56 protein-coding genes and 2 tRNA genes (1 of these 58 cut by a window edge) are annotated in these 56,856 nt (G+C 62.6%); 17 read left to right on the top strand and 41 right to left on the bottom strand.

Annotated elements, in window-relative coordinates:
• Both LPW29_RS02140 and sfsA read right to left on the bottom strand, forming a co-directional pair.
• On the bottom strand, positions 1–95 hold the beginning of the coding sequence (locus LPW29_RS02140; protein WP_238626604.1) for a lipoprotein-releasing ABC transporter permease subunit. It extends 1,153 nt beyond the left edge of the window; only the first 95 of its 1,248 coding nucleotides appear in the window; its start codon is at positions 93–95; its stop codon lies beyond the left edge, outside the window.
• A 206-nt stretch (positions 96–301) separates the two neighbouring features.
• Entirely contained in the window at positions 302–1,009 is a 708-nt protein-coding gene (gene sfsA / locus LPW29_RS02135; RefSeq protein ID WP_238626603.1) for a DNA/RNA nuclease SfsA, read from the bottom strand.
• A gap of 200 nt (positions 1,010–1,209) precedes the next feature.
• Here sfsA and LPW29_RS02130 point away from each other — a divergent pair, with 200 nt between their 5' ends.
• Both LPW29_RS02130 and LPW29_RS02125 read left to right on the top strand, forming a co-directional pair.
• Positions 1,210–1,518, top strand: coding sequence for a hypothetical protein (locus tag LPW29_RS02130; protein ID WP_238626602.1), 309 nt, complete (start codon positions 1,210–1,212; stop codon positions 1,516–1,518).
• A gap of 25 nt (positions 1,519–1,543) precedes the next feature.
• Positions 1,544–2,605, top strand: coding sequence for an agmatine deiminase family protein (locus LPW29_RS02125; protein ID WP_238626601.1), 1,062 nt, complete (start codon positions 1,544–1,546; stop codon positions 2,603–2,605).
• Here LPW29_RS02125 and mrcB read toward each other — a convergent pair.
• Positions 2,585–4,978: a penicillin-binding protein 1B gene (mrcB, locus tag LPW29_RS02120; RefSeq protein WP_238626600.1), complete on the bottom strand. Its 2,394-nt coding sequence runs from the start codon at positions 4,976–4,978 to the stop codon at positions 2,585–2,587. The genes LPW29_RS02125 and mrcB overlap by 21 nt on opposite strands.
• An 86-nt stretch (positions 4,979–5,064) precedes the next feature.
• Here mrcB and LPW29_RS02115 point away from each other — a divergent pair, with 86 nt between their 5' ends.
• From LPW29_RS02115 to LPW29_RS02105, 3 genes are all read left to right on the top strand, one after another.
• Positions 5,065–6,669, top strand: a complete 1,605-nt coding sequence (locus tag LPW29_RS02115; protein ID WP_238626599.1) for a bifunctional aminoglycoside phosphotransferase/ATP-binding protein — start codon at positions 5,065–5,067, stop codon at positions 6,667–6,669.
• 53 nt (positions 6,670–6,722) lie between these two features.
• Positions 6,723–7,223 carry a C40 family peptidase gene (locus tag LPW29_RS02110; RefSeq protein WP_238626598.1) on the top strand — a complete coding sequence of 167 codons (501 nt, stop codon included), beginning with the start codon at positions 6,723–6,725 and terminating at the stop codon, positions 7,221–7,223.
• 76 nt (positions 7,224–7,299) lie between these two features.
• Positions 7,300–7,788 carry a DUF302 domain-containing protein gene (locus LPW29_RS02105; protein ID WP_238626597.1) on the top strand — a complete coding sequence of 163 codons (489 nt, stop codon included), beginning with the start codon at positions 7,300–7,302 and terminating at the stop codon, positions 7,786–7,788.
• Between the two features lie 53 nt (positions 7,789–7,841).
• Here the strand turns inward: LPW29_RS02105 and LPW29_RS02100 are convergent, their stop codons facing one another.
• Together LPW29_RS02100 and LPW29_RS02095 are read right to left on the bottom strand one after the other, a co-directional pair.
• A complete protein-coding gene (locus tag LPW29_RS02100) occupies positions 7,842–8,282 on the bottom strand; it encodes a nuclear transport factor 2 family protein (RefSeq protein ID WP_238626596.1) in 441 nt (146 codons plus the stop codon).
• Positions 8,282–9,085 carry an SDR family NAD(P)-dependent oxidoreductase gene (locus LPW29_RS02095; protein WP_238626595.1) on the bottom strand — a complete coding sequence of 268 codons (804 nt, stop codon included), beginning with the start codon at positions 9,083–9,085 and terminating at the stop codon, positions 8,282–8,284. The genes LPW29_RS02100 and LPW29_RS02095 overlap by 1 nt, the downstream gene beginning before the upstream one ends.
• Positions 9,086–9,150: 65 nt before the next feature.
• Between LPW29_RS02095 and LPW29_RS02090 the strand changes: the two genes are divergently transcribed.
• A complete protein-coding gene (locus tag LPW29_RS02090; protein ID WP_238626594.1) occupies positions 9,151–10,101 on the top strand; it encodes a MerR family transcriptional regulator in 951 nt (316 codons plus the stop codon).
• On the opposite strand, the gene LPW29_RS02085 is transcribed toward LPW29_RS02090, so the two are convergent.
• Complete coding sequence (locus LPW29_RS02085; protein WP_238626593.1) at positions 10,089–11,540, bottom strand: cryptochrome/photolyase family protein; 1,452 nt, start codon at positions 11,538–11,540, stop codon at positions 10,089–10,091. The genes LPW29_RS02090 and LPW29_RS02085 overlap by 13 nt on opposite strands.
• A 51-nt stretch (positions 11,541–11,591) precedes the next feature.
• Entirely contained in the window at positions 11,592–12,215 is a 624-nt protein-coding gene (folE, locus tag LPW29_RS02080) for a GTP cyclohydrolase I FolE (RefSeq protein ID WP_090249534.1), read from the bottom strand.
• A gap of 242 nt (positions 12,216–12,457) precedes the next feature.
• Here folE and LPW29_RS02075 point away from each other — a divergent pair, with 242 nt between their 5' ends.
• The 7 genes from LPW29_RS02075 to LPW29_RS02045 all read left to right on the top strand — a co-directional run bounded on the left by LPW29_RS02075 (position 12,458) and on the right by LPW29_RS02045 (position 18,424).
• The gene (locus tag LPW29_RS02075; protein WP_238626592.1) at positions 12,458–13,801 is read left to right on the top strand and encodes an NAD(P)/FAD-dependent oxidoreductase; all 1,344 of its coding nucleotides are present in this window, start codon (positions 12,458–12,460) and stop codon (positions 13,799–13,801) included.
• A complete protein-coding gene (locus tag LPW29_RS02070; protein WP_370642771.1) occupies positions 13,798–14,607 on the top strand; it encodes a DUF1365 domain-containing protein in 810 nt (269 codons plus the stop codon). Before LPW29_RS02075 ends, LPW29_RS02070 begins: the two co-directional genes overlap by 4 nt.
• Positions 14,607–15,839, top strand: a complete 1,233-nt coding sequence (locus LPW29_RS02065; RefSeq protein WP_238626591.1) for an SAM-dependent methyltransferase — start codon at positions 14,607–14,609, stop codon at positions 15,837–15,839. The genes LPW29_RS02070 and LPW29_RS02065 overlap by 1 nt, the downstream gene beginning before the upstream one ends.
• 29 nt (positions 15,840–15,868) lie before the next feature.
• Positions 15,869–16,354: a DUF3833 domain-containing protein gene (locus tag LPW29_RS02060; protein ID WP_090249523.1), complete on the top strand. Its 486-nt coding sequence runs from the start codon at positions 15,869–15,871 to the stop codon at positions 16,352–16,354.
• 239 nt (positions 16,355–16,593) lie between these two features.
• Entirely contained in the window at positions 16,594–16,896 is a 303-nt protein-coding gene (locus tag LPW29_RS02055) for a high-potential iron-sulfur protein (RefSeq protein WP_238626590.1), read from the top strand.
• A 99-nt stretch (positions 16,897–16,995) separates the two neighbouring features.
• A complete protein-coding gene (locus tag LPW29_RS02050) occupies positions 16,996–17,538 on the top strand; it encodes a DUF7931 domain-containing protein (RefSeq protein ID WP_238626589.1) in 543 nt (180 codons plus the stop codon).
• 76 nt (positions 17,539–17,614) lie between these two features.
• Positions 17,615–18,424 (top strand): proteasome-type protease, encoded by an 810-nt coding sequence (locus LPW29_RS02045; RefSeq protein WP_090249514.1) that lies wholly within the window; start codon positions 17,615–17,617, stop codon positions 18,422–18,424.
• A 36-nt stretch (positions 18,425–18,460) separates the two neighbouring features.
• On the opposite strand, the gene LPW29_RS02040 is transcribed toward LPW29_RS02045, so the two are convergent.
• The 3 genes from LPW29_RS02040 to LPW29_RS02030 all read right to left on the bottom strand — a co-directional run bounded on the left by LPW29_RS02040 (position 18,461) and on the right by LPW29_RS02030 (position 21,612).
• On the bottom strand, positions 18,461–19,411 hold the full coding sequence (locus tag LPW29_RS02040) for an alpha-E domain-containing protein (protein ID WP_238626588.1): 951 nt from the start codon (positions 19,409–19,411) through the stop codon (positions 18,461–18,463).
• A 3-nt stretch (positions 19,412–19,414) separates the two neighbouring features.
• The gene (locus tag LPW29_RS02035; RefSeq protein ID WP_090249508.1) at positions 19,415–20,869 is read right to left on the bottom strand and encodes a circularly permuted type 2 ATP-grasp protein; all 1,455 of its coding nucleotides are present in this window, start codon (positions 20,867–20,869) and stop codon (positions 19,415–19,417) included.
• Between the two features lie 65 nt (positions 20,870–20,934).
• Positions 20,935–21,612, bottom strand: a complete 678-nt coding sequence (locus tag LPW29_RS02030; protein WP_238626587.1) for a class I SAM-dependent methyltransferase — start codon at positions 21,610–21,612, stop codon at positions 20,935–20,937.
• A gap of 136 nt (positions 21,613–21,748) precedes the next feature.
• Between LPW29_RS02030 and LPW29_RS02025 the strand changes: the two genes are divergently transcribed.
• Complete coding sequence (locus LPW29_RS02025) at positions 21,749–22,708, top strand: hydrolase (RefSeq protein WP_238626586.1); 960 nt, start codon at positions 21,749–21,751, stop codon at positions 22,706–22,708.
• 94 nt (positions 22,709–22,802) lie between these two features.
• Complete coding sequence (locus tag LPW29_RS02020) at positions 22,803–24,203, top strand: alanine/glycine:cation symporter family protein (RefSeq protein WP_370642773.1); 1,401 nt, start codon at positions 22,803–22,805, stop codon at positions 24,201–24,203.
• Between the two features lie 84 nt (positions 24,204–24,287).
• Here LPW29_RS02020 and LPW29_RS02015 read toward each other — a convergent pair whose 3' ends face one another.
• Positions 24,288–24,482: a hypothetical protein gene (locus LPW29_RS02015; RefSeq protein ID WP_090249499.1), complete on the bottom strand. Its 195-nt coding sequence runs from the start codon at positions 24,480–24,482 to the stop codon at positions 24,288–24,290.
• A 266-nt stretch (positions 24,483–24,748) separates the two neighbouring features.
• Here LPW29_RS02015 and LPW29_RS02010 point away from each other — a divergent pair, with 266 nt between their 5' ends.
• Complete coding sequence (locus LPW29_RS02010; RefSeq protein ID WP_238626584.1) at positions 24,749–25,153, top strand: cytochrome b5 domain-containing protein; 405 nt, start codon at positions 24,749–24,751, stop codon at positions 25,151–25,153.
• A 184-nt stretch (positions 25,154–25,337) separates the two neighbouring features.
• Here LPW29_RS02010 and pnp read toward each other — a convergent pair whose 3' ends face one another.
• The 30 genes from pnp to rlmE all read right to left on the bottom strand — a co-directional run bounded on the left by pnp (position 25,338) and on the right by rlmE (position 56,393).
• On the bottom strand, positions 25,338–27,428 hold the full coding sequence (gene pnp, locus LPW29_RS02005) for a polyribonucleotide nucleotidyltransferase (protein WP_238626583.1): 2,091 nt from the start codon (positions 27,426–27,428) through the stop codon (positions 25,338–25,340).
• Between the two features lie 55 nt (positions 27,429–27,483).
• On the bottom strand, positions 27,484–27,753 hold the full coding sequence (rpsO, locus tag LPW29_RS02000) for a 30S ribosomal protein S15 (protein WP_025280956.1): 270 nt from the start codon (positions 27,751–27,753) through the stop codon (positions 27,484–27,486).
• A 147-nt stretch (positions 27,754–27,900) separates the two neighbouring features.
• On the bottom strand, positions 27,901–28,821 hold the full coding sequence (truB, locus tag LPW29_RS01995) for a tRNA pseudouridine(55) synthase TruB (RefSeq protein WP_238626582.1): 921 nt from the start codon (positions 28,819–28,821) through the stop codon (positions 27,901–27,903).
• Complete coding sequence (gene rbfA / locus LPW29_RS01990; RefSeq protein WP_090249490.1) at positions 28,818–29,213, bottom strand: 30S ribosome-binding factor RbfA; 396 nt, start codon at positions 29,211–29,213, stop codon at positions 28,818–28,820. Before rbfA ends, truB begins: the two co-directional genes overlap by 4 nt.
• A gap of 63 nt (positions 29,214–29,276) precedes the next feature.
• On the bottom strand, positions 29,277–32,000 hold the full coding sequence (infB, locus tag LPW29_RS01985) for a translation initiation factor IF-2 (protein ID WP_238626581.1): 2,724 nt from the start codon (positions 31,998–32,000) through the stop codon (positions 29,277–29,279).
• A gap of 92 nt (positions 32,001–32,092) precedes the next feature.
• Positions 32,093–33,598: a transcription termination factor NusA gene (nusA, locus tag LPW29_RS01980; RefSeq protein ID WP_238626580.1), complete on the bottom strand. Its 1,506-nt coding sequence runs from the start codon at positions 33,596–33,598 to the stop codon at positions 32,093–32,095.
• Positions 33,599–33,729: 131 nt separating this feature from the next.
• Positions 33,730–34,176, bottom strand: coding sequence for a ribosome maturation factor RimP (gene rimP, locus LPW29_RS01975; RefSeq protein ID WP_238626619.1), 447 nt, complete (start codon positions 34,174–34,176; stop codon positions 33,730–33,732).
• A 174-nt stretch (positions 34,177–34,350) separates the two neighbouring features.
• Positions 34,351–34,427, bottom strand: a tRNA-Met gene (locus LPW29_RS01970).
• A gap of 77 nt (positions 34,428–34,504) precedes the next feature.
• Positions 34,505–34,861, bottom strand: a complete 357-nt coding sequence (locus tag LPW29_RS01965) for a DUF2818 family protein (RefSeq protein WP_238626579.1) — start codon at positions 34,859–34,861, stop codon at positions 34,505–34,507.
• A 59-nt stretch (positions 34,862–34,920) separates the two neighbouring features.
• Positions 34,921–36,366 (bottom strand): NADH-quinone oxidoreductase subunit NuoN, encoded by a 1,446-nt coding sequence (gene nuoN / locus LPW29_RS01960; RefSeq protein ID WP_238626578.1) that lies wholly within the window; start codon positions 36,364–36,366, stop codon positions 34,921–34,923.
• An 18-nt stretch (positions 36,367–36,384) separates the two neighbouring features.
• On the bottom strand, positions 36,385–37,899 hold the full coding sequence (locus LPW29_RS01955; RefSeq protein WP_238626577.1) for an NADH-quinone oxidoreductase subunit M: 1,515 nt from the start codon (positions 37,897–37,899) through the stop codon (positions 36,385–36,387).
• A 58-nt stretch (positions 37,900–37,957) separates the two neighbouring features.
• Positions 37,958–39,961, bottom strand: a complete 2,004-nt coding sequence (nuoL, locus tag LPW29_RS01950; RefSeq protein WP_238626576.1) for an NADH-quinone oxidoreductase subunit L — start codon at positions 39,959–39,961, stop codon at positions 37,958–37,960.
• Positions 39,962–39,964: 3 nt separating this feature from the next.
• Entirely contained in the window at positions 39,965–40,270 is a 306-nt protein-coding gene (nuoK, locus tag LPW29_RS01945) for an NADH-quinone oxidoreductase subunit NuoK (protein ID WP_025280946.1), read from the bottom strand.
• Positions 40,271–40,386: 116 nt separating this feature from the next.
• The gene (locus LPW29_RS01940) at positions 40,387–40,980 is read right to left on the bottom strand and encodes an NADH-quinone oxidoreductase subunit J (protein ID WP_090250447.1); all 594 of its coding nucleotides are present in this window, start codon (positions 40,978–40,980) and stop codon (positions 40,387–40,389) included.
• 19 nt (positions 40,981–40,999) lie between these two features.
• Positions 41,000–41,491 carry an NADH-quinone oxidoreductase subunit NuoI gene (nuoI, locus tag LPW29_RS01935; RefSeq protein WP_090249466.1) on the bottom strand — a complete coding sequence of 164 codons (492 nt, stop codon included), beginning with the start codon at positions 41,489–41,491 and terminating at the stop codon, positions 41,000–41,002.
• Between the two features lie 14 nt (positions 41,492–41,505).
• Entirely contained in the window at positions 41,506–42,570 is a 1,065-nt protein-coding gene (gene nuoH / locus LPW29_RS01930) for an NADH-quinone oxidoreductase subunit NuoH (protein WP_238626575.1), read from the bottom strand.
• 16 nt (positions 42,571–42,586) lie between these two features.
• Positions 42,587–44,971 (bottom strand): NADH-quinone oxidoreductase subunit NuoG, encoded by a 2,385-nt coding sequence (nuoG, locus tag LPW29_RS01925; RefSeq protein WP_238626574.1) that lies wholly within the window; start codon positions 44,969–44,971, stop codon positions 42,587–42,589.
• A gap of 32 nt (positions 44,972–45,003) precedes the next feature.
• On the bottom strand, positions 45,004–46,284 hold the full coding sequence (gene nuoF, locus LPW29_RS01920) for an NADH-quinone oxidoreductase subunit NuoF (protein ID WP_090249457.1): 1,281 nt from the start codon (positions 46,282–46,284) through the stop codon (positions 45,004–45,006).
• Positions 46,285–46,291: 7 nt separating this feature from the next.
• The gene (locus tag LPW29_RS01915) at positions 46,292–46,798 is read right to left on the bottom strand and encodes an NADH-quinone oxidoreductase subunit NuoE family protein (protein WP_238626573.1); all 507 of its coding nucleotides are present in this window, start codon (positions 46,796–46,798) and stop codon (positions 46,292–46,294) included.
• Positions 46,798–48,051, bottom strand: a complete 1,254-nt coding sequence (locus LPW29_RS01910) for an NADH-quinone oxidoreductase subunit D (protein WP_090249452.1) — start codon at positions 48,049–48,051, stop codon at positions 46,798–46,800. Before LPW29_RS01910 ends, LPW29_RS01915 begins: the two co-directional genes overlap by 1 nt.
• A complete protein-coding gene (locus LPW29_RS01905) occupies positions 48,044–48,769 on the bottom strand; it encodes an NADH-quinone oxidoreductase subunit C (RefSeq protein ID WP_238626572.1) in 726 nt (241 codons plus the stop codon). The genes LPW29_RS01910 and LPW29_RS01905 overlap by 8 nt, the downstream gene beginning before the upstream one ends.
• A gap of 27 nt (positions 48,770–48,796) precedes the next feature.
• The gene (locus LPW29_RS01900; protein ID WP_090249446.1) at positions 48,797–49,273 is read right to left on the bottom strand and encodes a NuoB/complex I 20 kDa subunit family protein; all 477 of its coding nucleotides are present in this window, start codon (positions 49,271–49,273) and stop codon (positions 48,797–48,799) included.
• A complete protein-coding gene (locus LPW29_RS01895) occupies positions 49,264–49,620 on the bottom strand; it encodes an NADH-quinone oxidoreductase subunit A (RefSeq protein WP_090249443.1) in 357 nt (118 codons plus the stop codon). Before LPW29_RS01895 ends, LPW29_RS01900 begins: the two co-directional genes overlap by 10 nt.
• A gap of 261 nt (positions 49,621–49,881) precedes the next feature.
• Positions 49,882–49,966: transfer RNA gene (locus LPW29_RS01890), tRNA-Leu, on the bottom strand.
• 130 nt (positions 49,967–50,096) lie between these two features.
• The gene (gene secG, locus LPW29_RS01885) at positions 50,097–50,456 is read right to left on the bottom strand and encodes a preprotein translocase subunit SecG (protein ID WP_090249441.1); all 360 of its coding nucleotides are present in this window, start codon (positions 50,454–50,456) and stop codon (positions 50,097–50,099) included.
• A 3-nt stretch (positions 50,457–50,459) separates the two neighbouring features.
• Complete coding sequence (tpiA, locus tag LPW29_RS01880; protein ID WP_238626571.1) at positions 50,460–51,218, bottom strand: triose-phosphate isomerase; 759 nt, start codon at positions 51,216–51,218, stop codon at positions 50,460–50,462.
• 137 nt (positions 51,219–51,355) lie between these two features.
• Entirely contained in the window at positions 51,356–52,717 is a 1,362-nt protein-coding gene (gene glmM / locus LPW29_RS01875) for a phosphoglucosamine mutase (RefSeq protein WP_238626570.1), read from the bottom strand.
• A 70-nt stretch (positions 52,718–52,787) separates the two neighbouring features.
• Positions 52,788–53,624: a dihydropteroate synthase gene (gene folP / locus LPW29_RS01870; protein WP_238626569.1), complete on the bottom strand. Its 837-nt coding sequence runs from the start codon at positions 53,622–53,624 to the stop codon at positions 52,788–52,790.
• A 152-nt stretch (positions 53,625–53,776) separates the two neighbouring features.
• Positions 53,777–55,711 carry an ATP-dependent zinc metalloprotease FtsH gene (ftsH, locus tag LPW29_RS01865; RefSeq protein WP_255705327.1) on the bottom strand — a complete coding sequence of 645 codons (1,935 nt, stop codon included), beginning with the start codon at positions 55,709–55,711 and terminating at the stop codon, positions 53,777–53,779.
• A 46-nt stretch (positions 55,712–55,757) separates the two neighbouring features.
• On the bottom strand, positions 55,758–56,393 hold the full coding sequence (gene rlmE, locus LPW29_RS01860) for a 23S rRNA (uridine(2552)-2'-O)-methyltransferase RlmE (RefSeq protein WP_238626568.1): 636 nt from the start codon (positions 56,391–56,393) through the stop codon (positions 55,758–55,760).
• A 140-nt stretch (positions 56,394–56,533) separates the two neighbouring features.
• Between rlmE and yhbY the strand changes: the two genes are divergently transcribed.
• The gene (gene yhbY / locus LPW29_RS01855) at positions 56,534–56,824 is read left to right on the top strand and encodes a ribosome assembly RNA-binding protein YhbY (RefSeq protein WP_238626567.1); all 291 of its coding nucleotides are present in this window, start codon (positions 56,534–56,536) and stop codon (positions 56,822–56,824) included.
• Positions 56,825–56,856 lie beyond the last annotated feature (32 nt).

Below are 56,856 nucleotides of genomic sequence, written 5' to 3'. Positions count from 1 at the left end.
AGCATGGAGATCAGGGAGATGAAGGAGATGAAGTGGTTGCGGCGTTTGGCGCGGGTGTAGCGCAGGCCGATGAAGATTTCCAGGGGTCGGAACATGACGGGATTAAATCACAGGTTGTGTGGGATGGATACGGGGGTAGGGTTTGGGTTTGGGGGCGTGGACCGCCCCTGTGGTGTCCGGGAGGCCGCCAGCGGGACGCCGTGAATACCTCCCTGTAGGCTCGGCCACCGCATCCATGCGGTGAACGCCCGCCCGCGGCCTCCCGGACACCACAGGGGCTGCTTGGGTGCCTGCCCTTCCCTCACCCCAAATCCACCGGGATTGCGTGGCTCAGGATGATCTCCCGTGGGGAAATCTGTGCACCCAGGGCCAGGATCTCCACGCCGGCCTCGGCGGCGCGGCGCAGCCAGTGGCCGTAGTCCGGGTCGATCTCGTCGGCGGGGCGTACGCGGGTGACATCCTCCCGCTGCACGCAGAAGACCAGGGCGGCCCGGTGTCCGTCCTCGATCATGGCCATCAGCTCCTGCAGGTGACGGGTGCCCCGGGTGGAGACGGCGTCGGGAAAGATGGCGACGCCATTGTCCACGGCCGCCGTGACATTCTTCACCTCCACATAACAGGGGGTCTCATCCAGGGTGAGTAGCAGATCGATGCGGCTGCGGTTTCGGCCGTAGCGGACCTCCCGACGCAGTTCGGTGGGGGCGGCCAGGCTGGGCAATTCACCCTTGCGGATGGCCTCTTCCACCAGGGCATTGCTGCGGCCGGTGTGGATGCCGACCAGGACGCCCTCCCCGGCCTCGACCAGTTCCCAGGTGTGGGGATATTTGCGTTTGGGGTCGTCACTGCGGCTGAGCCAGACCCGGGAACCCGGGGCCATGCAGCCCATCATGGAGCCGGTGTTGGGACAGTGAGCGGTGATGGTCTGACCATCGTCGAGTGTGACATCAGCGAGGAAGCGCTTGTAGCGTCTTTGCAGGGTGCCAGGGATCAGGGGGTCAGGCAGGATCATGGGCAACTCCGGTTAGGCGGCTGGGCATGATACCGCCGAATATCCCGCCCCACCCCCTTCACAAGGGCAAAAGCGACTCGAGCCGTTGCCCTTGTGAAGGGGGCGAAGGGCTGAGTGAGGCGTTTTCAAGTCCTCGGCGTGGTTTTCTCCCCTCAGAGCCAGTGCTATATTGAGGCCACCCTCTACCGCTGGAGTCCATGATGTCCAGAGTGTCCGCCTCCTGCACGGGTCTTGTCCTTGCCTTGTGCCTGGTGCCCGCGGCATCGGCGGATATCCTGATGCTGCCCAGCGGTGATCCCCAGGTGGTGGGAAAGCCTGAGCAGCCCGTGCGCGGGATGCCGCAAAGCACCGTGTTGCAACGCTTCGGCGAACCTCTCAGCCGCCACCCCACGGTAGGCAAGCCGCCGATCACCCGTTGGGACTATGATGGCTTCTCCGTGGTCTTCGAGGGCCGTCATGTCATTCACACTGTCGTGGATGCCCAACGCACCGATCCACCGCGGCGTTAACAACTCCTCCCTCACGAATCGCCCCATGAAACGAACCCTCCCCCCCGAATGGGCGCCGCAGGATGGCGTGATGCTCACCTGGCCTCATCCGGATTCCGACTGGGCCCCCATCCTGCCCGAGGCCGAGGATGTGTTCGTGCGCATCGCCCGGGAAGTGACGCGGCGCGAGTCCCTCGTCGTGGCCTGCCGGGACGAGGCGCATGAGATCCACGTCTGTGGTGAGTTGGCGCAGTCTCAGGTGGATATGCGGCGGGTGACCACGGCTCTGGCGCCGGGAAATGACACCTGGGCCCGGGATCATGGTCCCCTGACCATCCTGGAGAACGGCGTCCCCGTCATGCTCGATTTCACCTTCAATGGTTGGGGGGGGAAATATCCCGCGGAGGCGGACAATCGCATCACCGCATGCCTGCACGACCAGGGGGTCTTTGGCGAGCGGGCGCTGCGCCCGGTGGATTTCGTCCTGGAGGGGGGGTCCATCGAGTCCGATGGTCTGGGGACCTTACTGACCACCCACGGCTGCCTGATGACGCCCTCACGCAATCCCGGGCTGGATACCCGGGCCGTGGAATCAGTGCTCAGACGTGAACTGGGTGCGCAACGGGTGCTGTGGTTGAAGCATGGCCACCTGGAGGGAGATGATACCGACGGGCATGTGGACACGCTGGCCCGCCTGTGCGACCCGGATACCATTGCCCATGTGGTCTGTGAGGATCCGGAGGATCCCCATCACGGTCCATTGCTGGCCATGACGCGGGAGCTGGCCGCCCTGCGCACGCCCCAGGGGCACCCTTACCGTCTGGTCCCCCTGCCCTTGCCGGCCCCCATCCACAACGAGGAGGGTCAGCGACTGCCGGCTACCCATGCCAATTTCCTGATCATCAACGGGGCCGTGCTGGTGCCCACCTACAACGATCCCGCTGATGAAGTGGCACTGGAGGCGTTGGCGGGGGTGTTTCCGGATCGGGAGATCATCGGCATCGACTGCCGGGCGCTGATCCGCCAGTTCGGAAGCCTGCATTGCGTAACCATGCAAATTCCCTCACTTCCCCCCTTACCCGGGCCCTCATTGCCCACCCCCGAATAGCCACCCGGGCTGCGACGCCTCCTCCGGCGGCGTTTGCACGCCGCACTCGGAGCGCTGCGTGGGGGCTGAGCCATCGATGAACGGCATCCACTGGGCCGTTTCGCAGTCCTCCTCGGCCAGCAGGCCGGTGTCCTGGTCAATCAGACGCCAGGTCACGCCCTCGGGAACCGAAGGGACCAGGCCGCGGTGTGAAACCGCCTGCATCACATCACTCCACACCGGCAGGGCCCCGCTGGAGCCCGTCAGCCCCATGGGCTGATTGTCGTCCCGGCCCACCCACACCACGGCCAGGGCATCGCCGCTGTAGCCGGCAAACCAGGCATCCCGCATCTCGCCAGTGGTGCCGGTCTTGCCGGCCACGGCCAGTTCCGGGGGCAGACTGGATTGCAGCCTGCGGCCGGTGCCACTGCGGGTCACCTCGTGCAGCGCGGCAGTCACCAGATAGACGGCCTTGTCGTCCGCCGCCTTATTCAGCGACAGGGCATAACGCTGCAGCAATTGTCCCTCCCGATCCATCACCTCACGGATGGCACGCAGGGGCACGTGATACCCCCCGGAGGCCAGCCCCTGATACAGACCGGTCACCTCCAGCGGACTCATCTCCACCGCCCCCAGTAACAGCGAAGGATAGGCGGGCAGATCCTGCCTGATGCCCAGACGCCGCATCTGCTCCACTACCCGACTCACGCCCAGATCCATGCCCAGACGGGTAGTGGCCACATTGTAGGACCGCACCAGGGATTCCTGGGCGGTGACCTGCCCATGGAATTCGCGGCTGGCATTGCGCGGTGTCCAGAGATCGCCATTATCCAGTTCCACGGTGAAGGATTCGTCCTCCAGGAGGGTGGCCAGCGAGTAACGCTGTGGATGGGACAGCGCCGCCAGATAGACCATCGGTTTGATCACCGACCCCACAGGTCGACGCGCCTGCAAGGCCCGGTTGAAGCCGGCCTGGCGCACTTGGCGATCCCCCACCACAGCCAGCACCTCGCCATTGTCGGGGCGGGTGACCACCACGGCCCCCTGCAAGCTGCCTTCCGGCAGACCCCGGGACGCTTCCAGACGCGCCAGACGACGCACCAGGGCCTCCTCCGCGGCCAGCTGTTTGATGGGATCCAGCGTGGTGAAAATCAGCAACCCCTCTTCCTGGAGGTCTGCGTCCCGGTAATCCCGACGCAGCTGTTCCCTGAGCAATTGCACGAAGGCGGGAAACGGCGTTACTCCGGAAGGCGGATTGGCGCTGACGTTCAACGGACGCGCCCGGGCTGCACGGACCTGATCGGCCCCCAGGTGTCCCTCGGACTCCAGCAGGGTCAGCACCAGGTTACGGCGTTCCAGAGCCCGCTCGGGCCGACGACGCGGATCGTAGTAACTGGGACCGCGGATAATGCCCACCAGGAGAGCTATCTCGTCGGTGCTCAGTTCACTCAATTGGCGCTGGAAATAAAACTGGCTGGCCATGCCCACCCCATGGATGGCCCGCATACCATCCTGACCCAGGAAGACTTCGTTGAGATACGCCTCGAGGATTTCATCCTTGTCGTAGCGCCATTCCAGCAACAGGGCCATAATGGCCTCGTTGAATTTGCGCCTCCAACTGCGATCCTGGGTGAGAAAGTAGTTTTTCACCAACTGCTGGGTCAGGGTACTGCCACCCTGCACGGTGCGACCCGCCCGCAGGTTGGCCAAGGCCGCCCGGGCAATGCCTGCCGGATCCAGCCCCCGGTGTTCGTAGAACTTCCTGTCCTCCACCGTGAGCAGGGTGCGGATCAGTTCCTCGGGGACGTCGTCCAGTTGCACCAGCAGGCGGTCTTCGCCGTGGCTGGGGTAGATATTGGCGATCAGTGCCGGTTCCATCCTCAGCAGGGGCAGAGAATCACCACTCTCCAGGTCCTCAAGCCCGGTCACATGGCCATCATTGAAGGACACGCGCACGCGACGTGGAGGCTCGTAGCCATCCGCAAAAGGAAACCCCCGGGTGTTGAGAATCAGGTGGCCGCGCTCCCGTGCATAACGGCCCACCCCCTCGCGCCCCGGATGGTAATGCAGCAACTGCAACTCCTGCTCCAGGGTTTCACGGTCCAGGTCCAGCCCCGCATAGATCTCCAGCGGGCGAGCAAAGACCCGAGCCGGCAGTGACCAGCGCTTGCCTTCGAACTGGGAGCGGATCTGCTGATCCAGGTGCAGCGCGTACCCTCCCAGCCCGACCAGAGCCACCAGCCCCACCAGGGCGGTGAACGCCAGCACGGGGCCCAGCCGGGAACGGCGGCTGCTGCGGCGCTTGCTGCGGGATGTGCGGTGACCCGATCCACGTCGGGAGGCGGGCTTGCTGTCCTTCTTGGACGACGTGCGTCGGGTGGTTCGTTTTGCCATGGTCCTGGGATCGGGTAGGATTCTTGGGGTTCCACTACACTATACCCACACAGGCCCTCACGCGGTCGAAGCCACATCACACAATCATGACCGATCAACGGACCCTTCAGCAGCGGCTGATCCACACCCTCGAACAGCCCCAGGTGTATCCCCATCCCGTGGAGAAGGTGGAGCACATCGAGACTCATATCTCCACGGTGCTACTGGCAGGCGACTTCGCCTACAAGATCAAGAAGCCTCTGGATCTGGGCTTTTTGAACTTCACTCAACTGGAGCGCCGCCGGTTCTATTGCGAGGAGGAACTGCGCCTGAACCGACGTCTGGCCCCCCAGATCTACGATGATCTGGTGGCCTTCTCCGGCAGCCCTGAAGACCCGATCTTCAACGGCCCGGACACACCCTTCGAGTATGCCGTGCGCATGAAGCGCTTCGACACATCGCTGATGCTGGACCGCCTGCAGTCCGAGGGCCACCTGCCCATCGAACGCATGGAGGATCTGGCGCGCCGCGTGGCCACCTTCCATGAGCGGATCGCCGTGGCCCCACCGGAGAGTGACTATGGGGAACCGGACAAGGTTCTCCATCCCATGCAGCAAAACGTCGACCAGATCCGCCAGCGGCTCGGCGATACCGACCGGCTGGCACAACTGGACCGGGTGGAAGCCTGGACCCTGGCACAGTTTGAGGCGCTCCGCCCCCTGTTATTGGAGCGCAAGCAGCGCGGCTTCATTCGGGAATGCCACGGAGACATGCATCTGGGCAACATGGCCCTGGTGGACGACGAGCCAATGCTGTTCGATGGGATCGAGTTCAATCCCTTCATGCGCTGGATCGACATCATCAGCGAAGTGGCCTTCCTCACCATGGACCTCAAGGACCGAGGCGCCTCGGCCCACGCCAATCGTTTCCTGAATATCTGGCTGGAACACACGGGAGACTACCGGGGGCTGCGCCTGCTGGACTTCTATCAAGTGTATCGGGCCATGGTGCGGGCCAAGGTGGCCGTGATCCGCCTGGGCCAGGACGCCTTGACGGAGGATGAGCGAGACGAGCTCACCCAGGAATGCCACACCTATCTGGATCTGGCCGAGCACTTCACGCAATCCCGTGGCAAGGCGCTGTTCATCAATCACGGTTTCTCGGGCAGCGGCAAGACCACCCTGAGCCAGCCGCTGATGGAGGCCATTGAGGCCATCCGTGTGCGCTCCGATGTGGAGCGCAAGCGAATGGCAGGCATTCGCCCCACCGAGCGGCGCAGCAATGGGCCCCATCAGGGCCTGTATTCACCGGACCTGACGGAAAGGACCTATGGGCGGCTGGGAGAACTGGCCACCGAGGTGCTGGAAGCCGGCTATCCGGTCATTGTCGATGCCACCTTTCTCAAGACGGCTCAACGGGCGCGTTTTGCCGACCTGGCCCGAACCCGCGGACTGCCCTTCCGGGTGCTGGACTACCGGGCGGACCCGGAACAGCTACGGGCTCATATCGCCGAGCGTACCCAGGCCGGCGATGACGCCTCCGATGCGGACATGAGTGTGGTCAATCATCAGTTGGACAGCCATGAACCCTTGCTGCCGGCTGAACCGGTGATCACCATCGACACCTCCGCCCCGCTGCCGCTGCAGCAGGTTCAAGCAGCCCTGGGATCGACAGCCCACGACCCGGGCGGCTCCGGCGACCCTGGGGGATGACGATGCCGACCCGAAGCCCTGGATGGAAATGGATGGGACGGATCCCCGCCGGGATGGCCCGGACCCTCCGGGGCGGTGCCCTTTTCGTGCTTGGCATGACCCTGATGGCCTGCAGCACGGCACCGGAACGCCCCGAGACACCGTTGCCAGCAGCCAACTCCGATTCACTGTCGGAACAGCGTGCGGGGGTGGTGTTTGCCGCCCTGAATCAGGTGGGCACGCCCTACCAGTATGGCGGCCAGTCCCCCCGCGAAGGCTTCGATTGCAGCGGTCTGGTGTGGTACACCCATCAGTACGCGGGCCTCTCCGTGCCCCGCACCGCCCGCGAGCAGAGTGGCCGCATGAAACCGGTATCCACCCGCTCGCTCAAGCCCGGTGATCTGCTGTTTTTCCGTACCAAAGGGGCGGGACCGAGCCACGTGAGCATCTACATCGGCGATGGCCATTTCGTGCACGCCCCCTCCAGTGGGCGCAGCGTCAGTACGGAGCGTCTGGACAACCCCTACTGGAGTCGCCGTTTCCTGCATGCCGGGCATTACTACGAGCAGGACTGAACTCACCCGGGTTGCAAGCCCCCATTGATCCAAGCCCCCATTGATCCAAGCCCCCACTGATCAAGGAGTCGACACCATGCCACGCACCCTCATCCTCCTGAGCGCCCTGATGGGCCTTATCCTTGCGGCACCTGCGCCAGCCACGGAACCGCATCGGGACACCGATCACCTGCGCGTCTACAGTATCGAAGGGGATTTCGAGTGGTATCGGGAGGCCCTGGAGATGGCCATCGTCAACCGGGGCATCGTGATCAACAACGTGGCCCACATCGGCGCCATGCTCTCACGAACCGGCGCCGATGTGGGCGGCGAAGCCTTGTTCAAGGATGCCCAGGCCCTGGAATTCTGCAGCGCCGGGTTGTCGCGGGGCATGATGGAGGCGGACCCGCATAACATTGTCTTCTGCCCCTACGTGGTGGCCGTCTATGAGACCGAGGAGGCCCCCGGCGTGATCCATTTGGGCTATCGTCGCCCCGCGATGGTAGGTGACGCGAACTCCCGACAGGCGCTGCAGGCGGTGGAAGATCTGCTGGACGAGATCGTCCGCGAGGCCCTGATGTTCTGACCTTCAACCTTCACTCACCACCGGCAACACCGCACCCTCGGGTGTGGTGCGTTTCAGGCGCTGATGCGGCGCTTCACGAACCGAATGGCGGAGGACAGGACCGGGATCTGTTCATAGAGGTATTCGGCCGCATCCCAGTAATCCACATGGGTGATGACCAGGCCGGATTCATTGAAGAGCACCCGGCTCATGCCGTCCACATCCAGCCGCAGGCCGCCCACGCCATCATCCTGGCGATCCGTGAAGCGCCAGTGGAAATAGGCGGTGTTGTCCTTCAGTGCCCAGGCGTGGATGTAAAAGCGCGGGGCCGGACAGTTCTGGAACATGTGGCGAAACACCATCTCGATCTGATCCAGCCCGCTCACGTCGTTGAAAGGGTCCTTGAAGCGGGCATCAGGCGCGAAGACTTCCCCCAGCCGATTCAGGTCCGTCTCCTTGAGATGGGTAAAAAACCCCGCGTAGCGGCGTGCCCAGGACTCCATGACATCATTCATCAGTTTTCACCCTCATCGGCTTTCACCATCCTCCGGGTGAGCCACAGGAACAGACCATAAGGCAGCAGGCGCAGAGTCTTCATGATGATGGCAAAGGGCCTGGGAAAGCTGATCTCGAAACCCTTCCGATCCAGGCCTTTCATGATGGCATCCACCGCAGCATCGGTCTCGATGAGAAAGGGCATCTTGAACTGGTTCTTGTCGGTCATGGGCGTTTTCACGAAACCGGGGTTGATCAGCCTCAGGCTGACCCCCTTTTGCGCCAACTCAGGATGCAGGGATTCAGCCAGATTGATCACCGCTGCCTTGGAGGCGGAATACGGGGCAGCCCGGGGCAGGCCCCGGTATCCGGCCAGACTGGCGGTGACCAGGATTCGCCCTCGGCCACGCTGGATCATGGGCGGCATGATCGCAGCCAGTCCATTCACCACACCCAGGTAATTGATCTCCACGATGCGCCTGAACAAGGCGGGGTCGAATGCCTCCAGTCCCATGGGTTCGTAGTCCCCCTGGTTGAGGATGGCCATGTCCACCGCCCCTAGCTGCGCCTCGATGTCCTCCACCAGCCCCTTCAGCCCGGCATCATCAGTGACATCTCCTGGAAACGCCTGGATGCGCCCCGATCCGGAGGCCTCGGCGGCCAGCGCCTCCAGTTTATCCCGACTGCGGGAGGTGACTGCCACGCACCAGCCGGCGGCTGCCAGGCGCAGGGCCAGGGCGCGTCCGATGCCGGTACTGGCTCCCACCAGCCATACGACCCCGGTAGGGTTGGCCGTGCCTTCCATTCGAGTCTGCTCTGCCATGGCCTGCTACCTCCCGCCTCTTGCAAGGCTACACAAAAATTATACAGCGATTGTACAATCACGAAATGACGCCCACACCCCGAGCCCAGGTCTCGCCGCCCGAAACCGATGGACTGTTCCCCATCCGTACGGTGGCCTCCATGACCGGGGTGCATCCCGTGACCCTGCGCGCCTGGGAACGGCGTCATGGACTGATCCGTCCGCAGCGCACACCCAAGGGACACCGACTCTACAGCACCGGGGACATCGACCGCATCCGCCAGGTGCTCGGCCTGCTGGAGCAAGGCATCTCCATCGGCCAGGTGGGCCAGCTACTGGACGCCCCCGACCCGGCAACGCTGGAGGACAACCCGCCCGCCCGGGGCCCTTCCGCCGCCTGGCCCGATTACCACTCCCGGCTGACCGCCGCGGCTCTACAGTTCGACAGTCACACCCTGGAGCGGGTTTATGCGGATGCCATGTCGGTCTTCCCGGTGCAACAGGTCATCTCACAGTTGCTCTGGCCCACCCACACTGTGCTTGGGGATCAGGCCGGGGACTCGACCCTTTCGGCGGCGGCCCAGGCCTTCTTCCGGGGCTGGGCCCGCTACACCCTGGGATGCCGGTTTCGTCACGAACTGAGCCACGCCCAGGGACCGGCGCTGGTGCTCGCCCCCTTCCCGGAACAGGGCGATACTCTGGAGATGGACATGCTGGCCCTGCTGACCGCCACGCAGGGGGTACGGGTGTTGTGGCTTACGGGGCCCATCACCCTGGACACACTGGAGGCAACGATGAATCACGTCCCGGCCCGGGGACTGACCCTGGTGGGGGAAAACCGCCTGTCCCGCGAGCTGCTCACCCGGGGCCTGCCGACGTGGTCGGGAAAGATCGGCAGCCCGGTTTTCGCCGCCGGCCCCAGCGCCCATCACCACCGCCGCGCCCTGACCGGGGCCGGCCTGATCCCCCTGGAGCGTGATCCCTGGAAGGCGACGCGGCAACTGGAGAAACATCTGCGCACCCCTCAGGCGGATTGACGCAGGGTCTCCCAGGCTGCCAGGGCCTGGCGGCGACTGGCGGCCAGATCCACGATGGGTTGCGGATAATCCCGCCCGAGCCGGACACCCGCACCGCGCAACACCGATTCCGGTGCCTGCCAGGGTTTGTGCAGGTATTTGTCCGGCAAGGCCTTGAGCTCCGGCACCCAATGACGCACATAGCCCCCACCGGGATCAAAACGCTCACCCTGGAGCACCGGATTGAAAACGCGGAAATAAGGGGCAGCATCCGCCCCGCAACCGGCCGTCCACTGCCAACCCAGGGTGTTGCTGGCCAGATCCGCGTCCACCAGGGTGTCCCAGAACCAGCGGGCACCCTCACGCCAATGAATGAGCAGGTTTTTGGTGAGCAGTGAGGCGGTGATCATCCGTACCCGGTTGTGCATCCAGCCGGTGGCCCACAACTCGCGCATCCCCGCATCCACGATGGGCAGGCCGGTACGGCCCCGCTGCCAGGCCCTGAGAGCATCGTCATCCCGAGGCGGCCAGGGGAAGTCCTCGAAACGGGCATCCAGGGGCTGCAAGGGGGTGTGGGGGAAATGAAACAACAGGTGATGCCCGAACTCCCGCCAGCCTATTTCGCCGAGAAACCCCTTCACCGAAGCATCCGCCTCCGAGTGCCTGCCCTCGGCCACGGCCCGCTGACAGGCATGCACCACCTGTCGGGGGCTGACCTCGCCAAAGTGCAGATGCGGTGAGAGATGGGAGGTGCCCAACCGGTCGGGAAGATTGCGGGCCTCCCCATAATCGGCCAGGGCACGGTCCAGGAAAGCCTCCAGCGCCGTGTGAGCCCCCTCCTCCCCTGGTGTCCAGGCCTTTGCCAGCCCCGCATCCCAGGGAATGAGGGGCAACAACCCCAGGCTTTCGAGAGGGTCGCTGCGACTCCCCTCGGCAGTCAGCACCCCTGGCCCGGGCCGGGGCTGCAAACTCACGTCCAGGGCGCCCTGGGCCTGACAGGCTTTCCAGTAGGGGGTGAACACCCGATAGGGCTCCCCGGAGCGGTTCTGCACCGCCCATGGCTCCAGCAGCAGCGCAGCATTGAAACTGCGCACCTGCACCCCCTGTGCCTGCAGGGCCTGCTTGATATGGGTATCACGGCGGACAGTGTTCGGCTCATAAAGCCGATTCCAGTACACCTGCGAGGCACCGGTCTCACGAAGCAGCTCCTGGAGTGTATCCAGGATGGGGCCGCAACGCATCACCAGGGGGGCTCCCAGCGCCGCAAGGTCGTGGCCCAGTTGCTTCAGGCTGTGATGCAACCACCAGCGCGAGGCCTCACCCGGCGCCCAATCGCCCTCCTCGTCCCGGGCGTGAATATAGACCGGCACAACGCGCTCCGCCTGCTCCAGGGCCGCACACAGAGCGGGATTATCGGCCAGACGCAGGTCACGTCTGAACCAGATCAGGGCAGTGCTCATCAATACGCTCCCTTGCTACGTCCGAATCCAGGGACAGGACGGCAAGCCTCTTCAACGGTCGCGGCGGATCAGGTCCAGGAACTCCGCTCGGGTACGGGCATCATCACGGAAGTTACCCAGCATCACCGAGGTGAGCATGGCGGAGTTCTGCTTTTCCACGCCGCGCATCATCATGCACATGTGGCGGGCCTCGGCCACCACGCCGACCCCCCGCGCGCCGGTGACGTCCATCACCGCCTGGGCAATCTCGCGGGTCAGGCTCTCCTGAATCTGCAGGCGCCGGGCAAACATGTCCACAATGCGGGCGATCTTGGACAGACCGATCACCTTGCCATCGGGGATATAGGCCACATGACACTTGCCGATGATCGGCAACAGATGATGTTCGCAGATGGAATAGAGCTCGATGTCCTTGACCAGCACCATCTCGTCGCTGTCCGACGTGAACAGCGCCCCGTTCACCAACTCGTCGAGGGACTGATGATAGCCACTGGTGAGATATTGCATCGCCTTGGCAGCCCTGAGCGGTGTGCCCTTGAGCCCTTCGCGCCCCGGATCCTCCCCCAAGCCCGCAAGGATCAGGCGATAGTGTTCGGCAAGTTCATCGGCCGACAGGGATGCATCAGCTTCCACCGGATCTTCGCCTCCGGCAATCTTCGCGACAGTCTTTGTCATGGCCTTTTCCCCGTGCAGGTGACAGCATGTATGTATTCTCGGTGCATGTTCCCATTGCCCAGGCATCGGGCATCGCCCTGTGCTCTGGGTTGACGCGATCACCGGTGCTCAACCCTTGTACCGGGTCTTGCCACCATCGTATGGTCACGGTCTGCGGAACCACCCTCGAAAACCTTGTACAACAAAAATCAAAGCTTGTACAGTTAATGTATAAGAATCCTTTTCAGGACCAGGGGAATGACATGGCTCGCGAACGTATCGCCATCATCGGCGCAGGGATCTCGGGATTGGCCAGCGCCTGGCTGTTGTCGCCACAATATGATGTGACAGTATTCGAGAAGAATGATTACATCGGCGGCCACACCCATACCGTCGATGTCCCCGGGGATCAGGGGCCCCGGGGTGTGGATACCGGATTCATGGTGTTCAATCACCGCAACTACCCTCACCTCAAGGCCCTGTTTGCCCATCTGGGCATTGAATCCCAACCCACGGACATGTCCTTCTCGGCCTCCGTGGGCGAAGGTCGGCTGGAGTACGCAGGCTCGGACCTGAACACCCTGTTTGCCCAGCGGGGCAATCTGTTCAAGCCTCGCTTCCTGCGCATGCTGCGTGACATCGTCCGGTTCAACCGCACCGGCAAGGCCCTGCTTCAGCACGGCTGCGTGCCCCAGGTGACCTTGGGTGGCTATCTGATTCAGGAGCGGTACGGCCCGGGTTTCCGTGATGACTATCTGCTGCCCATGGCCGCTGCGATCTGGTCCTGCCCCACCCATCGCATGCTGGATTTCCCGCTGGAATCCTTCCTCAATTTCTTTTCCAACCACGGGCTTCTGGATCTGGCCGACCGCCCCCAGTGGCATACGGTGAAAGGCGGGAGCCGACAGTATGTCCGGGAGATGCTCAAGGCCCTGCCCGACGATGTGCACGTGCGTCGACGGGTCGTGGCCGTGCAGCGTCAGGAGGCACAGATACGGGTGATCACCGATGACAGGGGCGAACATCGGTTTGACAAGGTGGTTTTCGGCTGCCATGCCGATGAGGTGCTGGGCATGCTGGAGGATCCGACCGAAGCGGAATCCCGCATACTGCAATGCTTCACCTACCAGCCCAACCGGACACTGCTGCACACCGATACCCGCCTGATGCCGCGCCTGAAGCGTGTCTGGTCCTCCTGGAACTACATGGCCCGGCAGCGCTCCGCCGATACGCCAGCCAACGCCGTCTCGGTGACCTACTGGATGAATCGCCTGCAGGCCCTGGAGGAATCCCGGGACTACCTGGTGAGCCTCAACCCACTGATTGAGCCACGGGAAGACACCATCATCCGGGAGATCAGCTACCACCACCCGGTGTTCGACCAGCGCGCCATGGAGGCCCAGAAGCAGCTCCCCGACCTGCAGGGGGCCGACCGGATCTTCTTCTGCGGCGCCTGGGCGGGATACGGCTTCCACGAGGACGGCCTGCGATCGGCCATTCAGGTGGCCGGACGTCTGGGTGTCTCTCCGCCCTGGAGCATTCCCCGCGAAACGGCTGGCGCCGAGGCAACGCAACCTTCCGGCGTGGTCGGCACGGAGGCATCATGAACGCGTCCGACGAAGACTCTGGCACCCCCTCGGGTCTGATGGACATCGTTGATGGGCGCCTCTACCGAACCCGGGTCATGCATCGGCGCCTTTTCCCGGTGGACTATCGCTTCATCTATCGGGTTTTCAGCCTGGTGGTGGACGTGGATCAGCTGGATGCCCTGGATCGGCGCCTGCGGATCTTCTCGGTCAACCGCTTCAACCTCCTGAGCCTGGATGATCGCGACCATGGTGCCCGTGATGGCACGCCACTCCGCCCCTGGGCAGATGCTGAACTGGCCCGGAAGGGAGTGGACCTGGAGGGGGGGCGCATCTTCCTGCTGGCCTTCCCTCGTGTACTGGGCTATGTGTTCAACCCCCTGAGCCTGTGGTACTGCCTGCACCGGGACGGCAGCCCGCGCGCCATCATCTGCGAGGTGAGCAATACACTGGGGGATTGCCATCACTATGTGCTGCACAACGACGGTCAGCCCCTGGCCTGGCCGGTGCGGGCCAGCCAGGACAAGCTGTTCTACGTTTCCCCCTTCATCGAGATGGATACACGCTACCAGTTCCGGCTATCGGAACCCGGACAGGGTCTGAGCGTTCTCATCCATGAATACCAGCAGTCGCAACTCATGCTGGCCGCCAGCCAGACAGGGCAGGCGCGCCCGCTCACCGACCGGGAACTGCTCAAGGCCGTGGCGGCCATGCCCCTGATGACCTTCAAGGTGATCCTTGGCATCCACTGGCAGGCCCTGAAGATCTGGTGGCGCGGCGGGCGTTACTACAGCAAGCCCAGCTCATCCTCAGAGGAAATGAACTGATGTCCCTGGAACAGACACCCACCCAGACCCGCAGTACCCTGGGCGCCCGCACCGGCGGACTGGCCATGCGGTTTCTGCTTCGCCGGCTGCGGGGCCTGTACTCGGGGGAGTTGCTGATCATCGGCCCCGATGGCAGCGAGCACCGGGTGCAGGGCACCCACCCTGGAGGCCGGGGCACCCTCCGGATCCACCGTCCGGGTGTACTGGTGCGGCGCCTGCTGTCCCGGGGCCTGGTGGGCCTGGGCGAGGGCTACATGGTGGGGGACTGGGACACACCGGATCTGCAGGCCCTGCTGACCATGGGGTCGGTCAATCAGGAATACATCCGCAGCCTGGTTTACAGCGCCTTCTGGTCGCGCGTGGCGGATTTCATGCGCCACCGGTTCCGTGCCAACAGCCGCGATGGCAGCCGCCGTAACATCTCGTTCCACTACGACCTGGGGAACGACTTTTACCGCCTGTGGCTGGACGAAACCATGACCTACTCCTGCGCCCTGCTGGATCAGGAGGATGAGCCCCTGGAGGCCGCCCAGCAGCGCAAGTATGCCCGCCTGCTGGAGCACCTGGATGCCGCGTCTGGCGCGCACATCCTGGAAATCGGCTGCGGCTGGGGCGGCTTTGCTGAATACGCCGCCCGCCAGGGCTACCGGGTCACCGGCGTGACCCTCTCCCGCGAACAACTGGACTACGCGCAGGCACGCCTGGAGGCCGCAGGCCTGGCCGACCAGGTTGACCTGCGCCTGCAGGACTACCGGGACGTGGACGGACAATTCGACCATGTGGTGTCCATCGAGATGTTCGAGGCCGTGGGCGAACGCTGGTGGCCCACTTGGTTCGAGACAGTGCATAAAAGCCTGAAGCCCGGTGGGCGTGCTGCCGTGCAGGTGATCACCATTGATGAAGGCGCCTTTAGCTATTACCGCCGGGCCGCGGATTTCATCCAGTTGTACATCTTCCCCGGCGGCATGCTGCCCACGGTGGAGGTCTTCGGGGAATGCGCGAGCAAGGCTGGTCTGCGCCTGCGCCACAGTGAGTTTTATGGGGAGGCCTACGCACGCACCCTGGACCGGTGGTACCAGCGGGTGCAGGAACAATCCGCTGCGATCCTCTCCCTGGGCGCCTATGACGAGCGCTTTTTGCGCACCTGGCGTTTCTACCTGGCCTACTGCGAGGCGGGCTTCCGTTCCCGTAACACGGACCTGATGCATGCCGTGCTGGAAGCCCCCGCCTGATTCCGTTGCCGTCACCTTGGAGGTGAGCCATGAAGATCGAGGCATTCAAAGACCGCACCCCCGCCCTGGACCTGGAGGCCTATTTCGACGGCCCGGTAAAGGCCTGGGGCCTGTTCCAGGATCGATTTGGCACGGTGCACCGCCAGTTCACCGTGGATATTCAGGGGCGCGTCGAGGGGGATGAACTGATACTGGAGGAAGACTTCCTCTATGACGATGGTGAAAAGGACCGGCGCGTCTGGCGTCTCAAGCGCCTGGACGCTCAACATTACGAGGGACGCGCCGATGATGTGGAGGGGGCGGCCAAAGGCAAGCTCTGCGGCCAGGCCTTCAATTTCACCTATGTCCTGCGCCTTCCCATCGGCGGCCGCATCTGGCGGGTGAATTTCGACGACTGGATGTTCATGCATGAAGACGGCGTCTTGGTCAATCGTGCGGTGATGAGCAAGTTCGGCATCCGGCTGGGGGACGTCACGCTGTTCTTCCGTCGGGTCAGTGATACGCCCACCCAATGACCCCATGCCCGGGGTCAATCACTGCAGGATGATTTTCCCATCAAGACCCTAGCCCTGAGGCGCCATTTATTGGATACTTACCGGAATAAAGGTAAGGCCTTCAGGAATGATTTTTCTCAGTCACTGAAGGCTGTTAGCAAGACGGGCCCAGCCCGCTGAATCGGGATCACCGGATGATCGGGGCAAAGAACCCCGCATCGGCCCCGTTGATATCATCGCGAGACGCTAGGAGTAAGAGAATGAAAAAGCAAGATCTCAGCCGCAGAAGCTTCCTGAAATTCGGTGTCGCCGGCCTGGTGGCCGTGCCCGTGGCCGGCCTGGGCTGGACAACCACTGCTGCCGCCGCCGATCGCCTGGATCCCGAATCCGCCGAGGCTCAGGCCCTGCAGTACACTGCCAACTCCGAAACCGAAGGTCAGAGCTGCTCCAACTGCCTGCTGTACAACGACCCCAGCCAGGAAGAGTGGGGCCCCTGCGCCGTATTCCCCGGCAAGGTCGTGTCCGCCAACGGCTGGTGCACCGCCTGGGTTGCCCGCGGCTGATCCAGCCTCGGATGACCGATCCGCAACAGCGCCTGCCTCCGGTGGGCCTGTTGTCCAAGACCCGCCCCGCGCGGGTCTTCTCGTTTGGAGGCCCTCATCATGTACGCCACCTCCGCTCAGCCCCTGATGGAACACCCGGAACATTATCTGCTCGGTCGTACGGATGGCGACATCACCCTGGATGCTCCTGAACACCTGCGCCTTGCCGTGCAACGTATGGTGGAACAGGCCCGGCGCAGCCTCTGGCTGACCAGCCGGCACCTGGATCCGGCCATCTTTGATGACCCGGCGGTGGTGGAACCCCTCTCCCGACTGGCTCGTCACAGTCGCCATGTGGACATCCGCATCCTGATCCAGGACAGCGATCCGCTTCGTGGCACCAGCCACCGCCTCATCCACCTGGCCCAGCGCCTGAGCAGTCGCGTACACGTCCGCCGCATGGGGGAACCGGATCGGCGTTCCGTGGTGGAGGCCTTTCTCATTGCCGATCGCCAAGGCCTCATCCACCAGCCTCAGGCCCTGCGTTATCAGGCGGTGGCCAATTTTCACACTCCCCGGCGATCCAGGCTCATGGGTGAACAGTTCATGACTCACTGGGACGCGGGGGAGCCGGATCCCCATCTACGGCGGTTGCACCTGTGATTGATCCTGCGGCATTGACGCCCGGTGCAACCCCCTCCTACTATGCCTTACCGCCGCTCAGGAACCACATCCCTCAATGACCTATTGCCTCGCCATCACCATGGACGCCGGGCTGGTATTCGCCTCGGACTCACGCACCAACGCCGGTGCCGACCAGGTGAGCACCTACAGCAAGATGCATACCTTCGAGGTGGATGAGGACCGTGTCTTCGTCCTGCTCACCGCCGGCAATCTGGCCACCACCCAGGCCGTACTGGCCCGACTCAAGCGTGACATCGAAGACAATGTGGAGGAAAGCCTGCACACCGTACGGGGCATGTCCGACGCGGCCGAGTACCTGGGCCGGGTGAATCGTGAAGAGCAGGAAAAACATGGTGAGGCCCTCACCAAGGCCGGCTTCCGGGCCGACGCCTCCTTCATCATCGGCGGCCAGTTCGCCGGACAGGAACCGGAGATCTACCTGGTCTATCCCCAGGGCAATTTCATCACGGCATCCTCTCATACCCGCTTCCTGCAAATCGGCGAGAGCAAGTACGGCAAACCCATCCTGGATCGCATCGTCAGCCACGACGGCGACCTGGGTGACGCCGCGCGCTGCGCCCTGGTGTCCATCGACTCCACCATGCGCTCCAACGTCACGGTGGGCCCGCCCATCGAGGTGATCGTCTACGAGCGCGACAGCCTGACCTTTGAGCACTATCTGTGCCTGGAGGCAGACGATACCTATCTCACCGACCTGAAGCGGGCCTGGGACGACAACATCAAGGCCGCCTTCCGTGACCTGCCCCGCTTTGACTGGGAAGCGGCCCGTGGAAGCAAACGCCGCGGCACAGAGGTCACGGTCAACCGGCGCAGTACCCGCAAACCCTCCAAGAAAACCGGCTGAGCGCCCTCGGGGCGCCCCGCCCCGGGGGCGCCTGCCTCAGGCCGCCTTGTCCAGGCGGAACCAGGTCTCCGCCACGAGGCCATGCAGTTCCGCCATCTCCTTTTGCAGGTCATCGATAAAGCGATGCAACTCCTTGGGCTCAAGCAGCTTGTCCACCTGGGAGTCCACGGCATGGCGCTTCACCTGCATGGCCATGCGCAGGGGGATGTCATTGCGAGGCAGATTGGCCAGGCAGTGCTCCACCTCCGCCAGGGCATGACCGATGGAGCGCGGAAACTCCGGATCCTGCACCAGGAAACGCAGCACGTCGGCCGCGTTGATCCGCCGCCGTACATGCTGACGGTACATCTGGAAGGCACTCAGGGATTTGAGGATGTTGATCCACAGCAAGCCTTCAAAGGGTGAGGCATCCTCATCCACCTCCTTGCCGCGGGCCAGCAAGCCCACTGCGCCCACATCCAACAGGCGCGATGTCATATCCGCCCGTTCCAGATTGCGCCCCGCCTTGATCAGATCATAGGCATGGTCGTGGCTCATGGTGCCCGCCAGCATCCCGGTGATCTGCTGACAGCGGCTGCGGATCTGAGACAGGTAACGATAACGCCCCCGCTTACCCTCTCCCGCATCCAGGTTGAAGCGGGCGTAGAGGTGCAGTTCGTTCACCGTCTCCCAGACCTCGGTGGGCACCCGGTCCCGCGTGGTCCGCACATTCTCGCGGGCGCTGTTCAGGGCATTGAGGATCGACCCCGGGTTGGCCGGGTCCCCCAGGAGAAACTTGACCACATTGGCCTCGTTGTACTCGGAGTAACGGTCCTCGAAAACCGCCTCGCTCCCCGTGATGGAGACCAGCCCCGCCCAGGAGACCCGGGTTTGATAGGGCATGTCCAGGGCCAGATGATTGAAGGCGGTGACCATGCGGGCCGTGTTTTCGGTCCGCTCGATATAGCGGGCCATCCAGTAAAGCCGTTCTGCAACGCGTGAAAGCATGTGTCAGTCCCGGGTATCCGTGTCAACGATCCAGGTGTCCTTGCTGCCACCCCCTTGGGAAGAGTTCACCACCAGGGAGCCCTTGCGCAAGGCCACCCGTGTCAGCCCCCCCGCGGTCACATCCGTGCGCACGCCCTGGAGCACGAAGGGGCGAAGATCCAGGTGCCGCGGCTCCAGATGTCCGTCGCACAACGTGGGGGATGTGGACAACTTGAGCGTCGGTTGGGCGATATAGTTACGCGGATCGCGCTTGATGAGCTCCGCAAACTCCTCCAGCTGAGTGGGCGTGGCATGGGGGCCGATGATCATTCCATACCCTCCCGACTCATTGGCCGGTTTGACCACCAGTTGATCCAGGTTGGCCAGTACGTGTTCCCGCTCCTTATCATCCATGCACAGATAAGTGGGCACATTGGACAGGATGGGCTCCTCGTCCAGATAGTAGCGGATCATCTTGGGCACGAAGGCATACACCACCTTGTCATCGGCCACACCGGCCCCCGGGGCATTCACCAGTGCCACGTTTCCAGCCCGCCAGGCCCGCATCACACCCGGGACGCCCAGCATGGAGTCAGGGTTGAAGGCCTCCGGATCCAGGAATAGATCATCAATCCGACGATAGATCACGTCCACCCGCTCCAGACCGTCGATGGTACGCATGTAGACGCAGTCATCATCGCAGACCACCAGGTCGGCCCCCTCCACCAACTCCGCTCCCATGCGCTGGGCCAGATAGGCATGCTCGAAGTAAGCGGAGTTATAAATACCCGGGGTGAGGACAACCACCTCGGGATAATCCAGCGGGCGGGGCGAGAGGCTGGCCAGCATGTCGAAGAGCTGGGAGGGGTACTCATCCACGGGCTGGATGCTGTAATTCTCGAACAACTCCGGGAACACCCGCTTGGTCACCTGGCGGTTCTCCAGCATGTACGACACCCCCGAGGGGACGCGCAGGTTGTCCTCCAGCACATAGAAGCTGCCATCGGCATCCCGCACCAGGTCGGAGCCGCAGATATGCGCCCATACCCCATGGGTGGGCTGGATGCCTCGACATTGCTCACGGAAATTGCGGGATTGGGACAGGATCTCGGCCGGAAAGATCTTGTCCTTGACGATGCGCTGTTCGTTGTAGATGTCGCTGATGAACATGTTCAGGGCCGTAAGGCGCTGGCGCAATCCAGCCTCCACACGGCGCCATTCAGTCCGCGGTATGATTCGGGGGATGATGTCGAAGGGCCAGGCACGGTCGATATTGCCGCCTTCCGTATACACCGTGAAGCTGATGCCCATCTCCATGATGGCGTGTTCGGCCGCCTGCTTGCGCTCGTGTATCTCGGCGTCGCCAAGGGAGCGCAGATAATCGGTCAGGGTCTTGGCTGCCGGACGCGGGATACCCGGGGCACTGATGAGTTCATCGTAAAATCCGTTGGGGTCGTACGCCTTCCAGTCGATGCTCATAGGGGACTCTTGAGTGGATGGGTCCATCATCCCCACCGGGGACGCAGGACAGGTCGCGATGGGGATCAGCCGGGCTGATCCGCCGCGCGAGGCGTCAGGGACTGCTCCGCTTCCGCCAGGGGCGCCTCGCCATTGCGGTAATGTACCAGCTTCCAGTAACCGAACAGGTTGGTCTTGTGCACGCCCACGCGGTTGAGGCCGGGAAGCTCGGGCAGGCTGTCCAGTTCCATGTCGGGCCTGAAGCCCACCAGGCGTGACAGGGGCCGCAAGGCGCGTTCCACGCGGCGCACAATGGGATGGCTGGAGGCAAAATGGTTGATCACCAACACATCACCGCCAGGAACGCAGACACGCTGCATCTCCCGCATGAGCCTGTCGGGGTTGGGCACCACCGAGGCCACATACATGGCCACCACATAGTCGAAACTGTCATCGGCAAACGCCAGGGATTCCCCATCCATCTCCATGAGGGATTCCACCTGCTTGAGTTGACCCTCCTCGGCTCGACGCTTGGCGATCTGGAGCATCTCCGGGCTCACATCGATGCCCACGACCCGGGCATCTGCCCGGTAATCCGGCAGGGACAGGCCGGTCCCCACCCCCACCTCGAGTACGCGTGGCGCCGTTTCCGCGTTCACCATCTCCATTGCCATGCGCCGGCCACCGGCGAAGATGGGGCCAAACACGGCGTCGTAATATCGCGCGTAACGCCGATAGGCGCTCTTGATCGAGGAGAGATCCATGAGATCCTTTCCAGTATGGGAATATCCACCTGTTGTAACGACTCGAGTCCTCAGTTTCAAGTGACCGGACCGAGAAAACCACCATCCATCGGGGATTGATGACCGTTCCCGAACCTCAGCCGGGAAACCGACGACCATGATCACGCAGGCCGATTTTCACCCGACGCGCTGGTTACGGGGCAGCCATGTGCAAACCATTCTGCCCAACCTGCTGCGCCCTCGTCATTCCATCCCGCTGCGCCGCGAGCGCCTGGAACTGCCCGACGGCGATTTCCTGGATCTGGACTGGGCCCCCACCATGGACGGCCCGCTGGTGATCCTGTTTCACGGTCTGGAAGGCTCCAGCCGGTCCCCCTATGCGGCCGGGCTGATGCGCCGCCTGCACGACCAGGGCTTTCAGGCCCTCACCCTGCACTTTCGTGGTTGCAGCGGCGAACCCAATCGTCTGCCCCGCAGCTATTTCGCCGGCGACACCGGGGACATGGCCTGGGTAGTGGAACAACTGACCCAGCGCTTCCCCGAACGGCCGGTGGCTGGCATCGGCGTCTCCCTGGGCGGCAACGCCCTGCTCAAGTGGATGGGCGAGACGGGCGACACCAATCCGTTATCCGCAGCAGTGGCCATTTCCGTCCCTTTCGATCTGGACAAGGCTGCACGCCGCATGGAGCGGGGGATCTCGCGCCTCTACCAGGGCTATCTGGTGGGACGCCTCCGCCGTTCCACTCAGGCCAAGTGCCGCCGCATGCCCCTGCCCATCGACTGCACTGCCCTGCCGCAATTACGCACCTTTCGGCAGTTTGATGACGCCGTCACCGCCCGCCTGCATGGTTTCAAAGATGTGGACGACTACTATGGTCAGTGCAGTTGTCGGCAGTACCTGCATGGCATCCGCATCCCCACGCTGATCCTGCATGCCATCGACGACCCCTTCATGAGCCCGGAGGTCATTCCCACCGAACCGGAGTTATCGTCCACCGTGCACCTGGAACTGGCCCACCATGGTGGCCATGTGGGCTTTGTGGAAGGCTGGGGTCGTTACTGGCTCGAGCGGCGCGTACCCCACTGGCTCCAGCAGAGCCTGACAATGAGTGTTTGAGACTTGACGAGCAACCATTAAACTCTCCGCTGACGTGCATCAATAAGACCAACCAGAATATTCACCCGCTCAACAGGGGAGACAATACGTCATGATGCAAGGACTTCTCGCGGTCAACGACTGGGTCAACGGCATCGTCTGGGGCCCTCCTTTCATGATCCTGCTGGTGGGCACGGGGCTGTATCTCACCATTCGGTTGGGCTTTTTCCAGTTCACACACCTTCGCTTTGCCTGGCGACGCACCTTTGGCACGCTGTTCCGCCGTGATCAAAAGGAGGAAAAAGGCGCCATCACGCCATTCCAGGCCGTCACCTCCGCCATGGCCGCCACCATCGGGGTGGGCAATATCGCCGGGGTGGCCACGGCCATCGCCCTTGGGGGACCCGGCGCCGTATTCTGGATGTGGATCGTGGCCCTGGTGGGCATGGCCACCAAGCTGGCTGAGGCCACCCTGGGCTTGAAGTACCGCCAGGTCGACTCGGACGGCCGGGTCTCGGGGGGTGTTTTCTATTACATCGAATACGGCCTGGGCCGGAAATGGAAATGGCTGGCCCTGGTCTATGCTTTCCTGGCTGGCCTGGCGGCCTTTGGCATCGGCAACATGGTACAAGCAAACACAATGGCCCACGCCCTGGAAACCAGCATGGGCGTGCCCAATTGGGCTACCGGCCTGGTGGTGATGTTCCTCGTGGGCCTGGTTACCCTGGGGGGGATCAAGCGCATCGCCGTGACTGCCGAACGCATCGTCCCCACCATGGCGCTGGTCTATATCATCGGCGCCGTGGGCATCCTGGTCAGCTTCTATGATCAGATCCCGGGGGCGTTTGCGCAGATCTTCAACGGTGCCTTCACGCCAGCCTCGGCCATCGGTGGTTTTGCCGGTGCCACGGTGGCCGGAGCCATCCGATACGGCATTGCCCGAGGCATTTTCTCCAACGAGGCGGGCCTGGGTTCGGCCTCCATCGTCCATGCGCAGGCCCGCAACAAGCCTTATGCCCAGGGTCTGTGGGGAATGTGGGAGGTCTTCGTCGATACGTTGGTGGTATGCACCATGACGGCCCTGGTGATTCTGGTCACTGGCGTGATCCAGACGGGGCAGACCGGAGCGGAACTCACCAGTAGCGCCTTCTCCACCGGCCTGCCGGGCCTGGGTGGATGGATCGTCCTGCTGTCCATTGTGCTGTTCTCCTATACCACCATGCTCACCTGGAATTTCTATGGTGAGAAGAGTTGGGAGTATGCCTTCGGCAAGCGGGTCGTCCTGCCCTATCGGATCATTTTCGTGTGCTTTTTATTCCTGGGTGCGATTGGTGGCCTGACCACCGTCTGGGACGTCTCGGACACCCTCAACGGCCTGATGGCGGCGCCCAATCTGCTCGCCCTGGTGCTCCTGGCCGGCGTACTGGTCAAGGAGAAGGTCCAATATCTGAAGGAAGAGCGCGAGAAGGCCATGGCGGCCCGCAAGGGTTCGGGTGATAGCCAGGACGGCGGGTGAGCAGCATTCGTCACCAGGCACGCCCCACGGACCGCCTGTGAACGGTCCGTGGGGCTGGGGCGACAAGGCGGCCCTACGTCCCGGTCAGTCGCTGGACGTCTGGGCCTCGTTGCCCGGGCCCCAGGCGAAGATCCCCAACCCCAGCACGATCACCAGCAAGGCGGGGATCAAGTAGCCGATCACCCCCAGCCCCCCCATCTCGGGGGGGATATTTCCCACCCGATACAGCAACCAGGTCAGCCCCACCAGAAATACACCGATACCGATACCGATTCGCACGTCTGCAACCTCATTGACGAGGCGACGCGCCAGGCGCCGCCGTTCAGGGTGGATATCACCCGGACTCAGGATGCTAGCCGAGGAAGTCCGGGTACGCGACTCGTCCCCGCGTCATGATTGTCCGGGATCATTCAATCGTGCCTTCCGGGGTGGGACGCTTATTCTCGGAGACCGGCTGATCCCTTAGTATGGGTCGGGTATGCTGGCGCGCCCAGGCCACCATCAATCACTACCGACTCCTGATAACCCCATCGAAGGATGACATCATGCCATCGACCCGCCGCGTCCGTTCCACCCCTCGCCGTCCATGGGAGACGACTGCGTTCGCGCTGGGGGCGCTCCTGATCCTGCCACTGGCCGCGCAGGCCGACGATCCCGCCCCATCACTGCCGGTAATCACTCAGGAGGAACTGGCGCAACATGATCAGCCTGAGGACTGCTGGAAGGCAATTCATGGCAAGGTCTATGACATCAGCGAGTATCTCCCCCACCACGCGGGTCCACCGGCGATGGTGGTGCCCTGGTGCGGCCGGGAGGCGACGGAGGCCTGGGAGACCAAAGGTTACGGGGCAGCGCACAGCGACGCCGCCAGGACCCTGCTGGAGGATTATCTCATTGGTATATATGAGGGGGAGCCGGAGACCACGGCGGCAGATGGGCAACAGGACTGAACCTCGAGGCATCCCGCCCCTCATCCCCGGCCCTTCTCCCCAGAGGGGAGAAGGGAGACTCAAGGCTTCAGCCTGATGACAGGAGAAGGGAAACTCGGGGCTATGCCCTGATGACGGGAATGGCCAGGTTTTAGCCCCTCTCCCGCTAGCGGGAGAGGGGTTGGGGTGAGGGTGCGGGGGGAACTTACTCCCCCGGCTCCACCGCCTTCATGCTCAGACGGATCCGGCCCTGCTTGTCCACTTCCAGCACCTTGACCTTGACCGTCTCGCCTTCCTTCACCTTGTCAGAGACACTCTCCACCCGCTCTTCAGAGATTTGGGAGATATGCACCAGCCCATCGCGGCCCGGCAGGATGGTCACAAAGGCGCCGAAGTCCATGATCTTGGCCACGCGTCCCTCATAGACCCGGCCCACTTCCACATCCGCGGTGATCTCTTCGATGCGGCGCTTGGCCTCCTCACCGGCTTCCTTGTCCACGGAGGCGATCTTGATCACACCCGAGTCATCGATGTCGATGGTGGCACCGGTTTCCTCGGTCAGGGCACGGATGGTGGCCCCTCCCTTACCGATCACATCACGGATCTTCTCCGGATTGATGCGCAGAGTGATGAAACGCGGCGCATAGGCAGACATCTCACCACGCGGGGTGGTCATGACCTTACCCATTTCCTTCAGAATGTGCAGCCGACCTTCGCGAGCCTGGCCCAGGGCCTTTTCCATGATTTCACGGGTGATGCCGTCGATCTTGATGTCCATCTGCAGTGCAGTGACACCGCCTTCGGTACCAGCCACCTTGAAGTCCATATCGCCCAGGTGATCCTCGTCCCCGAGGATGTCCGACAGCACGGCGAAACGGTCCTGCTCCTTGATCAGCCCCATGGCAATACCGGCCACCGGTGCCTTCAGGGGCACACCCGCATCCATCAGTGCCAGACTGGTGCCGCAGACCGAAGCCATGGAACTGGAGCCGTTGGACTCCGTGATCTCCGAGACCACCCGCAGCACGTAGGGGAAATCCTCGTCGGCCGGCATCACGCCCTGCACGCCCCGCTTGGCCAAACGGCCGTGACCGATCTCGCGGCGCTTGGGCGTGCCCACCATGCCGGTCTCACCGGTGCAATAGGGAGGGAAGTTGTAATGCAGCATGAAGCGCTCGCGACGCTCACCCTCGATGGCATCAATGACCTGGGAATCCCGGTCGGTGCCCAGAGTCGCGGTCACGATGGCCTGGGTTTCACCCCGGGTGAAGAGTGCCGAGCCGTGGGTACGCGGCAGCACGCCCACGCGCACGCCGATGGGACGCACGGTGGTGGTATCGCGTCCATCGATACGCGGCTGACCATCCAGCACCAGATCGCGCACAATGCGCTTCTCGATATCGTGGAAGATCTCCTTGATCTCATCAGCTTCGGGGGAGCCTTCCTCGCCGTCGGCGAGGCGAGCCTTGACCTCATCGCGCAGTTCCTTGATGCGCGCGGTGCGTTCCTGCTTTTCGGCGATCTTGTAAGCCTCGGTCAAATCCGACAGGCAGGCCTCCTCCACACGGGCCCGCAGTGCCTTATCCTCTTCCGGCGGCTGCCAGTCCCAGGCGGGCTTGCCAGCCTCGGCCGCCAGTTCGCGGATGGCGTTGATGGCCACCTGCATCTGCTCGTGGCCGTACATCACGGCGCCCAGCATGACCTCTTCCGACAACTCCGTGGCCTCGGATTCCACCATAATGACGGCATTCTGAGTGCCGGCCACCACCAGATCCAGCTGGGAGTCCTTCAGCGGGGTCAGGTCGGGGTTCAGCAGATACTCGCCGTCCTGGTAGCCCACTCGAGCGGCGCCAATCGGGCCGGCAAACGGCATGCCCGACAGGGCCACCGCAGCGGAAGCCCCCAGCAGGGCGGGGATATCCGGGTCCACTTCAGGGTTCAGGGACATCACCGTGGCCACCACCTGCACCTCATTGGTGAAACCCTTGGGGAACAGGGGACGCAGGGGGCGGTCAATCAACCGGCAGGTCAGAGTCTCTTTTTCCGAGGGCCGACCTTCGCGCTTGAAGAATCCGCCAGGAATCCGCCCGGCGGCGTAAGTCCGCTCCTGATAGTTGACCGTCAGGGGGAAGAAATCGCGCCCCGGCACGGCCTCCTTGCGGCCTACGGCCGTCACCAGCACCACGGTACCGGCCACATCAACCATGACGGCGCCAGTGGCCTGACGGGCGATCTCGCCGGTTTCGAGGGTGACGGTATGCTGACCGTACTGGAACGACTTGGTAATTGACGGCACGTTGTATCCCGGTTGGCTTGTTCTGAGTGGACTCGGCAAGGGCGATGCCAGGTACTTAGCGGCGCAGACCCAGGCTGCTGACCAGATCCTGATAGCGCTGCTGATCCTTACTCTTGAGATAGTCCAGCAACTTGCGGCGCTGGTTGACCATCTTCAACAGACCACGGCGGGAATGATGATCTTTCTTGTGCGTGGAGAAGTGCCCCATCAGGTGCTGGATACGCGCGGACAACAGGGCCACCTGGACCTCCGGGGAACCGGTGTCGGCGGCGTCGCGCTTGTACTTCTCAACGATCTCGGACTTCACTTCACTGCTCAGGGACATTCTTGACAACTCCTGGGATGGGATCCGGCCAAACGGGGCCGCTGCGTTCTTTTCTGAAGGCTCGCGATTCTATCACGCCCCCCCTTTGCAGAACAGGGGCTTGTGGATGCGGCCGACGGGTCATGCGGGATCGTGAAAGGATCATCATCAGGTCGGCTGAACAATCAGCCGCTTGGGGGCCACCCGACCATCATCCAGCAGGCGGCCAACACCCAGGAAGCGGTCTCCGGGCCCGTACAGCCTCAAGTGCCCCCGGTGTGTCAGGCCAGGCACGAAGACCGCCTGCCCCTGCCCAAGGTAAAAGGCGCTGTCGGCATCCAGGGTGACCGCCGGCCAGTGCACCAGCGCCTCATCCAGGGGCCTCAGGACCTCGTCCAGTGCCTGGGCACCTTGCTCCGCCAGGGCCTCGATCTGCTCCAGGGTCACCATTTGAGGGTCTTCGAAGGGTGTCAGGCCGATGCGTCGCAAGGCAATCACATGGGCACCGCAGCCCAGTGCTTCACCGATATCCTCCACCAGGGTGCGGATATAGGTCCCCTTGGAGCACACCACGTCCAGGGTCAGGGTATCGCCATCATGAGCCAGGCAGCGCAGGTCGTGGATGGTCACCGGCCGGGGCGGACGCTCCACCTCCTGCCCCTTGCGAGCCAGATCGTACAGCCGCTGGCCCTGATGCTTGAGCGCCGAGTACATGGGTGGAATCTGCTCGATAGGCCCGCGAAACCGGGCCAGCACCGATTCAATCCGGGCCGCATCCAGAACGGGAACATCCCGGGTCTCAATCACCTCCCCCTCGGCGTCACCGGTCAGGGTCTTCTGCCCCAGACGGCAGACCGTGTGATAGCGCTTATCGGCATCCAGAAGAAACCCGGAGACCTTGGTGGCCTCACCAAAGCACAGGGGCAACAGGCCCGTGGCCAATGGATCGAGACTGCCGGTATGGCCCGCCTTACGGGCACGGAGCAAATACTTGATCCGCTGCAGGGCCTGGTTGGAGGTGTAGCCCTGAGGCTTGTCCAGGAGGATCAGGCCGTGGACATCACGGCGCTGGATTTTCGGTTTGCTCATTGAGGGTCTTTGTCGTCGGAGGCATCCGGATGACGGGCGCGATCACTGGCCACGGCCTCATCGATGAGCGCGGAGAGTCGAGCCCCCTTCGCCTGGGTATCATCGTAGTGAAAATGCAGTTCCGGCACGGTGCGGATACGCATGCGCCGGCCCAGCTCGCGGCGCAGGAAACCGGCCGCCTGACGCAATCCCTGGGTGGTCCCCTCAATGGCGTCCTGATCCCCGAGCACAGTGAAGAAAACCTTCGCATGGGCCAGGTCGCGACTCACCTCGACCCCCGAGAGGGTCAGCATCCCCACTCGGGGATCCTTGACCTGCTCGCGGATCAGTTCGGCCAGTTCTCGCTGGATCTGGTCGCCCACTCGCTGTGAACGTGAAAAATCTTTGGGCATGTCAGACCCCCCGGGCGTTGGATGCCGTGGCGCGGCATCGATTCATATGGCGTGGCTCGGACTTCAGAGCGACCGCGCCACCTCAACCCGATGGTAGACCTCAATCTGGTCGCCGGGCTTCACATCATTGTAGTTTTTCACCGCAATACCGCATTCGGTTCCTGTCTTCACCTCGTTGACGTCATCCTTGAAGCGACGCAGGGACTCCAGCTCACCCTCATAGACGACCACGTTGTCACGCAGCACGCGGATGGGATTGCCCCGACGCACACTGCCTTCGATGACCAGACAGCCTGCAACCGCACCGAACTGGGAGGACTTGAACACATCCCGAACCTGGGCCAGACCAATGATCTCCTCGCGCATCTCCGGCGAGAGCAGACCGGAAAGGGCCTGTTTCACATCGTCGATGGCCTCGTAGATCACACTGTAGTAGCGCAGGTCCACATCCATGTCGCTGGCTGCCTTGCGGGCCCCGGCATCGGCGCGAACGTTGAAGCCGATGATAATGGCCGTGGATGCGGTAGCCAGGTTCACGTCGGACTCGGTGATCCCCCCCACACCCGCGGATACGATCTTGACCTTCACCTCGTCGGTGGAGAGCTTCTCCAGCGAGTCGCGCAAGGCCTCGGCGGAGCCCTGAACATCCGCCTTGAGCAGGATATTGACCACTGAAGCAGCCCCCTCCTGCATCTGGCTGAACAGGTTCTCCAGCTTGGCCGCCTGCTGGGTGGCCAGCTTGGATTCGCGGAACTTGCCCTGACGGAACAGGGCCACTTCGCGGGCCTTGCGTTCATCCTGGACCACCAGCATGTCGTCGCCGGCGTTCGGCACACCCGACAGGCCCAGCACCTCCACAGGCATGGACGGCCCCGCGGATTTCACCGGCTTGCCATTCTCGTCGAACATGGCGCGCACGCGGCCAAACTCCTGGCCGGTGAGGATCACTTCGCCCTTCTCCAGGGTGCCGGACTGGATCAGCAACGTGGCCACGGCCCCGCGCCCCTTGTCCAGCTTGGATTCCACCACCACGCCACGGGCCTGACCTTCGCGATGCGCCTTGAGCTCCATGAGCTCGGCCTGCAGCTGGATGGCCTCCAGCAGTCGGTCAATGCCCTCGCCCGTTTTGGCGGAAACATGCACGAACTGGGTTTCGCCACCCCACTCTTCCGAAATGACATTGTGCTGCGCCAGTTCACTCTTGACACGCTCCGGATCGGCTTCCGGCTTGTCGATCTTGTTGACCGCCACCACCATGGGCACTTCACCCGCCTGGGCGTGCTTAATGGCCTCCAGGGTCTGGGGCATCACGCCGTCATCCGCCGCCACAACCAGCACCACCACGTCGGTGACCTTGGCGCCACGGGCACGCATGGAGGTAAAGGCCGCGTGGCCCGGTGTATCCAGGAAGGTGATACCAGCACGATCCTTGAAGGGCACGTGATAGGCACCAATGTGCTGTGTGATGCCCCCGGCCTCGCCCTCGGCCACCTGGGTCAGGCGGATATGGTCCAGCAGGGAGGTCTTGCCATGGTCCACGTGACCCATCACGGTAACCACCGGTGGGCGCAGTACCGCTTCCCCGCCCTGTTCGGTCTCCAGGGAAAGCTCTTCTTCCACCTCGGCTTCCTGCATGGGCTTGGCAATGTGCCCCATTTCCTCCACCACGAGGGTGGCCGTATCCTGGTCAATGGACTGGTTGATGGTGGCCATCACGCCCATGCCCATCAGGGTCTTGATCAATTCCGGCGCCTTGATGGCCATCTTCTGGGCCAGTTCGCCCACCGTCATGGTCTCGGGGATACCAACCTCGCGCACCACCGGCGCCGTGGGTCTTTCAAAGCCGTGCTTGCTGGGCGTGACAGCGGCCGCGGCGCGACCACCCTTGCCCTTGCCGCGACGTCCGCGCTTGTCGCTGGAAACGTGCAGCTCCTCGCGCTTGGACTTGCCGGCATCTTCCCGCTCCTTGCCACGACGACGCTTGCCACGGGGCTGGTCGGTGGAGGCCGGGGGCGGGGCCGCAGCGGGGCCCGGCGCAGGAGCGGGCGGTGCGGCGGCCGCCGCCGCGGCGGCACGCGCCTCGGCCTCGCGACGCGCGGCCTCCTCGGCGGCCTGCCGGGTCTGCTGCTCGGCCTGCTGACGCGTTTCCTGTTCTGCTGCCTTGAGGACTTCAGCCTCCATGGCCTTGAGTTGTTCCTCGGCCAGACGCGCGGCTTCCTCGGCCTGACGCTTCTCTTCGGCGGCACGGGCCTCTGCCTCAGCCTGTTCCTGCTCGGCCGTCTTCACTTCCTCGACAACCGGCGGCGTCTCGGGCTCGGGTGGTTGCTCGACACTCGTCTCCGCTGGGACCTTTGCCTGAACCTCGGCCTCAGGCTCGACAGCCTTCGTCTCGGGGGACTCGGGCAGGCTTTCAGGCTTGGCTTCCGGCGGGCTGGCCTCAGCCGACGAAGCGGCGGGGGCCTGCTGCTCGGGCTCGGCGGCCCCACCCTTGACATAGGTTCGGCGCTTGCGCACCTCCACGCTGACGGTCTTGGCACGCCCCTGGGCGCCCGCCACCTTCAACTCGGTGGTACTGCGGCGACGCAGCGTGATACGCCGCCCCTGGCCGTCCTCTTCAGACTTGCCATGGGCCTTTCGCAGGTGCTCCAGCAGCTTGAACTTCTGCTCCTCGGTCACCATTTGATCGGGATCGGAGACGGACACGCCCGCTTCGGAGAGCTGCTCAAGCAGCCGCTCCACGGGCGTTCCCACCATCTCTGACAACTGTTTCACCGTAACGTCGGTCATGTGCCGTTACCTCCGATCTGAATGCTTCCGCGGACCGGGCCCCGGCCTGAGGCCTGGGGCGCGCGCACGGCAGGCGCGCTGGTCCTTCTTACTTACGCGTCTTTTGTCTGGTCCGCAAACCAGGGGGCACGGGCGGCCATGATCAGACTGGCTGCCTGCTCCGGGTCCACCGCTGCCTGTTCCACCAGGTCGTCCACCGACTGCTCGGCCAGATCCTCCATGGTGCAGATCCCGCGAGCCGCCAGGCGATGCGCCAGATCAGAGTCCATGCCATCCATCTCCAGCAGGTCGGCGGCTGGCGCCCCCCCGTTTTGCTGCTCTTCCGAGGCGATGGCCTTGGTGAGCAAGGCGTCCCGAGCACGGCGACGCAGCTCCTCAACGATATCCTCGTCGAATTCCTCGATCTGCACGATTTCTGCGGTGGGCACATAAGCCACCTCATCAATGCTTGAGAAGCCTTCCTGCACCAGGATGGCCGCCACTTCCTCGTCCACGTCCAGGCTGTCCATGAACATTTTCTGAAGCTCGGCGGTTTCGTGTTCGTTCTTCTCCACGGCCTGCTTTTCGCTCATCACGTTCAACTCCCAGCCCGTCAACTGCGATGCCAGGCGAACGTTCTGCCCCCCACGACCAATGGCCTGGGAGAGCTTTTCCTCAGACACAGCGATATCCATGCTGTTGCTGTCCTCGTCCACGACGATGGAGAGCACCTCGGCGGGGGACATGGCATTGATGACGAATTGGGCAGGATTCTCATTCCAGAGAATGATATCGATACGCTCACCGGCCAGCTCGTTGGAGACGGATTGCACCCGGGAACCCCGCATGCCCACACAGGCCCCGACCGGGTCCAGGCGAGGGTCGTGGGAGCGTACGGCGATCTTGGCGCGCATGCCCGGGTCGCGGGCCGCCCCCATGATCTCGATCAAGCCCTGCCCCACTTCAGGCACCTCCAGCTTGAACAACTCCACCAGAAATTCGGGCACGGTCCGACTCACGAACAACTGCGGGCCACGCTGCTCGGTACGCACCTCGCGCAGATAGCCGCGCAATCGGTCATTGGGACGCACGGTCTCCCTTGCGATCATCTCATCGCGGGGGATAAAGGCCTCTGCGTTGCTGCCCAGATCCATAAACACGCCATTGCGCTCGGAACGCTTCACCGTGCCCATCACCAGCTCGCCCACGCGATCCTGGAACTCATCCACCACCTTGGCCCGTTCGGCCTCGCGCACCTTCTGCACGATGACCTGCTTGGCGGTCTGGGCGGCAATACGACCGAACTCCACCGATTCGATGGGGGTCTCGATGTACTCACCCACCTGAATGTCGGGATGATTCTGAATCGCGTAGGAATAGAGGATCTGCCGTTCGGGGCTTTCAAATTCCGGGTCTTCATCATCGACCACGCGCCAGCGGCGATAGGTCTCGTAGTCACCGGTCTCCCGGTGAATACTGACGCGCACGTCGATGTCGCCGCCGTGCTTCTTGCGCGTCGCGGAGGCCAGAGCGGACTCGATGGCCTCAAAGATCACGCTCTTATCGACGCCCTTCTCATTGGAGACGGCGTCCACCACCAGCAGGATTTCTTTGCTCATTCAAACGTCTCCACATGACTTGCCCCGGCGCGGCCTGAGCGGCGGCGTCCGGATCACTGCGCCCGGCGATTGACCACCGCGGCGACATGGGGTGAATCCGACGCTGGACCCATCCAGTGTGATCCAGGCTCTCAGAAGCTGGGCACCAATCGTGCCCGGGACACTGATTCCAGGGGGATGCGCACGGCCCCTTCACCATCGTCCAGGGCGAGCACTACGGCCTCATCCTCCACGGACTCGATCACGCCTTTGAAGTTGCGTTGCCCCTCTATGGGCCAACTGGTGCGGACCCGAACCCGAGCCCCCGGGTAACGCTGGTAATGGGCCGATTCGAACAGTGGACGGTCCATCCCAGGCGATGACACCTCCAGGCGATACGGCACCGGGATCGGATCTTCCACGTCCAGCACGCCGCTTACCTGGTCACTCACGGCAGCACAATCATCCAGCGTGATGCCTTCCTGGCCGTCGATAAAGATCCTCAAAAAGGCGCTGGTGCGCTGAACCCGATACTCCAGGCCCCACAACTCGTAACCGAGCCCTTCGACCACGGGACGAATCAGACGCGTCAATTCCAGGGAGTCCTGCCGCACATACACCCCACAAACAAAAAATGGGCCCCAGGGCCCATTCGAGAACACCGCCGTTGCAGTCTTTCTTCGCCCGGCGTCCCTGTCGGGACCGCATGAAACGGACGTTGAAATCCCACCGCGGTTAAGAAAAAGGCCCCAAAAGGGGCCTTTTACGGTACCTGGTAGCGGGGGCAGGATTCGAACCTGCGACCTTCGGGTTATGAGCCCGACGAGCTGCCAGACTGCTCCACCCCGCAACTGAGGCTGTGAATACTACGCATCTTTCCCGAAGACTGCAACCCCTTATTCATGATTTTCCGTCAATCGGCCCCTCCTACTCCGGGATGTCCGACGCGGCATGGGGCACTCGACTACGCTGTATCAGGTGCTTGCGCAAATCATGACGGTAGATGAAGCCGGGGAAGGCAGACACCGCAAACAGGGAGAGGGTAATGGCATAGAACTGCCAGCCCTGCTCGTGGATCGTCCCGGTCATATAATTCTCCAGGGCCCGGCCCAGGGCCAGCGCCATCCCGTACAGCACCCCCCACTCAGCGAACCGCCAACCGGGGACTTTACGCCCCCCGGGAGGGGAAAAGAAAAAGAACACCCTGTCAGTCATCCAGGGAAGATTGGCGGCCAGAATCATGGCGGCCAGGTAAACCCATACGGCAATCTGCAACACGTCCATCAATCAATTCCGGTTTTTGCGTGAGTTCAGTCCCGCGCCGGGCAGGTAAGCCACACAGACTACCGTGCAGCCGTTGTCAGCGCCATCAGCAAACCAGGAAAGATTCCCAGGCCGATAACCAGCAACCCATTGATGGACAACACCACGTTGATACCGGTTCCCTGGGGCAGCGGCGCCGTGTCCGCGGGCTTGTCAAAGTACATGTACTTGACCACCCGCAGGTAATAGAACGCGCCAATCACCGACATGAGCACCGCGAACACCGCCAGCCAGATCAGCTCCACCTGCACCACGGACTGCAGAATTGCCAGCTTGGCGTAGAAGCCCACCGTGGGCGGCACCCCGGCCATGGAAAACATCAGCAGGAGCATGACGAAGGCAAACCAGGGACTGCGATCATTCAGCCCCTTGAAGTCCTCGATGGCGTCTGCCTCGAAACCCTTGCGGGACAGCAAGAGAATCATGCCAAAGCCACCCGCCGAGGTGATGGCATAAACGATCACATAGAACATGGCGGCGGCATAGCCCGCCTCGATGCCCGACATCAGACCCATGACGATGAATCCCACATGGGCGATGGTCGAGTAGGCAAACATCCGTTTGATGTTGGTCTGAGCGATGGCCACCACATTGCCCACGGCCAGGGAAAGTACAGCCAGGATCAGTAACATCCCCTGCCAATCCCCGTGCAAGGGACCCAGACCATCCACCAGCAGGCGCATGGCAATGGCAAACGCCGCGATTTTGGGGGCCGCGCCAATGAACAGGGTCACTGGCGTGGGCGCCCCGTGATAGACGTCGGGTAACCACATGTGGAACGGGACAGCCCCCAGCTTGAAACCCAGCCCCACCACCACGAACGCCAACGCGAACACCAGGGCCACGCTGTGATCTGCCGAACCGGCGGCCGCGGCCACCACACCCTGGGTCACACCGGCAATATCCAGGGTGCCGGTAATACCATAGAGCAGCGACATACCATAGAGCAGCATGCCCGAGGCGATGGAACCCAGAACGAAATACTTCATGGCCGACTCGGAGGCCACGGGGGAGTCACGGTTGAATGCCACCAGGGCGTACAGGCAGAGCGACAGGAGCTCCAGCCCCAGATACAAGGTCAGCAGACTGTGGGCCGAGATCATGATCAACATGCCCAGCACCCCGAATAACCCCAGCACGTAAAACTCGCCCTTATGCAGATCCCGGCTCTGCAGGTAGGGCCTTGAGTAGAGGAACACCGCCGCCGACACCAGCAGGACCATGGACTTGAGCAGATCCGACATGGGGTCGGCCACGAAAGTGTCGCTGAAGGTGAACCGGGTCTCCGGAGACGCCAGGATCACCGTGAGCAAAAAGGTCCCGAGCAGGGTGAACTGAGCCAGGCCGTAGGTGATATCCCGACGCGCCTGGGGGATGAACAGGTCCGCCAACAGGATGGCGCAGGCCATGCCCAGCAGGAACAGTTCGGGGATGACGGGAACGAAATCCGGAATCTCAAAGGTCATATCGGTATCCAGGAACGCTTAGAGCTTGGAGACGGCGATATGCCGCACCAGGTTTTCCACGGTGGCGTCCAGCACGTCCAGCAGCGGTGCCGGCCAGACCCCCAGCAGGAGGACGGCGAAGGCCAGCACGCCGAGGATCCAGAATTCCCGCCGGTTCAGGTCCTGCAATTGAGCCACATGGTCGTTGGCCACCTCACCGTACACCACCCGCTTGATCAGCCACAGGGTATAGGCGGCAGCCAGGATCAAGGTCGTCGCTGCCAGCAGGGCAATCCAGAAGTCCGCGCGGAAGGCCGCCAGGATCACCATGAATTCGCCCACGAAACCAGAGGTACCAGGCAGGCCGGTGTTGGCCATGGCAAACAGCACGAAGAACGCCGCAAACCAGGGCATGGTGTTGGCCACACCGCCGTAGTCGGCGATCTGGCGGCTGTGCATGCGGTCATAGAGCACACCCACACTCAGGAACATGGCCGCCGAGATCAAGCCATGGGAAACCATCTGCACCATGCCACCGCTGATCCCCAGCCCCGCACCCTGCCAGTTGCCGGTGTTGTTGTAGATCATGAAGGCAAGGAAGAAGCCCAGGGTCACGAAACCCATGTGGGCGATGGAGGAGTAGGCAATGAGCTTCTTCATGTCCTTCTGCATCAGCGCCACCAGGCCTACGTAAACCACTGCGATCAGCGACAGGGTGATCATCAGCCAGTCCAGGGCCATGGCCGCATCCGGGGTGATGGGCAGGGAGAAGCGCAGGAAGCCATAGCCGCCGATCTTGAGCATGATGGCGGCCAGGATCACCGAGCCGCCGGTGGGCGCCTCCACGTGGGCATCCGGCAACCAGGTGTGCACCGGGAACATGGGGATCTTCACCGCAAAGGCCAGCAGCATGGCCAGGAAGATCAGTGTCTGGGCGGTCATGCCCAGCGGCGTGTGATGGAAATCCAGGATCGCGAAGCTGCCCGCCTGGGTATACAGGTAGATCAGGGCAATCAGCAGGAACACCGACCCGAAGAAGGTGTAGAGGAAGAACTTCAGGGTGGCGTAGATCCGGTTGGGGCCACCCCAGATGCCGATCACCAGGAACATGGGGATCAGCATGGCCTCGAAGAAGACGTAGAACAGCACCGCATCCATGGCCGAAAACACGCCGTTCATCAGGCCCGCCAGGATGAGGAACGAGGCCATGTACTGGGACACCCGGTACTGGATCACCTCCCACGCCGCCAGCACCACCAGCATCGTGGTGAAGGTGGTCAACAGGATCAGCGGCATGGAAATGCCATCCACACCCAGGTGGTAATGGATGTCGAAGGTACTGATCCAGGGCACCCATTCCACGAACTGCATCTCGTGGGTGGAGCGGTCGAAGAGCACAAACAGCGGCAGGCTCAGCAGGAATGTCAGGACCGCAATCGACAGTGACAGGCGCCGGGATGCCTCCGGCATCCGATCACCCACGAACAAGACGATGAGTCCACCGATAATCGGCGTCCATATCACCAGAGACAAAAGTGGCCAGTCAGCAAACATGTGCTCTTCCCGTTGGAATCCCGCGTTTAACCGTATCGTGGTGCAAGAGGCCCTGATCCTAGAGGGCGAACGCCAGGATCAGCACCAGCAGGCCGATGATCATGGCGAAGGCATAGTGGTACAGGTAACCCGTCTGGCCGAGGCGCAGACGACCCGATACCCAGCCCACCGCGCGGGCACTGCCATTGACGATCACCGTATCGATCAGGAGCGTGTCGCCAAAGCGCCACAGCCATTCCCCCAGACGACGCGCCCCGCCGGCGAACACGGCATCATTGAACTCGTCGAACCCGTATTTGCGATCCAGGATGTTGTAGGCCCAGGGCAGAGTGTCGCGGGCCCTCTGGGCCAGGTCCGGCCGTTTCATGTAAACGAACCAGGCAGTCCCCAGACCCGCCATGGCCAGCCAGAAGGGAGGCATCATGAGGCCATGGACCATGTGCCCCAGGACACCGTGATATCCCTCTCCCAGCATGGCCAGCACATCGCGACTCTCGTCCACATACAGGGCCTCGGCGAAGAAGTCACCAAACAGCAGGGGACCCACGAAGTACCCGGCCAGCACCGACGGGATGGCCAGCAGGATCAAAGGCACGGTGACCACCCAGGGTGATTCCTGAGGCGTACCGCCATGCCCATGTCCATGCCCGTGATCATCCTCATGCCCCCCGTGACCATGATCCATTCCTGACGCCTGCCGGAAACGCTCCTCACCATGGAACACCATGAAGAACATGCGGAAGGTGTAGAGGGCTGTCACGAAGACGCCCGCCAGGATCAGCACGTAAGCCAGGCTGGCGCCCGGAATCGAGGACATATGCACCGCCTCGATAATGCCGTCCTTGGAGAAGAACCCGGAGAACCCCGGGAAGCCGATCAAGGCCAGGGATCCGATCAGGGCGGTGACATAGGTGATCGGCATGTACTTGCGCAATCCCCCCATGCGGCGCATGTCCTGCTCGTGATGCAGGGCCATGATCACCGACCCGGCGGCCAGGAACAGCAAGGCCTTGAAGAAGGCATGTGTTGTCAGATGGAAGATGCCGGCGGCATAGGCCGAAGCCCCCAGGGCCACCGTCATGTAACCCAGTTGGGAGAGCGTGGAATAGGCCACCACCCGCTTGATATCATTCTGGACCAGGCCGATCAGACCCATGAAGAAGGCAGTGATGGCGCCAATGATCAGGATGAAGCTCAGGGCCACCATCGAGTATTCATATAATGGAGACACACGGGCCACCATGAAGATACCCGCGGTCACCATGGTGGCGGCGTGGATCAGGGCCGAGATGGGTGTGGGGCCCTCCATGGAGTCTGGCAGCCATACGTGCAGGGGCACCTGTGCGGATTTGGCCATGGCGCCGATGAACAGGAGAATGCAGGCCACGGTTAGTAGCGACCACTCGCTGCCCGGCAGGATGCTGATGGTGGCATCGGCCATGGTATCGGCCTGGGCGAAGACTTCCATGTAATCCAGGCTGGCGGTATGAAAGACCACGGCACCGATTCCCAGGACAAAGGCGAAGTCGCCCACCCGGTTGACGATGAAGGCCTTCATGTTGGCGTAGATGGCCGAGGGCCGCTTGAACCAGAAGCCGATCAGCAGGTACGAGACCAGGCCCACCGCCTCCCAGCCGAAGAACAGCTGCAGGAAGTTGTTGGCCATCACCAGCATCAGCATGGAGAAGGTGAACAGGGAGATCAGCGCAAAGAAACGCTGGTAACCCGGATCATCCCGCATGTAGCCGATGGTGTACACGTGCACCATCAACGACACGAACGTGACCACCAGCATCATCATGGCGGTGAGATTATCCACCAGGAAACCGATCTCGAAACGGATGCCGTCACTCACCAGCCAGGTGTAAACGGTCTCGTTATGGATCGCCCCTCCGGCCATGGCGTGGTACCAGAAGACCACCAACGAGAGCACGAAGGAGAGGGCCACACCGGCCGTCGTGACACTGTGAGCACCCACGCGTCCTACCTGACGTCCGAAGAGTCCGGCAACGATGGCACCCAACAAGGGCGCCAGCACGATGGCAAGATAGAGCGTCTCCATGTCTTACCCCTTCATCTCGTCCAGATCCTGGACATTGATGGTCTCTCGGTTACGGAACACCAGGACCAGGATGGCCAGCCCGATGGCCGCCTCGGCAGCGGCCACGGTGAGGATGAAGAACACGAACACCTGGCCGGCGAGATCCCCCAGGTAGTGGGAGAAGGCCACGAAATTCATGTTCACCGCCAGGAGCATCAGTTCGATGCACATGAGCAGAATGATCAGGTTTTTCCGGTTCAGGAAGATCCCGGTCACGCTGAGCGCGAACAGAATCGCCCCCAGAACGAGGTAATGCGACAGAGGAATCATGCTTGGTCCCGTTGTTGGCCCTGCGCAGGTCTCTCGACGGTGCCCGCTCGGGTGGTTTTGTTCAGCCCTGACTTCCCGGCTCCGGCGGTGTCACCGAACCGGAGCGCCTTCTACCCTTATTTCTTTTCCGATTCCATTTTCACCATGCGTACCCGGTCTTCACGCCGAATACGGATCTGCCTGGCCGGATCCATGTACCGGCTGTCGGGGCGTCGCCGCAGGGTCAGCACGATGGCAGCGATGATGGCCACCAGCAGGATCACCGCGGCAATCTCGAACGGATAGACATACTCCGTATACAGCAACTGCCCCAGGGCCTCGGTGTTGCTGTAATCGGCGCCGGCCGGGGCCGGTGGTTCCACCTGGAACACCTTGGCGCCCACCACCATGGCCATGACGGCCATCATGCCCACGGCCACCACCAGGCCCACTGGCAGGAGCTTCATGAAGCCCTGGCGGATACGGGACATGTTGATGTCCAGCATCATGACCACGAACAGGAACAGCACCATGACCGCGCCCACGTACACCAGCACCAGGAGGATGCCCAGAAATTCCGCTTCCAACATGATCCAGTGGGCAGCCGTGGCGACAAAGGCGAGCACCAGAAACAGCGCTGAGTGCACCGGGTTGCGCACGGTGATCACCGCCACGGCGGATCCCACCAGGACCACCGAGAAGAAATAGAACAGGAACGCTTCAAAAGTCATGTGATCCGGGGCCTCCTCATCAACGGTAGGGCGCATCGGCCGCCCGGGCCGCGGCGATCTCTTGTTCGTACTTGTCGCCGATGGCCAGGAGCTTGTCCTTGGTCATGATCTGCTCACCCCGGTTTTCAAAGTGATAATGCTGGATGTGAGTCTCCACGATCGAATCCACCGGACAGGCCTCCTCGCAGAACCCGCAATAAATGCACTTGAACAGATCGATGTCGTAACGTGTGGTGCGCCGGGTGCCATCATCACGCGGCTCCGACTCGATGGTAATGGCCAGCGCCGGACACACGGCCTCGCAGAGCTTGCAGGCTATGCAGCGCTCCTCGCCATTGGGATAACGGCGCAGGGCGTGCAGGCCGCGAAACCGGGGCGAGATAGGGGTTGTCTCGTCCGGGTATTGCACCGTGATCTTGCGCTCGAACAGGTGGCGGCCGGTCAATTTCATGCCCAGCAGCAGCTCCCAGAGCAGGAAGGTCTTGAAGAACTGACGAATGGCCGTGCCCATGATGAAAACCTCCTTCACGCGAACCAGGGGCCGATGCCGATGGCCACGGCGGCGCCCGCGACAAACAGCCAGACAATGGTCACGGGAATAAGCACCTTCCAGCCCAGGCGCATGATGTGGTCATAGCGGTACCGGGGGAAGGTGGCGCGGAACCAAAGGAAACAGAACAGGAAGAAGGCCGTCTTCATCAGGAACCAGTGGATGCCACTGTCGAGAAGCCAGCCGAGCACCGGGATGGTGAAGACGGAGTCGGGCAGGATCCCCTCGAACGGCGACAGCCACCCACCCAGGAACAGCAGGGCCGTCAGGGCAGAGATCAGGATCATGTTGGCGTATTCAGCCAGGAAGAACACGGCAAACGCCATGCCCGAGTACTCCACATGGAAGCCCGCAACGATCTCCGACTCCCCTTCCGCCACGTCAAAGGGGGCGCGATTGGTCTCTGCCACACCGGAGATGAAGTACACCAGGAACAGAGGGAACAGAGGCAGCAGGAACCAGTGATAGACGCTGCCCTGCTGAGCCATCACGATCTCCCCCACGTTGAGACTGCCAGCGGCCATGATCACGCCCACCAGGGCAAACCCCATGGCAATCTCGTAGGAGATAATCTGGGCCGCCGAGCGCATGGAACCCAGCAGCGCGTAGCGGGAGTTGGAGGCCCAGCCCGCGATGATGATGCCGTACACTCCCATGGAGGTGAGGGCCAGCAGGAAAAGCAGCCCCGCGTTGATATCCGCCAGCACCATCCCGTTGTCGAAGGGAACCACCGCCCACGCCGCCAGCGCCGGGGCAATCGACAGAACCGGCGCAATCAGGAATAGATAGCGGTTGGCATTGGTGGGGATCACCACTTCCTTGGTGAGCAACTTGAGTGCGTCCGCGATAGGCTGCAGCCAGCCCCGTGGACCGACCCGATTGGGGCCCACCCGCACCTGGATGTAGCCGATGATCTTGCGCTCGGCGAAGGTGGTATAGGCCACCGCCAGCATCAGCGGTGTCAAGATCGCCATGATCTTGAGGTTGATCTGCACGATCAACGGCAACCCTTCCCAGAACTGAATCATGGCTTGCTGCATGCTTGAACCCTGATCGTCAAACCTTGTGGAATTCCACCGGCCCGTGGGACGGCCCCAGGCCGCTGGTGACACTGACGCCCGCAGGCAGCCAGGCACACCCCTCGGGGATGCTCTCATCGATCACCAGCGACAGGCGGGCGGTCAGCTTGCCCTGGCGCACCACCACCTCGGTGGCGTCGGCCAGATCCAGGCTGCGCGCCTGGGCGGCATTGATCCGCGCCGCATCAGCATCGCCGGCGTCTGGCGTGGCCTGCAGCGGCAGCGAGCGGCGCACCAGCGAATCCACGTCATATAGCCCCACGGATGACACCCGCTGCAGACCGGCCGCCTTGGGTGGTACCGGCAGCTTGCTGCCATCATGCTGAACCCGGGTGTCAAAATCGTTCACACCGGCCTCGGCCAGACGCGCCTTGACCTCATCGCGAACCTGTTCGGACGACAGATACTCAAAGCCGGCCAGATCGCTCATGTTGCCCAACACCCGCAGCACCTTCCAGGCGGGGCGTGCCTCACCCGGAGGCGTGGCCGCCCCCTTCACACTCTGCCAGCGACCCTCGGCATTCACGTAGGTACCGGCGGTCTCGGCAAAGGTGGATATGGGCAGGAGCACATGGGCCACCTTGCGCAAGGACTCCCCGGCAAAGGGCGTCAGGGCCACCACGAAGTCGGCCTGCTCCAGGGCCTGCATCGCCTGGGCGGGATCGGCGCAGTCCAGATCGGGCTCCACGTTCAGCAGAACGCACCCCTTGGGCGAGCCGGACAGCCACTCACCCGCCGACTGGCCGGCCGTGTCCAGGGACGCGCCCCCGGGCCCCCGATGGGGCACGGCGCCGACCAGCCAGGCACCCGAGGCGTTGCCACCCTCGGAGAGATACCCCAGGGTGGCCCCGGTCAGGTCGGCGATGACGCCTGCCAGGGCGCGCAGGAGCGAGAACTGGGGGTGATGCTGAGCCTGGATGCCCAGCAGGATGCGGGCACCCCCCTCCCCTGCCAGCTTTTCGGCCATGGTGCGGGCCTCATCGGTGACCTGGGCCGCCTTGAGCAGGTCCGCGAACCCGCGCGGGGTGCTGCCACCCGCCTTTTCCAGAGCCGCGGCGGCCACCGCCGCCAGCGTCATCACCATGCCCTGGGGATCGACCACCACCTGAGGGGCCACCGGGAAATGGAACGGGAAGTCGCGGGAATGGATGGCCATGATGGCCGCGCCCGCCAGCGCCGCCTTACGCAGACGATGCGCCGCCATGGGCTGATCCTTACGAATGTTGCTCCCCACCAGAAGACAGGCAGACACCTGCTCCAGGGACTCCAGACTCCCTCCCAGATAGGGGAATAGCGGGGCGCGTTCCTGATCCGAGAAGTCGGATTGGCGCAGGCGGTGATCCAGATGATGGATCCCCAGGCCACGCAGCCATTGCTGCGCCAGATAGAGTTCCTCCAGGCTGGCCTGGGGGGAAAGCAAGGCCCCGCAGGCTTCGGCGGGCTGGGCCCGCAATCCTTCCACCACCCGGGTCAGGGCGGTCTCCCAATCGGTGGGTACCCATTCACCCTTCTGGCGGATCATCGGTTGGGTCAGGCGATCCTCGACGGACAGCCCGGTATAACTGAAGCGGTCCCGGTCAGAGATCCAGGTTTCATTGACGCCATCATTGCGCCGGGGCACAACGCGCATGGCCTGCCCGTTGTAGGTGTGCAGATAGAGATTCGACCCCACGCAGTCATGGGGGGCCACGGTGGCGTGCTGCATCAATTCCCAGGCCCGGTAGGTGAAACGCGAGGGCTTGGCAGTGAGGGCGCCCACCGGGCACAGATCGATCACGTTACCCGACAGTTCGGAGGCCACCGTCTTGGCCACGAAGGTGCCGATTTCCATGTTCTCGCCGCGGCCCGTGGCGCCCAGTTCGCGCATGCCGGCGATCTCTTCGCCAAAGCGCACGCAGCGGGTGCAATGGATGCAGCGGGTCATCTCCGTGGCGATCAGCGGGCCGATGTCCTGGTCCTTGACCGCCCGCTTGGGTTCGCTGTAGCGGGAGATATCCTCCCCAAAGCCCATGGATACGTCCTGCAACTCGCACTCCCCGCCCTGGTCACAGACCGGGCAGTCCAGGGGATGATTGATCAGCAAAAACTCCATGGTGGCCTTCTGTGCGGCCAGGGCCTTGGGCGAGCGCGTGTAGACCTTCATGCCCTCGGCCACCGGCGTGGCGCAGGCGGGCATGGGCTTGGGCGCCCGCTCCACCTCCACCAGGCACATGCGGCAGTTGGCGGCCACGGACAGCTTGTCGTGATAACAGAACCGGGGGATATGGATCCCCGCCGCGTCTGTCGCACGGATCAGCATGCTCCCCTTTTCCGCCTTCAAGGGGATACCGTTGACCTCGAAATTGACCAGATCCTCACTCATGCTTCGCTTCCCGTTGCACCGAACGCCATGGGTCAGGCCGCGTCTGCCACCAGACTACGGCCATGCTCGATGTAGTGTTGGAACTCGTGCCTGAAGTGCTTGACGAAACTGCGCACCGGCATGGCGGCAGCGTCCCCCAGGGCACAGATGGTGCGACCCTCGATCTTGGCGGCCACGTCGTCCAGACGTTCCAGATCTTCCATGCGACCCTGCCCCTCAACGATCCGGGTCAGTACACGATACAACCACCCGGTGCCTTCCCGGCAGGGCGTGCACTGGCCGCAGGACTCGGCGAAGTAGAACCGCGAGATCCGTTGCAGCGCCTTGACCATGTCGGTGGTCTCGTCCATCACGATGACGGCCCCGGATCCAAGCATGGAGCCCGCCTTGACGATGGCGTCGTAATCCATGTTGGTCTTGAGCATGATATCTCCGGGCACCACGGGCACCGAAGAGCCACCCGGGATCACGGCCTTGAGCTTGCGCCCCTTCCAGACGCCACCGGCCATCTCCAGCAATTCGCTGAAGGGCGTGCCCAGGGGCACCTCGAAATTGCCGGGCTTTTCCACATGACCGGATACCGAGAACAGCTTCTCGCCCCCGGATCGCTCGACCCCCATGTCGGCAAACCACTGCCCACCCTCGCGGAGGATGATCGGCACCGAGGCCAGGGTCTCGGTATTGTTGATGGTGGTGGGACGACCGTAGAGCCCGAAGTTGGCCGGGAACGGCGGCTTGAAGCGCGGCATTCCCTTCTTGCCTTCCAGCGACTCCAGCAGCGCGGTTTCCTCGCCGCAGATATAGGCACCGGCCCCCAGCGTGGGATACAGGTCGAAATCGATACCGGAGCCCTGGATGTTCCTGCCCAGCCAGCCGTTGTCGTAGGCCTCCTTCACGGCCTGAGCGAAACGCTGATAGGGCTCATCCATGAATTCGCCGCGCAGATAGTTGTAGCCCACTGTGGCGCCAATGGCGAAGCCGGCAATGGCCATGCCCTCCACCACCGCATGCGGGTTGTAGCGCAGGATATCGCGGTCCTTGCAGGTCCCCGGTTCGGATTCATCGGAGTTGCAGACCACATATTTTTGTCCCGGCGCCGTGCGGGGCATGAAGCTCCACTTGAGGCCCGCGGGGAAACCAGCCCCCCCCCGCCCACGCAGGTTGGAGGCCTTCACCTCCTCGATCACGGCCTCCTGGGACAACTCACCCTTGAGGATCTTTCCCAGGGCCTGGTAGCCCCCCACCTTGAGGTAGTTCTCATAGGTCCAGGGCTCGTCATAACCCCGCGTGTTGAAACAAATACGATTCGCCATGGCCGCCTCAGTCCAGCTTGTCGAGAATCTCATCCACCTTCTCGGGGGTGAGATGCTCGTGATAGACGTGATCCACCTGCATCATGGGAGCGCCACAACAGCCGGCCAGGCACTCCTCCTCTCGCTTGAGGAAGAAACGACCATCCGGGGTCGATTCACCCAGGCCCACGCCCAGTTTCTGCTCCAGGTGTTCCAGGATCTTGTCCCCACCGCGCAGCATGCAGGAGATGTTGGTGCACACGGAAATGCTGTGCTTACCCACTGGCTCCAGTTCGAACATGGAGTAAAAACTCCCCACCTCATACACGGCGATCTCGGACATGCCGATATAGTCGGCCACCGCATCCATCATCTGTGTGGAGAGGTGACCCTGCTCGTGCTGGACCGCCCGCAGTGCGCCCAACACAGCGGATTGGCGCTGATCCTCCGGATAACGGGCAAGCCAGTCGTCGATCTCATGGCGGACATGCTCGCTGAGCAGGTCGGACTTACGTTGGGTCGGGTTGGCTGACATCAGCGGTCGATCTCCCCAAAAACGATATCCAGGCTGCCGATCAGGGTGACTACGTCGGCCAGCATGTGCCCTCGGGACATTTCATCCAGGGCCGAGAGGTGCACGTAGCCCGGCGGACGCACCTTCACCCGATAGGGCTTGTTGGCCCCATCGGAAATCATGTAAACACCAAACTCGCCCTTGGGATGTTCCACGGCCGCGTAGGACTCGCCTGCCGGCACGCAGTACCCCTCGGTGAACAGCTTGAAGTGATGAATCAGGGATTCCATGTCCGCCTTCATCTCTTCCCGGGGCGGGGCCATGATCTTGCGATCATCCAGGCGCACCGGGCCGGGGTTGTTCTTCAGCCACTCCACGCACTGACGGATGATCCGGTTGGATTGGCGCATCTCTTCCATGCGCACCAGATAGCGATCATAGGAATCGCCGTTCACACCCACCGGGATGTCGAAGTCCAGGCGATCGTAGGCGGCATAGGGTTGTTTCTTGCGCAGATCCCATTCCACACCGGAACCGCGCAGCATCGGCCCGGTAAAGCCCAGTTGCAGCGCTCGCTCCGGACCGACCACGCCGATGCCTACCGTGCGCTGCCGCCAGATACGGTTTTCGGTCAGCAAGGTCTCGTATTCATCCACCTTGGTGGGAAAGCGCTCGGTGAAGGATTCGATGAAATCCAGCAGTGAGCCCTGGCGATCCTGGTTAAGCACCGCCACATCCGCCTTGCTCTTCCAGCGGGAAGGCTGATACTGGGCCATGGTGCCGGGCAGATCCCGGGCCACGCCGCCGGGTCTGTAGTAAGTGGCGTGCATGCGCGATCCGCTCACCGCCTCGTAGCAGTCGATCAAATCCTCCCGCTCACGGAAACAGTAAAGGAACATGGTCATGGCACCCACGTCCAGGGCATGGGTGCCCAGCCACAGAAGGTGATTGAGGATGCGGGTGATCTCGTCGAACATCACCCGGATGTATTGGGCGCGCAGCGGGGGTTCGATGCCCAGCAGACGTTCGATGGCCAGGCAATAGCCGTGCTCATTGCACATCATGGACATGTAATCGAGCCGGTCCATGTAACCGATACTCTGGTTGTAGGGCTTGCTCTCGGCCAGCTTCTCCGTCCCGCGATGCAGCAAACCAATATGCGGATCGGCGCGTTGCACCACCTCGCCATCCATCTCCAGCACCAGGCGCAGCACGCCGTGGGCCGCCGGATGCTGGGGACCGAAGTTCAGGGTATAGTTGCGAATCTCAGGCATCGGCGGATGTCTCCTCGGCCGAGTCATCCAGATAACGGTGGTCGTTGCGGATGACCCGGGGCACCAGCACGCGGGGCTCGATGGTCACCGGCTGATAGATCACGCGCTGCTGTTCCGGGTCGTAACGCATTTCCACATGCCCCACCAATGGGAAGTCCTTGCGGAAGGGATGGCCCACAAAACCGTAGTCGGTGAGAATCCGACGTAAATCCGGGTGACCCTCGAAGATGATCCCGTAGAGGTCGAAGGCCTCACGCTCGAACCAGTTGGCGGAGGACCAGATCTCCACCACCGAGGGCACCGAGGGAAACTCGTCCTCGGGACAGAAGCAGCGCACCCGCAATCGGTGGTTATGGGAAATGGAAAGCAGGTGATAGACCGCGGCGAAACGCGGACCCTGGTGCTGTCCGGCATCCGGGGCTTCGTCGAAGGTGAAGCGACCAAAGGTGGCCTCTTCCACACCGCGGCTGAAACCCTCACTGCTGGACGTCTCCGTGGCCCACTCGGTCACACCATAGGCCATGTAGTCCACCCCGCAGACATCGACGAGCATCTCGAAGCGCAGCTCGGGATCGTCCCGTAGCATGCGCGCCAGAGGGTGCCAATCGCCTGGTGCCACCTGCAGCGTGATTTCACCACACTCCTGGGTGAGACCCTGCAGCCGGCCCTTGAATTTTTTCTCCAGGCACGCGGCCAGTCTGTCGAGTTTCTCGCTCATCATGAGATCCTGGCTGGAGACCGCCCGTCAGCGGGCGATGGTGTGAGTGCGACGGATCTTGTTCTGCAGTTGCAGGATTCCGTACAGCAGCGCTTCGGCAGTGGGTGGGCACCCGGGGACATAGATATCCACCGGAACAATGCGATCGCAGCCACGCACCACGGCGTAGGAGTAGTGATAGTAACCGCCACCATTGGCACACGACCCCATGGAAATGACCCATCGGGGTTCCGGCATCTGGTCATAGACCTTGCGCAGCGCGGGGGCCATCTTGTTGACCAGCGTCCCCGCAACAATCATGACATCCGATTGCCTGGGACTGGGACGGAACATCACGCCCATGCGGTCCATGTCATAACGTGCCGCACCGGTGTGCATCATCTCGATGGCGCAACAGGCCAGACCGAAGGTCATGGGCCACAGGGAACCCGTGCGGGCCCAGTTGATCAGTTTGTCGGCAGAGGTGGTGACAAAGCCTTTTTCAAGGACGCCTTCTATTCCCATTCCAGGGCCCCCTTCTTCCACTCGTAAATGAACCCGATCACCAGGATACCCAGGAACATGGCCATGGCGAGAAGCCCGAACAATCCTATGGAATCCAGGGAGACGGCCCAGGGAAAGAGAAACGCGATTTCCAGATCGAAGATAATAAAGAGGATGGCCACCAGGTAGAACCTGATGTCAAACTTGATGCGGGAGTCCTCAAAGGCCTCGAAACCGCATTCGTAAGGGGAACCCTTGGCGGCGTCAGGGCGATGGGGCCCCACTGCCATGCCCAGAGCGAGAGGAATCACCCCAACGAGCACGCCGATGCCGATGAATACCAGTATAGGCAGGTAGTTTTCGAGCATGTTCCTCTCCTCCCACCCCATGGCGATGCATGCGGCAGGCCTCGGTGACGCTATGTGTGCATGCGTTGGCACGCATGCCACTTAGTTTTTAGTTATCTGGGCCGCTGGAAAGTGCCCTGAATTCCTCAAAGCCCGGGGGAGTCTATGGCACCCGTTATAAGGGTGTCAAGCATTAGAATAAACTAATTCATTGATACTGCTGGATTTTTTTGTGCAGCGCCGCAAGAAATGGCCAGAACGGCTGCGTCGCTCGAAAAAGAATGGTGCAGATGGCCGGACTCGAACCGGCACGGCTTTCGCCACCGCCCCCTCAAGACGGCGTGTCTACCAATTCCACCACATCTGCACGATGCATCACGAACGCGGGGCCTTTGAGTTCCCGCTTCACCCAAGGCAACACGATGCCGCCATGGGTGACTCCTCCTCCCAACTCCTCTGGGCAGGCCTGTAGGTGGCCTGCCTGGGTGGCGTCCCTCTTAGTTGGGGACGTCCACCGGACCGGTATCCTGCCCGGAATCATCATCTTCCGGAGGCATGGTGGCCGGCTGCTCAACACGCTGGGGTGTCGTATCGATCAGATCGATGACGCTCGGGGCCTCTGGTCGGTTGGCCACCATGTAGGTGAGCACCAGACTGCTGATGATGAACCCCGTGGCGGTCAGTGCCGTGGCACGAGTGAGCAGATTGGCTGACCCCCGGGCCCCGAAAACGGTAGCCGAAGCGCCGCTGCCAAAGGCCGCTCCCGCATCGGCTCCCTTGCCGTGCTGCAAGAGCACCAGCACGATCAAACCGATGGACAAGACTACCTGAACTACCAATAGAATGCTATACAGCATGGTTTATCCTGCTTGACTGGCGGCCTTGCAGATCGCAAGGAAGTCAGCCGCCTTGAGTGAGGCGCCGCCGATCAGGCCACCATCGATATCCGCTTGGTTGAACAACTCGGCCGCGTTGTCGGCTTTAACGCTGCCTCCATAGAGAATTTGCACACCTGCCGCCACCGCGGCGTCATGCTCAGCCAGACGCCCTCGGACGAAGGCGTGCACGGCCTGGGCCTGATCCGGCGTGGCGGTGCGCCCGGTACCAATCGCCCAGACGGGCTCATAGGCGACCACCGCGTCACGAAACGCCCCGATGCCCTCCAACTCCAGCACGGCATCCAACTGACGGGCCACCACCGCTTCGGTGACGTCCCGTTCGCGCTCATCCAGCAACTCGCCAACGCACAGGATGGGCCTCAGCCCATGACGGCGCGCCGCCGCGAACTTGCGGGCCGTGAAGGCGTCATCCTCACCATAGAGGGTACGCCGCTCGGAATGGCCCACGATCACGTACTGGCAATCCAGATCTTTGAGCATAGCCCCGGACACCTCACCGGTGTGGGCACCCTCATCCTGATCCGAGAGATCCTGGGCACCCAGAGCAATCCCTGGCCCCACCAGACCGGCCACCTGCTCCAGGTAGACGAACGGCGGACAGACTGCCACCTCGACCGAATCGAGATGACCCACCTGGGCCACCACATCCTGCATCAGGGCCTGGTTCATCGACCGTGAACCATTCATCTTCCAGTTACCAGCCACCAGGGGTCTACGCATGGATCATCTCCGTGAATTGGACACCCACCCGGCCGAACACAGAGGATACCTCACTCCCTGAAGGAAGCGATCCTTCCACTGTCATCCCCGGATCATGAAGCGGGGAATCCTACCTGCGCGCGGCCGATAAATCAATTTCAGGATGCGCGCTCGGCGGCCTGGCGAACACGATCCGCCAGATCCTGCGCCAGACGTCCCACCAGGGCCATGTCGTATCCTTCCACCATCACCCTCACTAGCGGCTCGGTGCCCGACGGCCTGAGCAGCACACGACCGCGGCCGGAGAGGGTGGATTCCGCATCCCGGACCGCCTCGCAGACCGCTTGTGTCTCCAGCAGGCCATGCGGGCGGGCATTGGGATTGACGGACACGTTCACCAGGGTCTGAGGATATTTTTCCATACCCCGCTGCAGTTCGGACAGGGGTCGCCCGGTGGCACCCATCACTTCAAGGATCTGCAGTGCCGAAATGATTCCATCGCCGGTACAGGTACGGTCCAGGCAAATGAGGTGCCCGGAAGACTCCCCCCCCAGCAGCCAGCCTTCGTGATGCAGAGCCTCCATCACGTAGCGGTCACCCACAGCCACCCGCCTGAAGGGAATGCCGGCCGAGTCCATGGCCTGCTCCAGGCCCAGGTTGCTCATCAGGGTGCCCACCACCCCACCATGCAGGATGCCATCCCGGTGGCGCGCCAGGGCAATGATACACAAGGCCTGATCCCCATCCACCACATCACCACGCTCGTCCACCAGGATGAGGCGGTCTCCGTCACCATCCAGGGCAATCCCCAGATCGGCCTTGTGGGACAATACGGCGGCCTGCAACTCGCGAGGATGCAGTGCCCCGCAGCCTTCGTTGATGTTGAAGCCATCGGGCCGGACCCCGACCGGAATCACCTCGGCGCCAAGTTCTTCAAACACATGGGGCGCCACGCCGTAGGTTGCCCCGTTGGCGCAATCCACGACGATCCGCAGGCCGTGAAAATGGGTGCCGGTGGGAATGGTGCTCTTGCAGAATTCGATATAGCGCCCGGCAGCATCCACCACCCGCTCCACCTTGCCCAGATCCGCGGAATCCACCGTCTCCATGGGCTGCTCCAGGGTGGCCTCAATGGCCAGTTCCACCGAATCCGGAAGCTTGTTGCCGTTGGTGGAGAAGAACTTGAATCCGTTGTCATAGTAGGGGTTATGCGAGGCACTGATGACGATGCCCGCAGAAGCCCGGAAGGTACGGGCAAGATAAGCCACTGCAGGGGTCGGCATGGGCCCCAACAAGCGGATATCCACTCCAGCCGCCGACAGCCCGGCCTCCAGGGCCGATTCAAACATGTATCCGGACACACGGGTATCCTTGCCAATCAGTACCAGCCCTTCGCCGTCGGGCGCCAGCACCCGCCCCGCCGCCCAGCCCAGGCGCAGCGCAAAGTCCGGAGTCATCGGGTAACGCCCTACCCGTCCGCGAATGCCGTCAGTGCCAAAATACTGCCTTTCCTGAGTCATGTATCCAAGCCTGTCCTGATCAAGAGCTAGTGGGGGTGCGGTGGGGCCAGGCAACGCGCCTGCCCGACATTCAGAGGGTGAACGGCGGCCCGGCGGCCCTGAGCACACGCAGGGCGTCCCTGGTGGCAGCCACATCATGCACGCGAAGGATGGAGGCCCCACGCTGCGCGGCGAGCAGGGCCGCGGCCACGCTGCCCTGGATCCGCTCTGCCACCGGCCGTTCACCACCCAGCATCCGGTCGATCATGGTCTTGCGAGACATCCCCACCAACAGCGGCAAGCCCTCCACAGCCAGCTCCGGGAAACGTCTCAACAGGGTGAGATTGTGCTCCAGGTTCTTGCCAAAGCCAAAACCCGGATCCAGCAGCAGTCTCGCCGCAGGAATGCCGGCGGCGCGACAGGCCATCACGCGCTCCGCCAGAAAATCGCGCACCTCGGCCACCACATCCTGATACTGCGGATTCACCTGCATGCTGCGGGGCTGACCCTGCATGTGCATCAGGCAAACGGGCACCCCACACCGGGCGGCCATCTCCAGGGCGCCCGGATCCTGCAGGGCGCGCACATCGTTGATCAGGGTGGCGCCTGCCGCGCAGGCCGCCCGCATCACTTCGGCCTTGCTGGTATCCACGGAGATCGGCACCGGCAGTCGCGGCGCCAGGACCTCGATGATGGGCACCACCCGGGTCAGCTCCTCCTCGACAGGAACAGCACCCGCACCGGGTCGAGTGGACTCGCCCCCCACATCGATGAAATCCGCCCCCGCCTCCACCATGGCGAGCGCATGCTCGATGGCCTGGGCCGGATGGAGGTGGGCGCCCCCATCGGAGAAGGAGTCCGGGGTGACGTTGAGGATGCCCATGATACGGGGCTCGGTGAAATCGACGCTGTACTGACCAAACTGCATGACGAAACCCTGGCGGGGAAAGTCAGGGATCATAACCGGGCACGGGCCCTCATGGCCATGCCGGCGCCCAGACACAGCGAAGCCGCCCAGAACATAAGGGCGGCTTCGCTCTCTTGCGGAGCCAACGGGCCGCCAGAAGGCGGCCCAGCGACTCAGGTCTGGCTGGCGGGACCGCCAATCATGCCCTTGCCTTCCTTGTCCTTGCCCTGATCGTCGCCCTGAGCACTGGCATCACCATCACCGGAACCTGGCTCATCCCCGCCGGTCCAGCCGTCCGGGTCCCGGGGTTCACGACCTTCCATGATGTCGTTGATCTGCTCCACATCGATGGTCTCGTATTTCATGAGCGCCTGCGACATGGTGTGCAGTTTTTCCAGGTGTTCCTCCAGGATGCTCTTGGCCCGCTCGTAGCTGGTATCGATCACCCGGCGAATCTCCTCATCGATGGCGTGCGCCGTCTCGTCGGACATCTGCTTGTGCTGCGTGACCTGCCGCCCCAGGAAGACCTCGCCTTCTTCCTCACCATAGGACAACGGACCCAGGCGATCCGACAACCCCCATTTGGTCACCATGTTGCGGGCAATGGAGGTCGCCCGCTCGATGTCGTTGGAGGCCCCGGTAGTCACCTTGTCCGGCCCGAAGATGATTTCCTCCGCGATCCGGCCGCCGAACAGGGAACAGATCTGGCTTTCCAGTCGCGTCTTGCTGTGACTGTAGCGGTCTTCATCGGGCAGGAACATGGTGACACCCAGGGCCCGGCCGCGGGGGATGATGCTCACCTTGTAGACCGGATCGTGTTCCGGCACCAGGCGACCCACGATGGCATGACCCGCTTCATGATAGGCCGTGAGCTTCTTCTCGTCCTCACTCATGACCATGGACTTGCGCTCGGCGCCCATCATGATCTTGTCCTTGGCCCGCTCGAAGTCGATCATCTCCACGAGGCGCTTGTTGGCCCGCGCGGCGAACAGGGCAGCCTCGTTGACCAGGTTGGCCAGGTCGGCTCCCGAGAAGCCGGGGGTGCCACGGGCGATGAGGTCGGCCCGGACATTGTCATCCACCGGCACCTTGCGCATGTGCACCTTGAGGATCTGCTCTCGACCCCGCACATCCGGCAGGGGCACCACCACCTGGCGGTCAAAACGACCGGGTCGCAGCAATGCCGGGTCGAGCACATCGGGGCGGTTGGTGGCAGCAATGACGATGATGCCCTCCGTCCCCTCGAAACCATCCATTTCCACCAGGAGCTGGTTCAGTGTTTGTTCGCGCTCATCATGGCCACCGCCCATGCCAGCGCCACGCTGGCGACCCACGGCATCGATCTCGTCGATGAAGATGATGCAGGGCGCATGCTTCTTGGCCTGCTCGAACATGTCACGCACTCGCGAGGCGCCCACGCCCACGAACATCTCCACGAAGTCCGAGCCGGAGATGCTGAAGAAGGGCACCTTGGCTTCACCGGCGATGGCCTTGGCCAGCAGGGTCTTACCGGTACCGGGAGAGCCCACCATGAGCACACCGCGGGGGATCTTGCCGCCCAGCTTCTGGAACTTGCTGGGATCGCGCAGGAAGTCCACCAGCTCGCTGACCTCTTCCTTGGCCTCGTCACAGCCGGCAACATCGGTGAAGGTGATCTTCACCTGGTCCTCGCTCATCATGCGCGCCTTGCTCTTGCCGAAGGACATGGCACCGCGACCGCCGGCACCACCCTGCATCTGCCGCATGAAGTAGATCCAGACACCGATCAGCAACAGGAACGGGAACCAACTGATGAGGATATCCGTCAACAACGACCGCTCGGCGGGCTCTTCGACGCGGATCTCCACATTGCTGTTGAGCAGGTCGCCGATCAGGCCCGGATCATTCGGGGTATGGGTGCGGAATTGCTCCCCATTGATGGTGCGCCCCTCAATGGTCTTGTCCTCGATAAAGACACTATCGATGCGTCCGGCCTTCACCTCGCTGATGAATTCCGAATAGGACCAGGCCTGGGCTTCCTGCTGCTGCGGTGTGAAGTTATTGAACACCGACATCAGCACGATTGCGATAACCGCCCAGATAATCAGGTTTTTTACCAGCTCGTTCAAGGGTCTACCTCGACTATTCCGTGGTGTACTGTTGGTTTTACAGACCTTACACCAGTTTGCGGCCCCTGGCCAACGCATACACCTCGCGGGAACGGGCTCGGGAGGCCTGAGGTTTGCGGATCTGCACCTTGTTGAATTGCCCGCGCAGGGTCCTCACGTACGCGTCGAACCCTTCGCCATGGAAGATTTTGACCAGGAAATCCCCACCAGGTTTCAATACGCGCCCGGCAGTATCCAGTGCCAGCTCTGCCAGGTACATGGCACGTGGCTGATCGACGGCGTCCACTCCACTGATATTGGGGGCCATATCGGAAAGCACAAGGTCAACGGGCTCATCTCCCATCTCGGCGCCCATGGCAGCCAGGATGGTATCGAGCACCTCGTCCTCGCGAAAATCGCCCTGCACAAAGGTCACCCCCTCCAGGGGTGCCATTTCCAGGATGTCCGAGGCAATCACGCAGCCCTTGCGACCCACCAAGCCCGCAGCATACTGACTCCATCCTCCGGGCGCCGATCCCAGATCCAGCACCCGCATCCCCGACCGGATCAATCGATCCCGCTCCTGGATCTCCTGGAGCTTGTATACGGCGCGACAGCGCCAACCCTCTTCCTGGGCCTGCTGCACATAGGGGTCGCTAAAATGTTCCTTGAGCCAGCGCTGGCTGCTTTTGCTGCGGGACATGATTGGCAGAATCTGTGAGTGGGAATGACGGTTCAGGATACCCTAATGGGTTACGCCTCGGGGGATAGCTACTTGAGAGTTGAGGTGAGAGCCCTCAAACTGCGCGGCCTGTTCATCCTAGTCGGAACCCTGTAGCCACCATGCCCACCCCACAGCAGATCAAACACCTCCGCGCCCTGGCCCACGACAAGAAACCCGTGGTCAGCCTCGGCCGGCACGGCCTGACCGATGCCGTGCTGGAAGAACTCGACATCGCCCTGAACCATCATGAACTGATCAAGGTCAAGGTGGGCGTGGGCGATCGGGAACTGAGGGATCAGGTGGTAACGCAGATGTGCGAGCGCAGCGGTGCCGCGCTGGTGCAGCGGATCGGCAACATCGCCACGCTGTTTCGGCGCAATCCGGAGAAACCGGTGGTGAAACTGCCCTGATTCTCAGGCACCCATAGAATGAGGGGGAAGGA

The organism is Ectothiorhodospira sp. 9100 (genome assembly GCF_022227565.1).
GTDB classification, from domain to species: domain Bacteria; phylum Pseudomonadota; class Gammaproteobacteria; order Ectothiorhodospirales; family Ectothiorhodospiraceae; genus Ectothiorhodospira; species Ectothiorhodospira marina.
Note: the sequence above shows the minus strand (reverse complement) of the source record. Positions and strands in the feature narration are given on the sequence as shown.

Coding starts and splice junctions, on each gene's coding strand:
- sfsA (WP_238626603.1), bottom strand. CDS start 1,009: ATGATCCTGCCTGACCCCCTGATCCCTGGCACCCTGCAAAGACGCTAC.
- LPW29_RS02130 (WP_238626602.1), top strand. CDS start 1,210: ATGTCCAGAGTGTCCGCCTCCTGCACGGGTCTTGTCCTTGCCTTGTGC.
- LPW29_RS02125 (WP_238626601.1), top strand. CDS start 1,544: ATGAAACGAACCCTCCCCCCCGAATGGGCGCCGCAGGATGGCGTGATG.
- mrcB (WP_238626600.1), bottom strand. CDS start 4,978: ATGGCAAAACGAACCACCCGACGCACGTCGTCCAAGAAGGACAGCAAG.
- LPW29_RS02115 (WP_238626599.1), top strand. CDS start 5,065: ATGACCGATCAACGGACCCTTCAGCAGCGGCTGATCCACACCCTCGAA.
- LPW29_RS02110 (WP_238626598.1), top strand. CDS start 6,723: ATGGCCCGGACCCTCCGGGGCGGTGCCCTTTTCGTGCTTGGCATGACC.
- LPW29_RS02105 (WP_238626597.1), top strand. CDS start 7,300: ATGCCACGCACCCTCATCCTCCTGAGCGCCCTGATGGGCCTTATCCTT.
- LPW29_RS02100 (WP_238626596.1), bottom strand. CDS start 8,282: ATGAATGATGTCATGGAGTCCTGGGCACGCCGCTACGCGGGGTTTTTT.
- LPW29_RS02095 (WP_238626595.1), bottom strand. CDS start 9,085: ATGGCAGAGCAGACTCGAATGGAAGGCACGGCCAACCCTACCGGGGTC.
- LPW29_RS02090 (WP_238626594.1), top strand. CDS start 9,151: ATGACGCCCACACCCCGAGCCCAGGTCTCGCCGCCCGAAACCGATGGA.
- LPW29_RS02085 (WP_238626593.1), bottom strand. CDS start 11,540: ATGAGCACTGCCCTGATCTGGTTCAGACGTGACCTGCGTCTGGCCGAT.
- folE (WP_090249534.1), bottom strand. CDS start 12,215: ATGACAAAGACTGTCGCGAAGATTGCCGGAGGCGAAGATCCGGTGGAA.
- LPW29_RS02075 (WP_238626592.1), top strand. CDS start 12,458: ATGGCTCGCGAACGTATCGCCATCATCGGCGCAGGGATCTCGGGATTG.
- LPW29_RS02070 (WP_370642771.1), top strand. CDS start 13,798: ATGAACGCGTCCGACGAAGACTCTGGCACCCCCTCGGGTCTGATGGAC.
- LPW29_RS02065 (WP_238626591.1), top strand. CDS start 14,607: ATGTCCCTGGAACAGACACCCACCCAGACCCGCAGTACCCTGGGCGCC.
- LPW29_RS02060 (WP_090249523.1), top strand. CDS start 15,869: ATGAAGATCGAGGCATTCAAAGACCGCACCCCCGCCCTGGACCTGGAG.
- LPW29_RS02055 (WP_238626590.1), top strand. CDS start 16,594: ATGAAAAAGCAAGATCTCAGCCGCAGAAGCTTCCTGAAATTCGGTGTC.
- LPW29_RS02050 (WP_238626589.1), top strand. CDS start 16,996: ATGTACGCCACCTCCGCTCAGCCCCTGATGGAACACCCGGAACATTAT.
- LPW29_RS02045 (WP_090249514.1), top strand. CDS start 17,615: ATGACCTATTGCCTCGCCATCACCATGGACGCCGGGCTGGTATTCGCC.
- LPW29_RS02040 (WP_238626588.1), bottom strand. CDS start 19,411: ATGCTTTCACGCGTTGCAGAACGGCTTTACTGGATGGCCCGCTATATC.
- LPW29_RS02035 (WP_090249508.1), bottom strand. CDS start 20,869: ATGAGCATCGACTGGAAGGCGTACGACCCCAACGGATTTTACGATGAA.
- LPW29_RS02030 (WP_238626587.1), bottom strand. CDS start 21,612: ATGGATCTCTCCTCGATCAAGAGCGCCTATCGGCGTTACGCGCGATAT.
- LPW29_RS02025 (WP_238626586.1), top strand. CDS start 21,749: ATGATCACGCAGGCCGATTTTCACCCGACGCGCTGGTTACGGGGCAGC.
- LPW29_RS02020 (WP_370642773.1), top strand. CDS start 22,803: ATGCAAGGACTTCTCGCGGTCAACGACTGGGTCAACGGCATCGTCTGG.
- LPW29_RS02010 (WP_238626584.1), top strand. CDS start 24,749: ATGCCATCGACCCGCCGCGTCCGTTCCACCCCTCGCCGTCCATGGGAG.
- rpsO (WP_025280956.1), bottom strand. CDS start 27,753: ATGTCCCTGAGCAGTGAAGTGAAGTCCGAGATCGTTGAGAAGTACAAG.
- truB (WP_238626582.1), bottom strand. CDS start 28,821: ATGAGCAAACCGAAAATCCAGCGCCGTGATGTCCACGGCCTGATCCTC.
- rbfA (WP_090249490.1), bottom strand. CDS start 29,213: ATGCCCAAAGATTTTTCACGTTCACAGCGAGTGGGCGACCAGATCCAG.
- infB (WP_238626581.1), bottom strand. CDS start 32,000: ATGACCGACGTTACGGTGAAACAGTTGTCAGAGATGGTGGGAACGCCC.
- nusA (WP_238626580.1), bottom strand. CDS start 33,598: ATGAGCAAAGAAATCCTGCTGGTGGTGGACGCCGTCTCCAATGAGAAG.
- LPW29_RS01965 (WP_238626579.1), bottom strand. CDS start 34,861: ATGGACGTGTTGCAGATTGCCGTATGGGTTTACCTGGCCGCCATGATT.
- nuoN (WP_238626578.1), bottom strand. CDS start 36,366: ATGACCTTTGAGATTCCGGATTTCGTTCCCGTCATCCCCGAACTGTTC.
- LPW29_RS01955 (WP_238626577.1), bottom strand. CDS start 37,899: ATGTTTGCTGACTGGCCACTTTTGTCTCTGGTGATATGGACGCCGATT.
- nuoL (WP_238626576.1), bottom strand. CDS start 39,961: ATGGAGACGCTCTATCTTGCCATCGTGCTGGCGCCCTTGTTGGGTGCC.
- nuoK (WP_025280946.1), bottom strand. CDS start 40,270: ATGATTCCTCTGTCGCATTACCTCGTTCTGGGGGCGATTCTGTTCGCG.
- LPW29_RS01940 (WP_090250447.1), bottom strand. CDS start 40,980: ATGACTTTTGAAGCGTTCCTGTTCTATTTCTTCTCGGTGGTCCTGGTG.
- nuoI (WP_090249466.1), bottom strand. CDS start 41,491: ATGGGCACGGCCATTCGTCAGTTCTTCAAGACCTTCCTGCTCTGGGAG.
- nuoH (WP_238626575.1), bottom strand. CDS start 42,570: ATGCAGCAAGCCATGATTCAGTTCTGGGAAGGGTTGCCGTTGATCGTG.
- nuoG (WP_238626574.1), bottom strand. CDS start 44,971: ATGAGTGAGGATCTGGTCAATTTCGAGGTCAACGGTATCCCCTTGAAG.
- nuoF (WP_090249457.1), bottom strand. CDS start 46,284: ATGGCGAATCGTATTTGTTTCAACACGCGGGGTTATGACGAGCCCTGG.
- LPW29_RS01915 (WP_238626573.1), bottom strand. CDS start 46,798: ATGTCAGCCAACCCGACCCAACGTAAGTCCGACCTGCTCAGCGAGCAT.
- LPW29_RS01910 (WP_090249452.1), bottom strand. CDS start 48,051: ATGCCTGAGATTCGCAACTATACCCTGAACTTCGGTCCCCAGCATCCG.
- LPW29_RS01905 (WP_238626572.1), bottom strand. CDS start 48,769: ATGAGCGAGAAACTCGACAGACTGGCCGCGTGCCTGGAGAAAAAATTC.
- LPW29_RS01900 (WP_090249446.1), bottom strand. CDS start 49,273: ATGGGAATAGAAGGCGTCCTTGAAAAAGGCTTTGTCACCACCTCTGCC.
- LPW29_RS01895 (WP_090249443.1), bottom strand. CDS start 49,620: ATGCTCGAAAACTACCTGCCTATACTGGTATTCATCGGCATCGGCGTG.
- secG (WP_090249441.1), bottom strand. CDS start 50,456: ATGCTGTATAGCATTCTATTGGTAGTTCAGGTAGTCTTGTCCATCGGT.
- tpiA (WP_238626571.1), bottom strand. CDS start 51,218: ATGCGTAGACCCCTGGTGGCTGGTAACTGGAAGATGAATGGTTCACGG.
- glmM (WP_238626570.1), bottom strand. CDS start 52,717: ATGACTCAGGAAAGGCAGTATTTTGGCACTGACGGCATTCGCGGACGG.
- folP (WP_238626569.1), bottom strand. CDS start 53,624: ATGCAGTTTGGTCAGTACAGCGTCGATTTCACCGAGCCCCGTATCATG.
- rlmE (WP_238626568.1), bottom strand. CDS start 56,393: ATGTCCCGCAGCAAAAGCAGCCAGCGCTGGCTCAAGGAACATTTTAGC.
- yhbY (WP_238626567.1), top strand. CDS start 56,534: ATGCCCACCCCACAGCAGATCAAACACCTCCGCGCCCTGGCCCACGAC.